The organism is Acinetobacter sp. GW821-FHT09D10 (genome assembly GCF_059416285.1).
The window spans coordinates 16,572-63,246 of the sequence record NZ_JBWKOW010000011.1; the positions used below are offsets into that span (position 1 = coordinate 16,572).

The 46,675-nt window shown below is 36.5% G+C and carries 51 protein-coding genes and 1 pseudogene; 15 read left to right on the forward strand and 37 right to left on the reverse strand.

Going from position 1 to position 46,675, the window contains the following annotated elements; translation table 11 throughout:
* From dnaX to amvA, 4 genes are all read right to left on the reverse strand, one after another.
* Nucleotides 1–1,313: DNA polymerase III subunit gamma/tau (dnaX, locus tag AC07M3_RS17820; RefSeq protein ID WP_494567916.1), on the reverse strand; the 1,313-nt coding region annotated here is incomplete at its 3' end.
* A gap of 122 nt (nucleotides 1,314–1,435) precedes the next feature.
* Nucleotides 1,436–2,071, reverse strand: a complete 636-nt coding sequence (cpaB, locus tag AC07M3_RS17825) for a metalloprotease secretion chaperone CpaB (RefSeq protein ID WP_307009156.1) — start codon at nucleotides 2,069–2,071, stop codon at nucleotides 1,436–1,438.
* 22 nt (nucleotides 2,072–2,093) lie between these two features.
* A complete protein-coding gene (cpaA, locus tag AC07M3_RS17830) occupies nucleotides 2,094–3,875 on the reverse strand; it encodes a metalloendopeptidase CpaA (RefSeq protein WP_494567917.1) in 1,782 nt (593 codons plus the stop codon).
* A gap of 302 nt (nucleotides 3,876–4,177) precedes the next feature.
* Complete coding sequence (amvA, locus tag AC07M3_RS17835; RefSeq protein ID WP_494567918.1) at nucleotides 4,178–5,656, reverse strand: multidrug efflux MFS transporter AmvA; 1,479 nt, start codon at nucleotides 5,654–5,656, stop codon at nucleotides 4,178–4,180.
* A gap of 125 nt (nucleotides 5,657–5,781) precedes the next feature.
* On the opposite strand from amvA, the gene AC07M3_RS17840 reads away from it, so the two are divergent.
* Complete coding sequence (locus AC07M3_RS17840; RefSeq protein WP_307009152.1) at nucleotides 5,782–6,360, forward strand: TetR family transcriptional regulator; 579 nt, start codon at nucleotides 5,782–5,784, stop codon at nucleotides 6,358–6,360.
* 47 nt (nucleotides 6,361–6,407) lie between these two features.
* Here AC07M3_RS17840 and AC07M3_RS17845 read toward each other — a convergent pair whose 3' ends face one another.
* The 3 genes from AC07M3_RS17845 to AC07M3_RS17855 all read right to left on the reverse strand — a co-directional run bounded on the left by AC07M3_RS17845 (nucleotide 6,408) and on the right by AC07M3_RS17855 (nucleotide 10,062).
* Complete coding sequence (locus tag AC07M3_RS17845; RefSeq protein WP_494567919.1) at nucleotides 6,408–7,667, reverse strand: serine hydrolase domain-containing protein; 1,260 nt, start codon at nucleotides 7,665–7,667, stop codon at nucleotides 6,408–6,410.
* Between the two features lie 71 nt (nucleotides 7,668–7,738).
* Nucleotides 7,739–8,593, reverse strand: coding sequence for a MaoC family dehydratase (locus AC07M3_RS17850; protein WP_494567920.1), 855 nt, complete (start codon nucleotides 8,591–8,593; stop codon nucleotides 7,739–7,741).
* A 77-nt stretch (nucleotides 8,594–8,670) separates the two neighbouring features.
* The gene (locus AC07M3_RS17855; RefSeq protein WP_494567921.1) at nucleotides 8,671–10,062 is read right to left on the reverse strand and encodes a 3-oxoacyl-ACP reductase; all 1,392 of its coding nucleotides are present in this window, start codon (nucleotides 10,060–10,062) and stop codon (nucleotides 8,671–8,673) included.
* Nucleotides 10,063–10,297: 235 nt separating this feature from the next.
* Between AC07M3_RS17855 and AC07M3_RS17860 the strand changes: the two genes are divergently transcribed.
* Nucleotides 10,298–11,869, forward strand: coding sequence for an acetyl-CoA C-acetyltransferase (locus AC07M3_RS17860; protein WP_494567922.1), 1,572 nt, complete (start codon nucleotides 10,298–10,300; stop codon nucleotides 11,867–11,869).
* A gap of 67 nt (nucleotides 11,870–11,936) precedes the next feature.
* On the opposite strand, the gene aceI is transcribed toward AC07M3_RS17860, so the two are convergent.
* Nucleotides 11,937–12,371, reverse strand: a complete 435-nt coding sequence (aceI, locus tag AC07M3_RS17865) for a chlorhexidine efflux PACE transporter AceI (RefSeq protein ID WP_005039851.1) — start codon at nucleotides 12,369–12,371, stop codon at nucleotides 11,937–11,939.
* A gap of 89 nt (nucleotides 12,372–12,460) precedes the next feature.
* Here aceI and aceR point away from each other — a divergent pair, with 89 nt between their 5' ends.
* The 3 genes from aceR (at nucleotide 12,461) to leuE (ending at nucleotide 15,198) form a co-directional block, all read left to right on the forward strand.
* Nucleotides 12,461–13,354, forward strand: coding sequence for an HTH-type transcriptional regulator AceR (gene aceR, locus AC07M3_RS17870; RefSeq protein WP_199989757.1), 894 nt, complete (start codon nucleotides 12,461–12,463; stop codon nucleotides 13,352–13,354).
* Between the two features lie 130 nt (nucleotides 13,355–13,484).
* Entirely contained in the window at nucleotides 13,485–14,474 is a 990-nt protein-coding gene (gene tal, locus AC07M3_RS17875) for a transaldolase (protein WP_494567923.1), read from the forward strand.
* 73 nt (nucleotides 14,475–14,547) lie between these two features.
* A complete protein-coding gene (gene leuE, locus AC07M3_RS17880) occupies nucleotides 14,548–15,198 on the forward strand; it encodes a leucine efflux protein LeuE (RefSeq protein ID WP_026056215.1) in 651 nt (216 codons plus the stop codon).
* 50 nt (nucleotides 15,199–15,248) lie between these two features.
* Here the strand turns inward: leuE and AC07M3_RS17885 are convergent, their stop codons facing one another.
* Nucleotides 15,249–15,722, reverse strand: a complete 474-nt coding sequence (locus AC07M3_RS17885) for an Lrp/AsnC family transcriptional regulator (protein WP_017392157.1) — start codon at nucleotides 15,720–15,722, stop codon at nucleotides 15,249–15,251.
* A gap of 186 nt (nucleotides 15,723–15,908) precedes the next feature.
* Here AC07M3_RS17885 and AC07M3_RS17890 point away from each other — a divergent pair, with 186 nt between their 5' ends.
* Nucleotides 15,909–17,084 (forward strand): benzoate/H(+) symporter BenE family transporter, encoded by a 1,176-nt coding sequence (locus AC07M3_RS17890; RefSeq protein ID WP_494567924.1) that lies wholly within the window; start codon nucleotides 15,909–15,911, stop codon nucleotides 17,082–17,084.
* A 58-nt stretch (nucleotides 17,085–17,142) separates the two neighbouring features.
* Here AC07M3_RS17890 and AC07M3_RS17895 read toward each other — a convergent pair whose 3' ends face one another.
* The 3 genes from AC07M3_RS17895 to AC07M3_RS17905 form a co-directional block, all read right to left on the reverse strand.
* The gene (locus tag AC07M3_RS17895; RefSeq protein ID WP_494567925.1) at nucleotides 17,143–17,586 is read right to left on the reverse strand and encodes an RDD family protein; all 444 of its coding nucleotides are present in this window, start codon (nucleotides 17,584–17,586) and stop codon (nucleotides 17,143–17,145) included.
* A 268-nt stretch (nucleotides 17,587–17,854) separates the two neighbouring features.
* Nucleotides 17,855–18,028, reverse strand: coding sequence for a hypothetical protein (locus tag AC07M3_RS17900; RefSeq protein ID WP_494567926.1), 174 nt, complete (start codon nucleotides 18,026–18,028; stop codon nucleotides 17,855–17,857).
* A 175-nt stretch (nucleotides 18,029–18,203) separates the two neighbouring features.
* Nucleotides 18,204–18,431 (reverse strand): hypothetical protein, encoded by a 228-nt coding sequence (locus tag AC07M3_RS17905; RefSeq protein WP_092707156.1) that lies wholly within the window; start codon nucleotides 18,429–18,431, stop codon nucleotides 18,204–18,206.
* A gap of 290 nt (nucleotides 18,432–18,721) precedes the next feature.
* On the opposite strand from AC07M3_RS17905, the gene AC07M3_RS17910 reads away from it, so the two are divergent.
* Together AC07M3_RS17910 and AC07M3_RS17915 are read left to right on the forward strand one after the other, a co-directional pair.
* Complete coding sequence (locus AC07M3_RS17910; RefSeq protein ID WP_004643207.1) at nucleotides 18,722–19,165, forward strand: universal stress protein; 444 nt, start codon at nucleotides 18,722–18,724, stop codon at nucleotides 19,163–19,165.
* A gap of 258 nt (nucleotides 19,166–19,423) precedes the next feature.
* The gene (locus AC07M3_RS17915; protein WP_494567927.1) at nucleotides 19,424–21,010 is read left to right on the forward strand and encodes an ATP-binding cassette domain-containing protein; all 1,587 of its coding nucleotides are present in this window, start codon (nucleotides 19,424–19,426) and stop codon (nucleotides 21,008–21,010) included.
* 59 nt (nucleotides 21,011–21,069) lie between these two features.
* On the opposite strand, the gene AC07M3_RS17920 is transcribed toward AC07M3_RS17915, so the two are convergent.
* Together AC07M3_RS17920 and AC07M3_RS17925 are read right to left on the reverse strand one after the other, a co-directional pair.
* A complete protein-coding gene (locus AC07M3_RS17920) occupies nucleotides 21,070–21,504 on the reverse strand; it encodes a DNA breaking-rejoining protein (RefSeq protein ID WP_494567928.1) in 435 nt (144 codons plus the stop codon).
* A gap of 16 nt (nucleotides 21,505–21,520) precedes the next feature.
* Nucleotides 21,521–21,625: pseudogene (locus AC07M3_RS17925) on the reverse strand (hypothetical protein); the annotation flags it as partial.
* 78 nt (nucleotides 21,626–21,703) lie between these two features.
* Here AC07M3_RS17925 and AC07M3_RS17930 point away from each other — a divergent pair.
* The gene (locus tag AC07M3_RS17930) at nucleotides 21,704–22,210 is read left to right on the forward strand and encodes a GNAT family N-acetyltransferase (protein WP_494567929.1); all 507 of its coding nucleotides are present in this window, start codon (nucleotides 21,704–21,706) and stop codon (nucleotides 22,208–22,210) included.
* 93 nt (nucleotides 22,211–22,303) lie between these two features.
* Here the strand turns inward: AC07M3_RS17930 and AC07M3_RS17935 are convergent, their stop codons facing one another.
* From AC07M3_RS17935 to AC07M3_RS17950, 4 genes are all read right to left on the reverse strand, one after another.
* Nucleotides 22,304–22,666 carry a NirD/YgiW/YdeI family stress tolerance protein gene (locus AC07M3_RS17935; RefSeq protein ID WP_494567930.1) on the reverse strand — a complete coding sequence of 121 codons (363 nt, stop codon included), beginning with the start codon at nucleotides 22,664–22,666 and terminating at the stop codon, nucleotides 22,304–22,306.
* A 247-nt stretch (nucleotides 22,667–22,913) separates the two neighbouring features.
* Entirely contained in the window at nucleotides 22,914–23,201 is a 288-nt protein-coding gene (locus tag AC07M3_RS17940; protein WP_092706911.1) for a hypothetical protein, read from the reverse strand.
* Between the two features lie 273 nt (nucleotides 23,202–23,474).
* Nucleotides 23,475–23,606 (reverse strand): hypothetical protein, encoded by a 132-nt coding sequence (locus AC07M3_RS17945; RefSeq protein WP_004643213.1) that lies wholly within the window; start codon nucleotides 23,604–23,606, stop codon nucleotides 23,475–23,477.
* 151 nt (nucleotides 23,607–23,757) lie between these two features.
* A complete protein-coding gene (locus AC07M3_RS17950) occupies nucleotides 23,758–24,627 on the reverse strand; it encodes a LysR family transcriptional regulator (RefSeq protein WP_133746843.1) in 870 nt (289 codons plus the stop codon).
* A gap of 235 nt (nucleotides 24,628–24,862) precedes the next feature.
* On the opposite strand from AC07M3_RS17950, the gene AC07M3_RS17955 reads away from it, so the two are divergent.
* Nucleotides 24,863–25,717 (forward strand): DMT family transporter, encoded by an 855-nt coding sequence (locus tag AC07M3_RS17955; protein ID WP_494567931.1) that lies wholly within the window; start codon nucleotides 24,863–24,865, stop codon nucleotides 25,715–25,717.
* A 56-nt stretch (nucleotides 25,718–25,773) separates the two neighbouring features.
* Here AC07M3_RS17955 and AC07M3_RS17960 read toward each other — a convergent pair whose 3' ends face one another.
* Together AC07M3_RS17960 and AC07M3_RS17965 are read right to left on the reverse strand one after the other, a co-directional pair.
* A complete protein-coding gene (locus tag AC07M3_RS17960; protein WP_307009119.1) occupies nucleotides 25,774–26,037 on the reverse strand; it encodes a hypothetical protein in 264 nt (87 codons plus the stop codon).
* A 595-nt stretch (nucleotides 26,038–26,632) separates the two neighbouring features.
* The gene (locus AC07M3_RS17965) at nucleotides 26,633–26,947 is read right to left on the reverse strand and encodes a winged helix-turn-helix transcriptional regulator (protein WP_003652340.1); all 315 of its coding nucleotides are present in this window, start codon (nucleotides 26,945–26,947) and stop codon (nucleotides 26,633–26,635) included.
* Between the two features lie 110 nt (nucleotides 26,948–27,057).
* Between AC07M3_RS17965 and AC07M3_RS17970 the strand changes: the two genes are divergently transcribed.
* Nucleotides 27,058–27,474: a carboxymuconolactone decarboxylase family protein gene (locus tag AC07M3_RS17970; protein ID WP_494567947.1), complete on the forward strand. Its 417-nt coding sequence runs from the start codon at nucleotides 27,058–27,060 to the stop codon at nucleotides 27,472–27,474.
* An 88-nt stretch (nucleotides 27,475–27,562) separates the two neighbouring features.
* Here AC07M3_RS17970 and AC07M3_RS17975 read toward each other — a convergent pair whose 3' ends face one another.
* The 6 genes from AC07M3_RS17975 to AC07M3_RS18000 form a co-directional block, all read right to left on the reverse strand.
* The gene (locus AC07M3_RS17975) at nucleotides 27,563–28,138 is read right to left on the reverse strand and encodes a lysozyme (RefSeq protein ID WP_494567932.1); all 576 of its coding nucleotides are present in this window, start codon (nucleotides 28,136–28,138) and stop codon (nucleotides 27,563–27,565) included.
* A gap of 15 nt (nucleotides 28,139–28,153) precedes the next feature.
* Nucleotides 28,154–28,663: a hotdog fold domain-containing protein gene (locus tag AC07M3_RS17980; RefSeq protein WP_494567933.1), complete on the reverse strand. Its 510-nt coding sequence runs from the start codon at nucleotides 28,661–28,663 to the stop codon at nucleotides 28,154–28,156.
* Between the two features lie 186 nt (nucleotides 28,664–28,849).
* On the reverse strand, nucleotides 28,850–29,050 hold the full coding sequence (locus AC07M3_RS17985; protein WP_003652344.1) for a hypothetical protein: 201 nt from the start codon (nucleotides 29,048–29,050) through the stop codon (nucleotides 28,850–28,852).
* Between the two features lie 144 nt (nucleotides 29,051–29,194).
* The gene (locus AC07M3_RS17990; RefSeq protein WP_133746849.1) at nucleotides 29,195–29,464 is read right to left on the reverse strand and encodes a hypothetical protein; all 270 of its coding nucleotides are present in this window, start codon (nucleotides 29,462–29,464) and stop codon (nucleotides 29,195–29,197) included.
* Between the two features lie 296 nt (nucleotides 29,465–29,760).
* Nucleotides 29,761–30,135: a TonB C-terminal domain-containing protein gene (locus AC07M3_RS17995; protein ID WP_494567934.1), complete on the reverse strand. Its 375-nt coding sequence runs from the start codon at nucleotides 30,133–30,135 to the stop codon at nucleotides 29,761–29,763.
* A gap of 150 nt (nucleotides 30,136–30,285) precedes the next feature.
* Nucleotides 30,286–30,510 carry a hypothetical protein gene (locus tag AC07M3_RS18000; RefSeq protein WP_133746851.1) on the reverse strand — a complete coding sequence of 75 codons (225 nt, stop codon included), beginning with the start codon at nucleotides 30,508–30,510 and terminating at the stop codon, nucleotides 30,286–30,288.
* A 309-nt stretch (nucleotides 30,511–30,819) separates the two neighbouring features.
* On the opposite strand from AC07M3_RS18000, the gene AC07M3_RS18005 reads away from it, so the two are divergent.
* On the forward strand, nucleotides 30,820–31,341 hold the full coding sequence (locus tag AC07M3_RS18005; RefSeq protein WP_494567935.1) for a hypothetical protein: 522 nt from the start codon (nucleotides 30,820–30,822) through the stop codon (nucleotides 31,339–31,341).
* A 32-nt stretch (nucleotides 31,342–31,373) separates the two neighbouring features.
* Here the strand turns inward: AC07M3_RS18005 and AC07M3_RS18010 are convergent, their stop codons facing one another.
* Both AC07M3_RS18010 and AC07M3_RS18015 read right to left on the reverse strand, forming a co-directional pair.
* Nucleotides 31,374–31,823, reverse strand: a complete 450-nt coding sequence (locus AC07M3_RS18010; RefSeq protein ID WP_494567936.1) for a carboxymuconolactone decarboxylase family protein — start codon at nucleotides 31,821–31,823, stop codon at nucleotides 31,374–31,376.
* A gap of 23 nt (nucleotides 31,824–31,846) precedes the next feature.
* Nucleotides 31,847–32,263 carry a cupin domain-containing protein gene (locus tag AC07M3_RS18015; RefSeq protein WP_494567937.1) on the reverse strand — a complete coding sequence of 139 codons (417 nt, stop codon included), beginning with the start codon at nucleotides 32,261–32,263 and terminating at the stop codon, nucleotides 31,847–31,849.
* Between the two features lie 98 nt (nucleotides 32,264–32,361).
* On the opposite strand from AC07M3_RS18015, the gene pdxR reads away from it, so the two are divergent.
* Both pdxR and AC07M3_RS18025 read left to right on the forward strand, forming a co-directional pair.
* On the forward strand, nucleotides 32,362–33,777 hold the full coding sequence (gene pdxR, locus AC07M3_RS18020; protein ID WP_494567938.1) for a MocR-like pyridoxine biosynthesis transcription factor PdxR: 1,416 nt from the start codon (nucleotides 32,362–32,364) through the stop codon (nucleotides 33,775–33,777).
* 287 nt (nucleotides 33,778–34,064) lie between these two features.
* Entirely contained in the window at nucleotides 34,065–34,460 is a 396-nt protein-coding gene (locus AC07M3_RS18025; RefSeq protein ID WP_092706885.1) for a Fur family transcriptional regulator, read from the forward strand.
* Between the two features lie 42 nt (nucleotides 34,461–34,502).
* Here the strand turns inward: AC07M3_RS18025 and AC07M3_RS18030 are convergent, their stop codons facing one another.
* Together AC07M3_RS18030 and AC07M3_RS18035 are read right to left on the reverse strand one after the other, a co-directional pair.
* Nucleotides 34,503–35,186 carry a Fe2+-dependent dioxygenase gene (locus AC07M3_RS18030; RefSeq protein WP_092706883.1) on the reverse strand — a complete coding sequence of 228 codons (684 nt, stop codon included), beginning with the start codon at nucleotides 35,184–35,186 and terminating at the stop codon, nucleotides 34,503–34,505.
* 93 nt (nucleotides 35,187–35,279) lie between these two features.
* Entirely contained in the window at nucleotides 35,280–37,514 is a 2,235-nt protein-coding gene (locus tag AC07M3_RS18035; RefSeq protein ID WP_092706881.1) for a TonB-dependent receptor, read from the reverse strand.
* A 498-nt stretch (nucleotides 37,515–38,012) separates the two neighbouring features.
* On the opposite strand from AC07M3_RS18035, the gene AC07M3_RS18040 reads away from it, so the two are divergent.
* A complete protein-coding gene (locus AC07M3_RS18040) occupies nucleotides 38,013–40,202 on the forward strand; it encodes a TonB-dependent receptor family protein (RefSeq protein ID WP_494567939.1) in 2,190 nt (729 codons plus the stop codon).
* Nucleotides 40,203–40,278: 76 nt separating this feature from the next.
* Here AC07M3_RS18040 and AC07M3_RS18045 read toward each other — a convergent pair whose 3' ends face one another.
* From AC07M3_RS18045 to AC07M3_RS18075, 7 genes are all read right to left on the reverse strand, one after another.
* Nucleotides 40,279–40,830: a TetR/AcrR family transcriptional regulator gene (locus AC07M3_RS18045; protein WP_494567940.1), complete on the reverse strand. Its 552-nt coding sequence runs from the start codon at nucleotides 40,828–40,830 to the stop codon at nucleotides 40,279–40,281.
* A 571-nt stretch (nucleotides 40,831–41,401) separates the two neighbouring features.
* Entirely contained in the window at nucleotides 41,402–41,959 is a 558-nt protein-coding gene (locus AC07M3_RS18050) for a chorismate mutase (protein WP_494567941.1), read from the reverse strand.
* A 77-nt stretch (nucleotides 41,960–42,036) separates the two neighbouring features.
* Entirely contained in the window at nucleotides 42,037–42,720 is a 684-nt protein-coding gene (locus AC07M3_RS18055; protein WP_494567942.1) for an SDR family NAD(P)-dependent oxidoreductase, read from the reverse strand.
* Between the two features lie 9 nt (nucleotides 42,721–42,729).
* On the reverse strand, nucleotides 42,730–43,491 hold the full coding sequence (locus AC07M3_RS18060; RefSeq protein ID WP_494567943.1) for an SDR family NAD(P)-dependent oxidoreductase: 762 nt from the start codon (nucleotides 43,489–43,491) through the stop codon (nucleotides 42,730–42,732).
* 7 nt (nucleotides 43,492–43,498) lie between these two features.
* Nucleotides 43,499–44,185 carry a glutathione S-transferase gene (locus tag AC07M3_RS18065; RefSeq protein ID WP_494567944.1) on the reverse strand — a complete coding sequence of 229 codons (687 nt, stop codon included), beginning with the start codon at nucleotides 44,183–44,185 and terminating at the stop codon, nucleotides 43,499–43,501.
* A 231-nt stretch (nucleotides 44,186–44,416) separates the two neighbouring features.
* A complete protein-coding gene (locus AC07M3_RS18070) occupies nucleotides 44,417–45,436 on the reverse strand; it encodes a Csu type fimbrial protein (protein ID WP_494567945.1) in 1,020 nt (339 codons plus the stop codon).
* Nucleotides 45,427–46,675 (reverse strand): fimbria/pilus outer membrane usher protein (locus AC07M3_RS18075; RefSeq protein WP_494567946.1); only part of this gene is annotated, 1,249 nt, incomplete at its 5' end. The genes AC07M3_RS18070 and AC07M3_RS18075, both read right to left, overlap by 10 nt.

Below are 46,675 nucleotides of genomic sequence, written 5' to 3' on the forward strand. Positions count from 1 at the left end.
TGAGGTTCAGGTTCAGGTTCAGGTTCAGGTTCAGGTTCAGGTTCAGGTTCAGGTTCAGGTTCAGGTTCAGGTTCAGGTTCAGGTTCAACCATAGCGGGTTGGCTAATAACTTCAACTGGCTGCACAGCACTTACAGGAGCAATCTCTTGGGCTGTTTGTTGAACTTGGGGATTCAACACAACTTGCTGATTTTGTTGAACAGGCTCTGATACCACAATTTCATTTGGCGCTAAAGGACGGAATGCTAATAAGCGTAAAACGCACATTTCAAAACCTTGTTCTTGTGTCACGGCAAGTTGTAGGTCAGATCGTCCTTTACATGCAATTTGGTAATAAAGCTGTAAATCTTGAGCAGAAATCAGCTTAGACAGTTGCATAATTTTGCGATTGATTTCATCGCTATATTTCAAACTCAAATCAGGCAGATATTGCAAAATTGCCAATTCATGCAATGTCGAAATCAACTGATCAAGTACAAGTGAAACATCGAGCGCTTGATGTCTAAATTGTAATAAAAGCTGACTCACTTTTTCACGTTGGTTCTGATGAATCGCTAAAATCAAATCATAAATAATGGTGCGGTCAATTAGACCGAGCATTTCTTTAACATCTTGATGCTGTACAGCACCCTGACCATAGGCAATTGCCTGATCGGTTAAAGATAACGCATCACGCAATGAACCTTGAGCAGACTCGGCAATTTGCCAAATTGCATCTTGGTCAGAAACAATCTGTTCTTTTTCAAGAATAGTGCCAAGATGCTTTGTAATTTCATCGACAGCTAAAGGGCGCAATGTAAATTGCAAACAACGTGAAATAACCGTAATCGGCAGCTTTTGTGGATCAGTCGTTGCAAAAAGGAACTTAACGTGTTCTGGTGGTTCTTCTAATGTTTTTAATAACGCATTAAAGGAATGCGTAGATAACATATGTACTTCGTCAATCAGGTAAACTTTAAAACGACCTTGCGTTGGCGCATAAGGAACGTTGTCTAAAAGTTCACGCGTATCTTCTACTTTTGTTCTTGAAGCAGCATCAATTTCAATCAAATCAATAAAACGGCCTTCGTTTACCGCTTTACAAGTTGCACAGACTTCACATGGTGTAGAGGTCACACCTGTTTCACAGTTTAAACACTTGGCTAAAATACGTGCAATTGTGGTCTTCCCCACACCACGCGTTCCTGTAAATAAATAAGCATGGTGTAGACGACCGCGTTCCAATGCACTGCTTAATGCACGAGAAACATGGTTTTGCCCCACTAACTCATTGAAATTACGTGGACGGTATTTTCTAGCAAGTACTTGATACATGTATGCTCCTTGTTACAGGCATAAGCATACTTTGTTTTTAAAAGAGAGTGAACGCATAAAGCTCATATCCGTACAGATAAACTGCGAACTATACTCTTTTCTCATCTGAACCATTTATTTGACTAAGGGTGATCATGATGTAACTCGTGATCAGTGAATCCGTCATCCATCGTTTGTACCAGCCCAACCCCATCTTTAATTTCAGCCGAATAATTTCCTTTCTCGGTAAAAATTTGCATGATCGTATAGTGGTCTTTTTGACTTTGAGTAATGGTAAAGAAATTCTGATTTGGATCTCCCTGATCAAATTTCCCTGTCCACCGAACAATATCTTGATCAACAGGTTCAATCTCTACAATTTTTCCTGTGCGGTTAATTCCATATTCCAACATTTGAAACTTAACGGTATCCCCCACTTTTTTGAGTTCAATCACGTTTGGATCATACTTAATGACCATACCTTGTCCATTTTTAATCAGTGGAAAATTAACATTAGAAGGCAACTGATCTTTTTCTATCTCATTAAAAACAATTTGTTGCTTAGATAATCTTTCTTTCTCTGACGGACTCAGATTCATTGTATTTTGACGAGCAAAACCATTCTGACTTTCAACTCGCTTTAAGCTAACTTCACTTTTCAGGCTATCTGCAGATGACGTTAAAGCAGAAGAACTTTGCTGTGAAAATGCGAGCCAGATGAGAACTGCTAGCGCTAAACAAGCGATAGCAGTTCCTATTAACAATTTATTTTTTTTCATTATTTATGGCTAAGAATAGAGATTAGTTATATAGAGAAATTTTCTGTGCATTTAGGTTAATAACACTCACCGCATCAATTTTTCCTTCTTCACCCAAACGGACACCATATTTAGGGTTGTATAAGTATGGGCTAGAGTAAAAATTAATATTATTACCACCCATCGCAGTACTTCCTAAAGGATGGGCAAACCCTGAACCAATATTGGTTGAACCATTATGGTACAGGCCAAGATTATGTCCTACCTCATGACGCATCGCAGCAAAAGAACAACCTGCAATATCATTTGCACCAATCATGTTATATGAAGATGCATTAATCCATGCCCAGCCACAACCGCCATCGCCTGGTTCATTACCTTGATAATAGACACCATCAGCCAATACACGTTTACGCTCATTTTGTACGGTCGTGTCATCTCGACCAGTAGAAATCGCTTCTTTTAAAGTGATAGCAGGGATTTTATAAGTTAAATAGCCCACATCTCTTAAGTAAAAACGTGCATTCGAATTTTCAGCAGTTAAATTTGTTAAATTTACACCTTCAATCATTCTCAATTTTGCAGCGCTCTCTCCTAAAATTGAATTTACTTCTGGACTAGAAACCAACAACATATCAATTGTGTAGCTATCTACTGACCAGCCTTGAGCCGTGTAAATAAAACGGCGATTTTCACCATTTTTAATGGTCGAAGACAAACCATTGGCAGCATTAATATAGGTATCAGCCGATGCATTTGACGCAATAACCACCTTATCCCCGACTTGAGCTTTAACTGGTAGTTGTAAGGTTGGCTGCCAATTTGAGGTAGAAAGTTTTACCTTTAAAGCGGGTTGAGTCATATTCGGTAAAGTCGCAGGGATTGTCGCTGTTGAATCAATCACCTTTGTTGGCGAAGAAATCAGCTGCCAATATCCTTTATCACTGACATACATAAACTCATATTGATCGCCAGTTTTAAGGGTTAAGGTTGCTTGGCTATTAATATTGGTATTATTAATTTTTGCAGACCAAGTCGCCGTCGATTTAATAACAATTCTATCCCGATCACTTGCAGTCGCAGGAAGAGTGAAATTGGATACCCAGTTCCCATCCCCAAATGAAACTTCTGTAAGTGGACTATTTACAACTGCTAAAGATGTTCCAATTTGCTGAACATTTAACTTCTGAGGTTTTATATATTCTGGCACCCATTTTCCTAAAGCCGAATAATATTTAAACCAATATTCAGAGCCATTTTTTAATAAAAAACTGCTTGGAAATAGCAAATTTGCTTTATCTATATTGGAATCGGCACTTGCTGTAGAAACAATTTGTACAGTCGTTCCATCGCGTACATCACTTGGTAATGCAATGGTTTGCGCCCATTTGTCATTTTGAATGAGTACTTTTTGTATGGATGCAGTTGTTAACGGTACAACCTCATAGTTAGTACCATTCGTAGGACTCACTGTCGCCAACTGAGCAATCCATTTATTTTGAGCGGTATTAAAGATGAATTGGTAAACATCCCCGCTATTTATCTTCAACACTTCTAACGGAATATTCGTATTAGAAGTATCTAAATAACTACTATAAGCCGCACTAGAGCGAATTGTAATTTTGTCTAAATTATTAGCACTTGCTGGTAAAGAGAGATTTTTGACCCAATTCCCATTTGCTAAAGAAAATTCTAAATCTGAATAACCAGAGGGAATTGATCCACTATTATTATTCTGATTGGGTGAAAGTACAGTTGCGGCATATACAAGTGAAGATGCAACAATTGCTCCAATAATAAATGATGTTTTTAATTTTAAATTCACAGCAGCCTCTTTTATTTGTTTTTAGATTTTTCGAGTAGCAGATTAACAAACCATTTTTTTATAGTCAATTTTCGATCAATTAATTTTTTATTAAATTTCAATTACATGACCACTGAATCATTTTGAAATAAAAATATGAAACTTATTAAATAATAATTTTTTTATGAGAATTACATAACTAAAAACATTCTGAGATGAAGAAAGCTTTATCAATTTATATGTATTTAAAAATTATATTTATAACAAGAAAAAGAGAGAAATTTTTCTCTCTTTTTCCACTACTGTTAAGCTTGTTTAGATCATTAACTCACTTTCTTTGGAAAACTAAACCAGACAAATACAGTTAAAAGGAAGAAACAAATGGCTGAGATTGTAAGTACCCAACTATGTGCATAGCTAAAAGCTTGCTGAGCAACTGCAATTAATTGTCCTCCCAAAGGACTTTCAATGTTAGATGCTAATTGCATGGTTTCACCAATCGAAATACTTGCTTTTTCAATTAAGTTCGTCGGGAGTTCCTCTGGCAAAATAATTGAGCGACTATAAAACCAAGACAACATTAAACCAAAAATAGCGACACCTAAACCAGCACCCAACTCATAGGCCATACCTTCAATCGCACCTGCTGCACTTGCTTTGTTTGATGGTACAGAAGACATAATCGCAGCTGTTGAAGCCAGTAAGGCAATCTCAATGCTAAAACCTAAAAAGACCATACACGTCCATGCTAAAAAGTGATCGGTCGAAAAGTTAAGCTGGGCAAGTCCCCATAGACTAAAGCCACTTATTAAAATCCCAACAGTAGATACAAGTCTAAGTCCCCATTTATTTAAACAGATTCCTGCTAATGGACCACCTAAACTAATTGCAATCATGAATGGAATAATAAACATGGCTGCCTGTAATGGAGAAAAGCCATGCACAAACTGCAATTCTTGAGACAAGAGTAATTCAAAACCAACCAAAGCAATCATTGAAACGACAGCCATAACAATACTGGTAGAAATGACTGGATGTTTAAACAACTCCAAATCAATCATTGGAGTCGTACTTCTTTTTTGGCTACGAATAAAGTGAATTAAAGAACTTACCCCAATCACAAACATCACGACTGTAAGTACTGAGAAGTTATACATGGCCGATTTGATCGAATAGATCAGACTTAAAATCGCCACAACCAACACTAAAGCTTGGCCTAAATTAATTGGCTGGTCGGTTTTCTCTTCCTGCTTAGGGATGATCATGACAATCATGACCAGAACAACCAAAATAATTGGGATATTGATGAGGAATACTGCTCCCCAATGGAAATGCTCTAGTAAAAAACCGCCAACTAATGGACCAAAAGCGGCACCGCCACCACCGACTGTCGACCAAAGGCCAAGTGCAAAATTCCTTTGCTTTTCTTCGGTAAAAGCATTTCGAATTCCCGATAAAGTTGCAGGAATAAGCATAGCTGCCCCTAGCCCTAAAAGAGCACGGGAAGCAATTAAAGCATAGGCTGTTGGTGAAAAAGCAGCTGCCAGTGAACCGACTCCAAAAATTGCAGTTCCAATAAATAATAATTTTTTAAAGCCAATACGGTCACCGAGTGCACCCATCGGCAAAATCAAACCCGCCATAATCAGTGAATAAATATCAATGATCCATAAAAGCTGATTGGCAGTTAAATTCAATGCTGCACTTAAAGATGGTGTTGCAACATGCATCACTGTTGCATCAATTGTAACCGGCAAATAAATAAGGACGATGATCGTCAGGATTAACCATTTCTTTTGCATAACGCTCTTCGATATCCAAAACTTGGACATGTGTTCAAATCATGGTTATTATATACACAATTGGACACTTGTCCAATTTTAAATTTTAATGTAGTTTGTGTCGAATTCAGTCAGGTGAAATAAACATGGCCTATCTTAATCGTGATCAACGCAGAGAAATGATTCTGCAAGCTGCCATGCAAGTTGCCTTGGCTGAAGGTTTTACAGCCATGACAGTACGTAGAATCGCCACAGAAGCCCAAACCTCGACTGGCCAAGTTCATCATCACTTTTCGTCGGCATCTCATTTAAAAGCTGAAGCTTTTTTAAAGCTTATGGAACAGCTGGATGAAATTGAACAAGCTCTACAAACCACTAGCCAATTTCAAAGGCTCTTTATCTTGTTAGGTGCGGAAAACATAGACAGACTTCAACCCTACTTACGATTATGGAATGAAGCTGAACTCTTGATTGAACAAGATATAGAAATACAAAAAGCTTATAACCTGGCCATGCAAAGTTGGCATCAAACGATTGTTCAAGCGATTGAAAATGGCAAAAAAGACGGTGAGTTTAAAACTCTATCTAACTCAACAGACATTGCTTGGCGTTTGATTGCTTTTGTATGCGGTTTAGAAGGAATTTATAAACTTGGATTACAAGGTTTAGCTGAAGAAGACTTTAAGCGCCATACAGAAGCGATGATTCGCTTAGAGTTGTTATAAGCGTTGAGCTGGCATTTATTAAAATACCAGCTTTAAAGATATTGAGTTTAGAACCAGCCTTTTCGACCTTTTAAAATTTGGTCGGTGCAGCGTAAGGCTTCTTGAGTAAGCCCCCACAAACGATAGTCACCAGTTATTGAACCAATCTGAAAGTTATGAGTATAAGCAAAGCTAAGATCACGTTCAGGTTCACACCATGCACCCGAACCATTGTAGCCAATATGCCCAAAACCATTTTTAGCACGCTTACCCATGGTAATGATACGGTGATAACCTAAACGCCAATTCATTGGAATTGGCATAACACGATCACGTGCATAACTTTGGATGGCGCTCAATTCTTTAAATATTTCTGGACGAATGAGTTGTTGTCCATCCCATTCACCGTGATTTGCCAGCATCGCATAAATTTTGGCAAGGCTACTCGCAGTAAATGTTCCGTTTGCTGCCGGAATGACCGCTTGCAGCCCTTCATCACTAAAGAAACTAAAATGCTTCATTCCTTTTGGAATCATAGCATCCTGAAAATCTTGTGGGTCTTGTCCAGTCCACGTAATCATTTTTTCAGAGATTGAACTTTTGCGGGGCTGAGGCTTTTTAGGTTTTTCAACTTGAGTAGATGCTGGTTTTTCTGGCTTTGGTTGAATAATTAGTCGTGCTACACGATCTAACTCACTTGCAGGCGTTCCAAAATAAGCACCATCTAACTGCAACGGTTCAACAAGATATTTTTGCATGAGCTGATGTAAAGATTGACCAGTTGCTTTTTCAAGCACGCCGCCCACAAGCCAACCAAATGTTAAAGCTTGATAAGCATTACCCTCTCCAGCAACGAATCTTGGCTTAGTCGCCGCAACCACATCTAACATGTGTGACCAGTCGAGCATTTCTCTCGCACTTTCGATGGTATTTCGAATATCAAACATGCCGCTTTGATGGCTCAGCATATGACGCAATGTCATTTGCTCTTTACCATTTTGAGCAAACTCAGGCCAATAAGTCGAAATCGGTTTGTCGTATTCTAAAAAACCCTCACTTACTAAAATGTGAGCTAAAGTCGCAAGTATACCTTTACCTGTAGAGTAGCAAACTGCCAAGGTATCTGGTTGCCAAGCTTCAGTTTGTGATTTTAGACCGGTGTAGATATCGACAACTTTCTGACCTCTAAAATAAACCGCTAATGCAGCTCCACCTTGTCCCGTTCTGGCATCTTGAAGGCGGCTAAACTGGTGAGCTAAATCAATAAAACGTTCATCTAAAATACCGTGATAGTTTTGGGTATCGGCCAGTAAAATCTCTTTAATCACATGAAGTTCCTTGCATTTTTTGTTATTTTGCTCAAAAGCAGCCCAAACACCTGTTCAGGCTGCTGATATTTTTATAATGCTTTTACAGTTCCTGCAACATGTGGTTTTTGTGATTTCGTATTACGAATCAAGAAATCAGTCTTTTTGTCTGCATTGGCAGTTAAAAACTCAACTTTTGAAGGTAAGAACATTGGCAGCTTAAACCACACATCTGCTTCATAGGCATTTGGTAATTCAAGGTTCGCTAGTGCTTTAGCTTTGCTCCACATGCCATGTGCAATTGCTTGCTTAAAGCCAAATGCTTTCGCAGTAAGGGCATGGATGTGAATTAAGTTGAAATCGCCTGACACTTTCGCATAACGGCGGCCTGTGTTTTCTAAAATATCCCACTGGGCCTTTGGCACATAAGCTGGTACTTGTTCTTCTTTGGCTTTTTCGCTGACTCTTTTCTCGACTTTTTGACGAGATAAATAAGTCGTTAAGCCTTCCATAACTACTTCGTTGCCAACTTTTGCCGTGGTAATAAAGTCAAACTGAACACCTTTATCATGCGGTTTTAATTCCCCAAACTTACATGACAGAGTGAGTTTTTCAGTTACACCAATCGGTCTGGTTTGTTTAATCTGGTTACGAATATGGACTAAACCTAAAATCGGAAATGGAAAAGCTTCTGCCGTCATCATGTGCATTTGCAAACTTTGCGACAACACAGCCAAATAAATCGCAGGTACAAAGCCATTATTTTTAAAGCCGCATACTTCGTTATAAGCTTTGAGATGACTTTGATCAATCTCAAGACTATCAACCACATATTCAACTTGCGGCAAGATTTTTGGCCCTTTAGCCTTTTTAAAGATTAAACCTTGCACAACTTTTGGATAAGCCAATGCCGCTTTTGGTAGCTGGCTAAAATGACGAGTATTCATACCTAACCTTTTATAATTTATAGATTCTTGAATAAAAAAGGGATGCCCAAGCACCCCTTATCTTTAGCTCAGAGTGCTTAAGCGCCTAACAAGCTTTGGCCACACACACGTACCACGTTGCCATTTACACCTGTAGAAGCAGTTGATGCAAACCATGCAATCGTTTCTGCTACATCAACAGGTAAACCGCCTTGTTGCATTGAGTTCATACGGCGACCAGCTTCACGAATTGCAAATGGAATCGCAGCAGTCATTTGTGTCTCAATAAAACCAGGTGCTACTGCATTAATGGTAATACCATTTTTTAGAATAGGTGCAGTAAATTTAACTAAACCAATCACACCTGCTTTAGATGCAGCATAGTTCGTTTGACCAAGGTTACCTGCAATACCACTAATTGATGATACGCAAACAATACGGCCATTTGCATTTAGACCATCGTTTTCTAACAAGTAGTCATTTACACGTTCAGCAGCAGACAAGTTAATGTTAATCACTAAATCCCAAAGCTCAGGCTTCATGTTTGCCAAAGTCTTGTCACGAGTAATACCCGCGTTATGAACGATAATATCTAAACCGCCTTGCTTTGCCGCAGCAGCTTTAATTTTTTCACCTGCATCAGCAGCTGTAATATCAATTGCCAATGTAGAACCGCCAATGTCCGCAGCTACACGGTCAAGGTCAGCTTGCTGCTGAGGTACATCTAGACAAATGACATGAGCGCCATCACGCGCCAATACATGTGCAATTGCCTCACCAATACCACGGCTTGCACCTGTTACTAACGCAGTTTTACCAGCAAGCGGTTTTGCCCAATCAACATCAACGACATCTGCTTTAGAAATACGAACAACTTGACCAGATACATAAGCTGAACGCGGAGAAAGCAAGAAGCGTAAAGTTGATTCAAGGTTTGCAGCAGCACCTTCATCTACATAGACAACTTGTGCAGTAATACCCTTTTTAAATTCTTTACCTACAGATTTGATAAAACCTTCAAGAGCGCGCTGAGCAATCGCCTGTTTTACAGTTTTTGCAGTTTCAGGTGTTGTACCAATCACAATAACTCGACCAGAAGTCGCAACTTGACGTGCAATCGGGTTAAAGAATTTATAAAGCTCATTTAACTGTTCTGAGTTTTGGATACCAGAAGCATCAAATACTACTGCTTTGAATTTTGATTCTTTGTCGCCTGCATTGAATGGGCGTAAATTTAAACCAACTTTTGCAGCGTCTTGTTGTAATGCAACATTATTGCCTACATAACTATCTGCATGAATATTGCTAAGTACTTGTGCAATAGCACCAGACAATACACTTGACGGCGCCGCGCCAACCAATACTGCACCATTCACTACTGGCTGAGCACTTTCAAAACGCTCTAATGCAACTGGTGATGGTAAACCCAGATTTTTAACAACGAATTTACCAATAGGAGATTGTGTAAATGCTTGGTATTGATCAGTCATGATTATTATCTCTCAAAGAAATGAATTTTCTACGACAGGCTTCATTATGTTATGAGATGGACAGAAACAATATGAAATCAGTCGTTCATTAGAGTTACTCCAAATCATACTTGAGTTCATCTTTGGATGTCTTGACCTGAATGCTATCTACAATGTCATTCTAGTCAATACAGGTCTATTTGAATTGTGTTAATGTAGCTTATAAGAATATCGTTAATATGCTTGGAAAAGCCTTATGAGCAAGACAACTCAAGAAAATCCAGCAGTCGAGAATTCTGCTCAGGAAAAAGTGTCAAATACATCAAAGCCGGCTTCTAACACGGCTAAGCGTAACAGCACAACTCCTAAAGCAGCAACTAATACTCCAAAAACGACACGTACTCGTTCAACGACTGCATCTGCACGAAGCCCTCGTAATAAGAGCGCTGCTTCTGCACCCCCATCTACATCTTCTAATAATGTAGCTGCAGCACCAAAAGCAACAAAAACCAAAACTTCTGTTCAACAGGATAAAACCATGAGCCAAAATACTGTTCGCCGCGTTGCAATTATTGGTGGCAACCGCATTCCATTTGCACGTTCAAATACTGCTTATTTTAAAGCATCGAATTCTGACATGCTGACAGCAGCATTGAATGGTTTGGTTGAGCGCTTTAACTTACAAGGTAAGCGTATTGGTGAAGTCGTTGCTGGTGCTGTTTTAAAACACAGCCGTGACTTTAATATGACTCGTGAAGTTGTATTGAGCACTGATCTTGCTCCTGAAACTCCTGCTTACGACATTCAAATTGCTTGTGGTACAGGTTTACAAGCTGCTTTTGTTGTTGCTAACAAAATTGCGCTTGGTCAAATTGATGTCGGTATTGCAGGCGGTGTAGACACCACTTCTGATGCCCCAATCGCTGTTGGTGATGGCTTACGTAAAGTTTTACTTGAGCTCAATGTTGCTAAAACAGGTAAAGACCGTCTTAAAGCATTAACAAAAATTGATTTTAAAAAGCTTCTTGATGCGCCAAGCAATGGTGAACCACGTACTGGCCTTTCAATGGGTGAGCACCAAGCAATTACTGCATTAGAATGGGGTATTACTCGCGAAGCTCAAGACGAACTCGCTGCAAGCAGCCATCAAAAACTTGCTGCTGCTTATGAGCGCGGTTTCTTTGATGACTTGATCACTCCATTCTTAGGTCTTAACCGTGACAATAACCTACGTGCAGACAGCACAGTTGAAAAACTTGCTAAATTAAAGCCTGTTTTCGGTAAAGGCGAAACTGCAACAATGACAGCGGGTAACTCAACTCCATTGACTGATGGTGCATCTGTTGTATTACTTGCTTCTGAAGAATGGGCAAAAGAAAACGGTCATGAAGTTTTAGCTTACCTTTCTTTCTCAGAAACCGCTGCTGTTGACTTCATTGGTAAAAATGGTCCTAAAGAAGGCTTATTGATGGCTCCTGCTTATGCAGTACCTCGTATGCTTAAGCGTGCAAACCTTAAACTTCAAGATTTTGATTTCTACGAAATCCATGAAGCATTTGCATCTCAAGTATTGTCTACCCTTAAAGCATGGGAAGACGAAAAATTCTGTAAAGAACGTCTTGGCTTAGATGCACCTTTAGGTTCAATTGACCGCTCTAAACTTAACGTAAATGGTTCATCTTTAGGTGCAGGCCATCCATTTGCTGCAACTGGTGGTCGTATCTTGGCAACTGCTGCTAAATTGATTAATCAAAAAGGTTCAGGCCGCGCATTAATCTCTATCTGTACTGCTGGCGGTGAAGGTGTAGTTGCAATTGTAGAGAAATAATTTCTACATCTAACTACAAAAAATAAGCACCCATTTGGGTGCTTATTTCATTTTAGGATTTATAAATTTAGTGCAGTGAGGCAGCTTTTGCTTCAGGGAAAAACTTATCTTCGATATGGTCATAACACCATTGGAAAATGAAGGTATAGACCAAAATACATAAGGTTAAACCAATATCTAAAATAAGCGCATCAATGACACTCATCTGTAGCATATAAGCAATCATTGGCACTGTTGCAATAAGCAAACCGCCTTCAAAACCAACCGCATGTAAAATCCGTACAGGGATTGTTCTTTCCCAATTATATTTATGCTCTACTTTTTCAAAGTAGTGATTAAAAATCATATTCCAGAAAACTGAAACCACTGCCATAAACACACCGAGTGTTCCGGTTACGTCCATAGGCATATCAAAAATAAAACTTAATGCAATCGCAATGATGACCAATAAAATTCCTTCATAACTGATTGCATGAATGAGCCTTCTCTTGGAAATCAACATTTTTAAATACTCAATAATACTTGGATAATGTGCATTTTATTTTTATAATATTGATTAATCCAATCAGGTTCTTTCAGTTTTTTTGACAGATGAATATTAATCAAGAACAATTACTCATGTTTCAGGCCGTTATAGAAACTGGATCCTTTTCAGCAGCAGCACGTAAACTTGGAAAAGTTCCTTCGGCTGTAAGCATGTCTATTGCCAACTTAGAAATTGATTTGGACTTAACCTTATTTGATCGTAAAGGTCGTGAGCCTGTCCCTACTGACGAAGCACGGGTCTTATATGAAAAGACTTCTCAGCTTTTGATTGAGATGAATCAATGGAAACAACATGCACATGCATTAAGCACAGGGTTAGAAGCTAACTTAACCATTGTGATTGTGTCTGAACTCTTACATACCAACTGGACCGACTATATTTGCCTGCTAGAGAGTCGTTTCCCTGACCTGCAAATTAATATTGTTTCTGCACCCCAAGAAGATGCCTTACAAATGTTGTTAGATGGGTCTGCCCAACTTGCACTTATGTTTGAACGTGAGCATCTAGATAACAGAGAACAATTCGTAGAGCTCAAACGTGAGGCTTTAATTCCCGTTATTTCAAAAGATCATCCACTTGCAAGCCAAAATCAAGTTTCTTATGAGCAAATTCTCACTACACGACAAATTGTAGTGGCAAGTCGAGATGAAACATTAAAACCTGAATTGTTGTTTTCAAAACATTACTGGCGTACAGATAACCACCACTCTGCTTGCTTAATGATTTTACGTGATCTGGGCTGGGGTGTTCTTCCTCAAGAAATGTTTAAAGAAAACCCTGAACTAAAAAACAAGCTTAAAATACTGAATTTATTAGATTTCACTCCAAGATTTGAATATTACGTAGATTTGGTATGGAGTCGTGAAAGTGAGCTTGGTGCCGCTGCCAGATTTCTTATTGAACATATCCGTAAGCAACGAACGCAACAGGTCCCTTAAAATTATTTCAATTTAGATGCAGAATCTAAACGTTTTTCTTTGAAATATAACAATTGATATATCGACAGTATGAATAGACTTTGTGCTATAAAGAAAATATAAGATTTATTACTGAAGATGTTGAATATCAATGACTCATACAGCACTTGACCAATTAAAAACACTAACGACCGTTGTTGCCGACAGTAGCGACCTTGATGCAATTCGTAAATTTCGTCCATTAGACGCGACGACTAATCCTTCATTGATTACGGCAGCAGCAGAACAACCAGAAAGTAAAGAACTCATTGAAGATGCTTATTATCAAGCCAAAGAAGAAGGCTATAGCAACGATGAATTAATCGAAAGAACCATTGATATTTTAACCGTAAAATTTGGTGTAGAAATTTTAAAACTGATTGAAGGTCGGGTTTCGACTGAAGTTGATGCTGCCCTTTCATATAACACCGAAGCGACCATTCAAAAAGCGCATGAATTATGTGAACTTTACAAAGGTTACGGCATTGATCAGTCACGTATTCTTATTAAAATTGCGTCGACTTGGGAAGGTATTCAAGCTGCAAAAGTACTCGAAGCTGAAGGGATTGCTTGTAACCTCACTCTGCTTTTCGGATTACATCAAGCTCAAGCATGCGCAGATGCAAAAGTAACTTTAATTTCACCATTTGTAGGCCGTATCTTGGACTGGTACAAAAAAGCTGAAGGTGTAGATTCTTACCCAATCGAAAAAGACCCAGGTGTCGTTTCAGTTAAAAAAATCTATACCTATTACAAACAGCAAAATATCCCGACTCAAGTAATGGGTGCGAGCTTCCGTAGTATCGATCAGGTTCTTGGACTTGCTGGCTGTGATTTACTAACGATCTCTCCGGGCTTACTTACCCAGCTTGAGCAAGATACACGTACAGTTGATGCAGCTCTTGATGCAACTAAATCAAAACAAGCAGATGCTATTGTTAGACCCGCTCAAAATGAACAAAGTTTTAAAGATGAACTTAATCATGACTTAATGGCATTCCAACTTTTACAAGGTGGTGTTGATGGCTTTATTAAAGCTCGTGACCAATTAAGTTTTTTATTACGTCAATCTTTTGGAATTGATGCAGAAATTAAACCTTAAAAAACTGCACTTTTCATACAAAATCACCGATTTTTGTTATCATGGCAAAAATCGGTTTTTTATTGGGTTTCTCGTGTTCGGCATAACAGATTTAACAACATATATTATTGGTACATTCCTAATTGTGTTATTGCCGGGGCCCAATTCTCTCTATGTGATGTCAATTGCTTCACGTTATGGCATTAAAACTGGATATATGGGTGCATTAGGTATTTTTACCGGTGATCTCATTTTAATGCTTTGTACCGTATTAGGTGCAGCCTCTTTATTAAAAGCATTCCCATGGGTATTTGTTACTCTTAAATTAACAGGTGCACTTTATCTATCTTATCTAGGCTTTAAGCTCTTACAAGGTAGTATTCAACGCTGGAAACAACGTAATCAACCAAAACCTGAAATGGCTGATTTACCAGCTTTAGATAAAATTCATCCTTATAAAACAGCATTAAGTATTAGTTTACTCAACCCGAAAGCGATTTTATTTTTCTTATCTTTCTTTGTTCAATTTGTTGAACCTGATTATGCCTACCCAGCACTAAGCTTTTTAATTTTAGCGATTATTTTACAGGTGATTAGCTTTAGTTATTTAACTGCATTAATCTTCTCTGGAATTAAACTTTCAGCATTTTTTAAACAGAACCATAAAATTGCAGCAAGTAGTATTTTTTTAGTAGGGATTTTATTTTTCGGATTCGGTTTAAAACTGGCAACCTCAACAATCTAATCATCTTTATCCTAGTTTTTGCATTTGTGAAGTTAAAACATAATGAACTGCTAAAATGCCAGCATGCCATCTGTTTTAACTTCATTGAGCACAAAAAATGTTCTGACTTGTCTTACTCCCGGTAAAGCAATAATTTTTTCACTATGAAATCGGTTAAAAGCAGCTAAATCTTTAACACGAATTTTTAGAAAATAATCGACTTCTCCAGCAACCAGATAGCATTCTAGAACATTCTCCAAATCACCTGCCGCCTGTTCAAATGCCTGAAAGCTATCAGGCGTTGAACGGTCCAAAACTACACCGACTAGCACCACCGTATCACGCTGCACCATACTCGGATTGATCCGAGCACGCACATCTAGAATTGCCCCAATTCTAAAAAGACGCTGTGTATGATTCCAACAAGATGAAGTACTTATACCTACCAGTTTAGCCAGTTCAGCATTACTTAAGCGCCCATTTTCTTGTAATGCACGCATAATTTTCAATTCAAGTGGTGACAAATTTTCAGCTTGTTCATCCATAAAACAATATCCCAAATTTAGTATTATTTACGAAAGGAATAATAGCATTATTCAATATTTTGAAAATATTATTTCTATTTTAAGTAAAAAATAGAAAGCACCTTCTTAAAAAAAATTGTTAGATTTACCTAGCTGAAAGCAAAGACAGAAACATATTAATTTTTCAGGGATTTAGAACATTTAGCTATGCAAAAGATTCTTCAAGATTTTTCAATTCCAGCCGTATTTGCTGGCTTTATTACCTTTTTAATAGGTATTAGTGTTTCAGCCATTTTAGTGATTCAGGCGGCTCAAGCTTTAGGTGCTTCATCCGCGCAAATCACCTCATGGTTTTGGGCTTTAGGCTTAGGTATTGGTTTATCTGGATTCATACTTTCTTGGAAATTTAAATATCCTGTAGCGACAGCATGGTCAACCGCTGGCCTCGCTTTAATTATGGCAACCGGCAGTGGCTATAGCTTAAATGAAGCCATTGGTGCTTTTTTAGTTGGGGGTTTACTGACTGCTATTTTAGGCTTTTCAGGTATATTTCAAAAAGCACTTTCATATATTCCTCAAAGCTTAACCAGTGCCATGCTTGCAGGTGTTTTACTCAAATTTGGTATTTCCCTGTTCGCCAGTTTGCAAAATGATTGGGAATTCGTTTTATCTTTACTCGCCATTTATATAATTACAAAAAGATTATGGCCGCGTTATAGCATTGTATTCACAGCACTTGCAGGTATTGCCCTGTGCCCTGTCTTTTTAGAATTTCATATGCCTACACTTCAGTGGTCTTTGGCTAAACCTGTTTGGATTAGTCCTGAATTTACCTGGTCAGCACTTTTGGGCTTAGCTCTGCCACTTTTTGTGATTAGCATGGCTTCGCAATATTTACCCGGAATTGCCATGATCAAAAGTTATGGCTATAAACCGCATGTTAATCAACTGATTGGCTGGACGGGTTTAACCCAAGTTGTGCTTGCACCTTTTGGTTGTTATAGCGTCAATATTGCTGCGATTAGTGCGGCTGTAAGCTTAGACGATCAAGTCCACCCTGACCCAAGTAAACGATATATTGCAGGCATGAGCTGTGGTTTTTTCTATGTATTAATGGGCTTGTTTGCCGCAACATTGACAAGTTTGTTAATGTCTTTTCCACATATCTTTATTGTAGCTTTAGCTGGCATTGCATTATTTGGTACGATCAGCCACAACATTGCAATCGCATTTGCTCAGGTTGAAGATCGTGAAGCGGCATTATTTACCTTTTTATGTAGTGCTTCGGGCATTCAATTTTTCGGTATTGGATCAGCCTTTTGGGGACTTATTGTAGGTGTTGTTGTATATTTTATTTTAAAACTTAAAGTTAAAAAAAGTTAATAAAAAAGCGTTCATAGTCCCTATTATCAATACTATGAACGCTTTTCTATTTTATTTTTTATAGTTCTCGCACTACAACTGACTTCGCCATTTTGTCATGCCAGCCTTGTTTTTTAGCATCAAATGCAACCCAAAAAAGACCAATACCAAAGACTAAAATTGATGGAATATAGCCAATATATCGAATAATACTCTGCATGACTGTTAGCTTATTGCCTGTTTTTTCATCTAAAACTTTTAATCGCATCAATCGTTTCCCTGGTGTACCTGCAAAATACAGCCAACATAAAACTGAATACAATAAAGGAAATGCATAGTTCACGATTAAATCGAACCAATAATTTTGTGGTTTCGTACTTAAGCCCGTGGCAAAGACTAAATCATAATCCCCCTGATAAAAAATCCATGCCGCAGGAATAATTGCCAAAAAAAGAATAAGAGTATCAATAATCATTGCACCAAATCTTAACCAGAACCCTGCATACTCATACTTATAAGTCATGCTCACCTCGCTTTGTTATTGTTTAATCGATACAAACGCTTTTACAATTTTACTTTTATCCTAAATGAAACTTTTTTATTTTTAAATACTTAAATAAATTTAAAATTTTCCGCTTTTATATTTTATTGTAATAATTTTGATCAAAAAATATTTTTAGTTGAATATAAATTAATATGTGCAATATTTAATCTTTTTAGAACTGACATATGTTATGTCAGTTATAGTCAAATAATTTATAAGCAATTTAGATTACAAACATATATTATATTTATCTCCAAAATAAAATATCTAATTTAAATTCTTTTTTTAATAACCATGCTGCAAATAGTAGAGCTAATCCAATAACAATTAAAAAAACACTTAAACTGACTAATCCATAAATGATGGCAACAGTGCCTAATATAGCTAAAAAATAAAATATAATTACACTGATTGTTGGCATTTCAATTTATTCCACTACTTAAAATAAAAGCAATTTATTCTATCGAGTTTATAAACGATTGCTGTTTTCAAATGTTGGTTACACTATTAATTTGTTTCATCATACAATAATCATGTTATTAAACTTATTTAGTGTTATTTTACTTTAATAAGCAGTGATGTATTTCACATAAATTTTATTTGATTTCAAAGTAATGCTTTTCAGTCACAAGTTTAATTTTTAAATTTTTATATAACCGCTCTTTTGAATCTTCGAGCGACGGAACAACTTTCTCGGCAAATTTATCTTCAGTCATGAGTCTGGCATACGTTTTATAACCAACGACTAATTTTTCGGGTTCTTTACCTGTTTGACGAAACTCTTCAATGAGTTTATTGATTTTCTTTGCTGTTAAATCAGCCATCTTCATCACTCTCCCCTTAGTTTACTATTTTGTTATACGTTTTCTATATGACAGAAATATGAACAGTAATTTTTTGTAATTTTCATGTAAATATTATCAATTATTCAGCAATAGCTCTTAAACTCCATCACAATCAATATAAGAATAAACATAAGCAAATGATTTAAAATAATTTTATTTAATTTCCCTTTCCTTTAGTCGAATAGATGTTTACCGAGAATGAAATATGTTAATCTTTAATTAATAAATGCTTCATACATATAACAACTGTAAATAAGAGGAATAACATTATGAATTACCAACATATTATTGTACCTGTCGATGGTTCTGAAATTTCTTTAGCAGCAGCAAGACAAGCAGCTCATATTGCAAAGGCATTTGGGAGTAAATTGACCGCTATTAGCTTAGTTGCGGTAGATCCTTTTAGCGGCGTAGATTTTTATTACATCTCACCTGTTGTAAAAGATTATTTTGTTGAAGCGCGTGCCAATGCAGAAAAAACTCTCGCAAAAGTAAAAGCTTTATGCGCCGAAGAAGGTATTGATGCCGAAACTCAAATTATCCAAGGTGAAATTTCTTCAGATGGTATCTTAAAAGCTGTAGAAGGCTTAGGTTCCGATTTGATTGTAATTGGTTCTCATGGTCGCAAAGGCTTCCAAAAACTTATTTTGGGTAGTTTTGCTCAAGATGTTTTAAACAGTACCAAAATTCAGGTATTGGTTGTAAAAGAATAAACTTTTTTAGATGCAAAAAACCCAATCCAATGATTGGGTTTTTTAATAAAATAGATTGTATAAATTTTACACTAATCAAAAACCCAGATAGAATGGTTTCTTATTCTTTCAATTTCGTGAGTCACGCCAATGAAGTAAGTCTTTTTTCTCATCATTTTTTCTTTTTTTGATGTGCAAAATAGACTATTTTTGTGATTTAACGTCTCTGCTTAAAACTGCTTTTTCCTATTTTGTACATCCTGTATTTATGAGGTTTTTATGACTCAGCAGGCATGTGTAATATCACAGCTGACTTTAGAGTTTCCATCTAAAGTCATGTTTAAACAACTAAATTTTAGCCTTGAATCGAATCAGGTGTCTGCCTTAATTGGCCGTAATGGTCAAGGTAAATCTTTGCTTATGCAAATGTTAAATCAGACGCTTAAAGCAGATTCAATTCTTACATCTGGACAAATATCTTGGCATGTAAAACATGCTTATTTACCTCAACTACATCGGTTAACGGGACTGACCATAGCTGAAGCATTAGATATCTTAGACATTTATCAAGCTTTTAAAAGAGTTGAGCAAGGCGATGCCAACTTCGATGATTATGATTTGTTAGAAGGTAAATGGGACCTCCCCACCTTATGGAATAATTTATTGGAGTCTGCGGGTTTACCAACAGATTTAGACTTTCCAGTTAAAAACTTAAGTGAAGGCCAAAAAACAAAATTGGCTTTAAGCTGTTTATTTTTAAAATCAGATCATTACTTACTTCTTGATGAACCTAGCAATCATTTAGATCAAGACTCTAGAAAATGGTTAATTGACCACTTAAGAAAACACCCAGCAGGCGCTTTAATTATTAGCCATGACCGGACTTTGTTGAATGAAGTAGACCATATTTATCATTTAAATGAACATGGTCTACATCACACAACTGGAAACTATGAGAAATTTGATGAGCAATATCAAACTCATGTTGCAGCTTTAGAGCAATCTGTTCAACAAAACCAACGCGACGTTAAACACATGAAGCAAAAGCAACATGATGTATTAATGAAAGCTCAAAAACGTGAACGTGCTGGCAATAAATTACGTGAATCAAATTCTCAAGCCAAAATTCTGCTCGATTTTAAAAAGGAACAAGCGGGCCAAAGTATTGCGGCTATACAGTCTCAACACCAACGACAAATTTCAAATAGTCAAAATGATTTAAAAGACAAAAAACTGCGTCTTGAAACCGTCAAGCCACAACAGTTTGTCTTCCCCACTTTTCATAAAAAATCTGGAGAAATTCTTCGAATTAAAAAACTCAAACTGAAATATGGAACTCAACAACCCATAGATTTAGCTGTACAAGCAGCCCAAAAAATTCACATAACAGGTCAAAATGGTATTGGAAAGTCAACGCTGCTTAAAGCAATCAATGCACAGAAGAATCAGCCCTGTGACAGCATTCAATTATTTGTAGAGTGTTTTTATCTAGATCAAAACTTTAGCTTTTTATGTGATGACATGACTGTTACTGAGAACCTAACTCACATGAATAGCGACGTTTCAGAATTGGAATGGAGAAATTTATTAGGCCAACTTCGAATTCGCGGTGATAAAGGTATCCAACTATTATCTCAGCTAAGTGGTGGTGAAAAACTCAAAGTAGCTTTATTAGCGCTTAGCCAGATAGAACCTACACCTGAACTCCTGTTATTAGATGAACCCGAAAATCATTTAGATATTGAATCTAGAGAATTATTAGCTAGTGCTATTCAGAGCTATAAAGGTGCTGTATTACTAGTTTCACATGATCAAATGTTTGTTGAAAGTTGTAGCATTTACGAGTCATTTTCTTTAACCGAATAGTGACTATCTCTATCATTTTTCAAATTTACTAGCTCTCATGTGAAAGCTAGTAAATTTTATCAAATATTATTTTTTACTTTATTTAATAATTCGACATCGAGATTATATTTCACAGTTTTATGTTTACGAGCACTATTACGCATTTGATAAACTTGAATAATATAATCGCCATCAACTGGCAAAGCGAGCTCTCCTTTCGATCCTACAGTTGAGCCAATTAATAATGCATTATCTTTACCTGGTTTTTTCCCCGGTGCAAAAATATTGACATAGGCTAAATTACCAAGACTATTAACATTATATTTTAATACTTGTCCATTTTTTGCAGAGATTCTATATCTTACATCATCATAGCCCTGAAATTTTCCAGTTAATGTGGTACTCGTTGAACCTTGTAAAAAATTAACTTTTTGCTCAACATTTTTAGCTAAAACAGAGAATGATGTAGTTGAAATCAGTGTAGATAATAATAAAGTTTTAATGATTTTTTTCAATTTCCGCTCCTCAAAATTATTTATAAATTATTATATTAAAATAATTTTTATAAAATTTTACTTTATGTATGATTTTGATGAGTAATAGTTGTCTTTTATAATTAGTAACAAATAAGGTATCTTAAAAAACCTAGATTACTGTTTTACTTATCTAAAAAGTTAAATCGTATAGCAAATCAATAAATCTGGAAAAATTTTAATGAATATTACGATTCGTGATGAACGAAATGAGGATGTTGAAGCAATAGAAAAACTAACGAAAGCAGCTTTTCAAAATGCTGAGCACACCAGTCATACAGAACATTTTATTGTTAATAGCTTAAGAAAGCATGGACAACTTACCATCTCTTTAGTCGCGATTGAAGATAGCTCTGTTATAGGACATGTGGCTATTTCACCAGTTCAAATAAGTTCAAGGGATATAGGTTGGTATGGTTTAGGGCCTATCTCCGTTCATCCAAATAAACAGGGGCTTGGTATTGGCTCGCTTCTGATGAATGAATCACTAGAAAAATTAAAAAAGTTAGGTGCAAAAGGATGTGTTTTACTGGGTGATCCCAACTATTACAGCAGATTTGGTTTTAAAACCTATCCCAAGTTAATTTTGCCTGATGTACCAAGTGAGTATTTTCAGGCCTTAAGCTTCTCAGGCAATATTCCTAAAGGATATGTAAGCTATCATGAAGCATTTAATGCAACCCAATAATAAAAATTATCGTCGTTAAAAAGAGAACTCCTCTGGAAATAGGAGTTCTTTTTTTTGTTTGCTTTGAGCAATATTTATATAAATGATCTGGTTTTATTTAACACGCTCAATCTTAAAAACCTCAATATCAGTTGGCTTAACTCTATGAGTGTCCACCTCTCCTACAACACGGACTTTATCTCCAGCTTTTAGTTGTAAAGGCTTCCACAAATCATCATCTACATCAATTACAATTGAACCTGTAGCATCTTTAAACTCAAAATGATCACCAGCAATATGCTTTACGATCGTACCCGTTAAAGTTACTCCAGATTCATCAGCCAAGGTTTTTGCTTTAGACACCGTGACTATATTTTTTGTCGCTTCTTTTAATAAGGCAGCATCTGGTTTAGCCAATACCGCATTACTACCCAATAAAGCCAACCCAGTGAATGTTGCTAAGAATATTTTTTTCATTACGATGACCTACTTTTAATGTTCTTAGTTATATAAACAAATTCTTTTAAAGTTATAGATTTAGCTTTCGTGGTTTTTTGTATCTTATTAGAGTCTTTGTTTAATGAGGATGGATAAAAACAACAAATCGTTTCTTTAAGTTTTTTCTTCCAACAACCATTTTGAGCCTTTAGTTGTGTCGTTAATTTACTTAAGAAAACGCTTTCCTTAAGTAAATTAAACTCAGCATTAAAATATCACTTAATTGTTAAGCAACAAGTTGTCCTAAATTCGATAAAATATTTATGGCTTCCGTTTCATCCTCTGTTTGCCCAACAATCATTCGGTCATATGAAATTCCACCAATCTCAATATAAATTTTCGGATTTGGAAGTTGAGGGATATAAACTTTTAGTGGTTGATAAAGAGCTAGAAGATAACCAAATGAATCATAAGGATAATGATCATTTTTTAATGTCTTCTTTATCACCATGTAAGTGTTCAAGATATCTAGAATAAAACCATATTCATTTTCAGAATGAAATTTAGCGTCCATACCCACCTCCTTGATTAATTAATATTTTTATAATCAAATTTAAAGGTTAAATTTCTGATCTGATGGCATTTGAACCAATTTACTTTAAATATAGAGTTATATTTAAAATGATTGGTGTTGGATTTAAATATATTTAAAACCTAGCATATTAGTCAACATATTTTGAACAGCACCATTAAAAATAAATATTTTGAGTTACAAATCACACTTTAGAGTGAAAATAAAAAGATATAAAAAAGCCCATCTTACGACGGGCCTAAGCATTCATCTAGATTATGAATCTTTGTCCATTGAATGAGGGGTTGTCGTTTTATCTTGCTGTTTTGTATCGTTTTCACCTTGGCAAGCGCTCACACTTAAAGAAATAATCGCAGCTAAACCTAAGGTAGCCATAATTTTTGTCATACTTCACCTCATGAATTGTTCAGATAGTGATTAATAAATACTTTTTATTCGTTTTACGATCAGCATACGTTTCTAGGCTTTTTTGTAGATTTCGCGCAAAAATGTAAAGCTCTTTGGTTTGACATTTAAATATCAATTTAAGATTTGGCCATTAAACGTTAACTGAGTGTCTGAGCGTTTTAATGAGTAATTCATATAAGTGATCTACAGCCTTCGACTCTAACGATGACCTACTCCGATAAACCGCAGCCTCCATAGGCTCTAAAGGTCCGAGGCCATGATCTGCACCTAATATGGTTAAATGCTCAGGTGCACTACACTGCGTAAACACGGCGATTGCTAAACCACTTTCAACTGCTGCAATTTGACCAGCTAAACTTGAACTGTTGTAGACCACTCGATAACGGCGCCCTTGTAATGCTAAAGAATGAATAGCACTCTTTTTGGCTTGGCTCGTACTTTCATAAACTGCAATGGGGAGTGGATCTTCTCGCCAAAGTTCAAACTGTGGAGACCCTACCCATACCATTGGTTCATGAAATAAAAGTGTTCCTTGACGAGCGTTATCTCTCGAAATTAATGCTAAGTCTATATCACCACTTTCTACCCGCGGAATTAAAGAGGTAGATTGTTCACAGATCAATTCGATTTCAACACCTCCATAACGTGGTGCAAAACGCTTAAGTACGGGCGTTAAATATTTAGCAGCATAATCGTCTGGTACTCCAAGGCGTATACGGCCCTTCAATTCATCCCCATGAAATGCCATTTGTGCTTCTGCATGTAAATCGAGAATACGGCGCGCATAACCTAAAAGTAGTTGTCCTTGAGAAGTTAACTCAATTTGTCGGTGCGTTCGTATTAAAAGTTGGCAATTTAGAGCTTCTTCTAATTTTTTCAATTGCATGCTAACAGCAGATTGCGAACGATAAAGCTCAGGCGCTGCATTTGACAATGAGCCTGTATCTACTACTGTGACAAAACACTTCAGCCAATCAATCTGTAGGTTCTTTAAATTCATTACGATTTATCTATTCGATTTTCAAATAGTATATAAAAGAATTATGCGCTTTTCTTTACCTATTCTCTCTTCCATACTGAAATCATAATAAGTTCAAAGCGATTTATTTGTCCTATTCACAATTTTAACCAAGATCAGTACATGATTAGTGACTGAACAACACATTAATAACTGCATTTACTAACAATTTTATCACTTCGTATTTCTTAGGTATTACACACTAGGAGGAGGTTTTATGCGCCTAAATAAACAGATGCTTGCATCACAAAGTGCAACATCCGCTTTTGTTTTACTCTGGGGTAGTGCCGCAATTTTTACTCGATGGGGGTTAGATAATGCCTCGCCCATAGCATTATTAATTCTGCGTTTTTCTACTGCTTTGATTGTTCTGTTCGTACTTGCTCTATTTAGAAAAAGACTTTTACCCAAACATGGAACTCGAAAACAAGTTCTGCTTACTGGGTTGCTTATTATTGCAGGTTATTCAATTTGCTATTTTAAAGCGATGGCCCATGGCGTCACTCCTGGCTTAATGGCAACAATTATGGGAATACAGCCCATACTCACGCTTTGCCTTATGGAAAAGAATTGGCAAAAAGAAAGACTGTTAGGATTATGCATCTCTTTAGCAGGGCTCATACTTTTAGTCTGGAAAAGCCTGACAATGTCTTTTATTGCTCCAATTGGTGTGCTGTTTGCCTTGGCTGCCCTCATCTGTATAACTTTTGGGGCCATAATGCAAAAGAACATTCAACAAGCCCCGACAGATGTCTTACCTCTACAATATGTAATCAGTCTTATCGTCTGCTTGTTTATAGTTCCCTTTGAACATTTTGAAATCACGTGGAATTCACAACTGATTATTTCAGTCTTATTTCTCGGAATTTTAATTTCTGTAGTTGCTCAGCTTTTACTTTACCGACTTCTAAGTCAGGGCAGTATTGTAAATGTGACAAGCCTGTTCTATCTGGTCCCTATCGTGACTGCACTTTTAGATTTTCTAATTTTAAAAAATAAGTTACCACTAGCAGGTTTAATTGGGATGATTGCAATTTTGCTAGGCTTAATGCTCGTATTTAAAAAGAAATAATTCTTAAAAATTTTAGGATAGAACCCTCAATCGAGGGTTTATTTTTAAGTAAAAACTTAGCCCAATTTTTTCCAATCAGTTCCAATTTGAGCTAAAGCGGGTAATTCATCACTATTAAAAACATTAAAATTTTGGTCAATCGCAAATCGATAGATAGGTATCGAATCAGCTTCAGTTTTCTTAAAGAATCTGAAGTTTTCAGTAAGATGATAATTACCAGCTTCTGTAGATTTTATTGCTGTTCCTGACGGTATATGAATATAACTTTCGCACTCCACTTCAACGTTATTTCCGGCAAGATCTTGATATGAAAATTTCATGTTTCAATCCTTTTTAAATTTTTATGATTGAGAAAAACTTAACACGCTATTTGATGAGATGATGGAAACTTTTTTCAACTAATTGTTTAACTGTGTATATTTGGTTAAAACTAGAATATTTTTTAAAGATAAAAAAGCTAATCAAATATTAAGCACCTTTCAAACACTTTAGTTAAGTCTATTGAAAGACTATATGAGTAATTAAGATGTTTTAAATAACTGTCATAAGTTTTCTTCTTTCTTGCTTCAATTTCAGATATACTGCACTTAGTATGAGATGAGCCTTATATAGTTCATTGCTAGATCAATGAACGACTAAGCCCTTCGCTTTCGAGCAAGGGCTTTTTTAACGCCTATAATTTGAGAAAATTATGCCTATATGAACTGTTCGGTCGGCCATTGGTTTGCCTTTATAGTGCAGGTCTGTTAGATTGGTCTTGTTCATCAACTCCTATTGTTGATGAATACTGAAGCCTGATTCGTAGCATCAGGCTTTTTTACACCTAAAATTTGTATAAATGATCCGGTCAAAATGATGACATACGATCTCGACGTGACCGGAAACAAAGTAAATAAAACTATAAAATAAACCGCACTATCTTACTTTTAGCCAAGAGCCAACTTCTTTTAGCATCTCAACTAAACCATTTAATTTCTTACCATCTTCCGTTAATGAGTACTCAACTTTAACAGGAACTTCCGCAAAAACTTCTCTGTTAATAAAACCTTCTTCTTCAAGAAAACGTAACTCTAAAGTTAACATTCTTTGAGAAATATTAGGTATTGCCCGTCTTAGCTCATTAAAACGCATAGGTCTTTCGATGAGAAATGAAATAATTAACATTCTCCAACGACCACCTAATACTGTCATTGCCTCTTCTACAGAACAGCCAGAAATATTATCTTTCATTGTGTAATTAGGTATAAAAAATATACCTATATAACAAAATAGTGCCTAATTTACAATCTATACCTAGTGATGAATAATAGTTTTTTATCACGAAAAAACTGGTCTATATGATGGAATATAAAGAAGTTGCTAAAAAAACGATTAATCATTTGTACTCAGCACATGCATCTATACGAACCTCAGGCATTGATCCTCAAATAGTTGCTTTAGTTGAGTTGTATGTGTCACAAATCAACGGTTGTGCTTACTGCTGCGCTTTTCATGCTCAAGAATTAAGAGATATGGGAATGAGCCAAGCAGTCATTGATAAAATTCCGGGCTACAAACATTCGAATGTCTTTTCAAAGAAGCAACTTCTTGCTCTTGAACTTGCAGAGGCAGTCACTTTTTTATCTGAAAAAATTGAAACTGTAAAAGCTCATTTAGCCGAGTATTTTAATGAACGAGAGATTGTAGAGTTGACCACCAGCATTTCACTCATGGGAGCATTAAACAGGCTCAGAATCACCTTAGGGGATAAGAGTTAATCAATCCAATTTCTATATGAAAAAGCCCTGATCATTCGAGGCTTTTTCATGATTTTTTCTGACAAAACTTAATAAAGAATTGAGACAACTACTTTGATGATAAAAATAACTTCTTTTCGATTGCCCTACGATTAACCAGCCCCTGCAAACGCTTACCGCCTGCATTTACCCATACATCAAACTGGTTTGCTGCTTCTTTGTAATCACCTGAATTTAACTTTTTGAGTAAGGTCGAATGTTTAAAGGCACCTACGCCAATGTTATACGTTAGAGAGACTAGTGCATCGAATTGATTCTGTTTTAGAGGAACAGTTACAGAACTACTCACTGCACGCTCAAATATCTTTAAATCATGCTGCATATAAGTTTTAGCTTGTTCAAGAGAGCATCGGTCTCCTTCACTTACACGCTTACCATTAGGATATCGCGTCGTGCCATATCCAATAGTCCATACGCCAGTACCATCATCATAAGCACTGAGCTTTAACCCTTCAAAATTACAGATTTGGTTTACACCTTCCACACTAAGAGACATCTCATCAACAGCAACACCTATCAATTCATCGCCATGATCAGTTGCCGTAGCAATGAGGTGATCCGCTGTTGCATCTTGCTGAGGCTTGGCAGTAAAAATTTTGCGGAGATAATCCAATATTTTTTGCATTTAATGCCCTGTTATTTACTTTTTCTCTGTAACCCAAAGCGTAATATATCCTTGAACTACAGGCTGCCCATCCGCTCTATAAGCATTAACTTTTATTTGCATATCTCCCACCTTCCATTCCTCATCAATTGTTGCCACTAACTTAATATCAGAATCTGCCTTAGCGACATAATTTACGCTCATGCCTTTAGGAAGCCATCTTAAATGTTGAGGCACAGATGCTTCAGCTAACACTCCCATGACAAATTCCAGCCCATTACATATCGCAATCACGTGTACCGTCCCGATATGATTTTCGATTGATTTATTTTTTTTGATCGAGGCTTCACACACGTCTACATCTAATTTTTGAATAATTGGATTTACAGTCTGAAAATAAGGAGCGACTCGACTAACAATTTTTGATAATAGCGTTAATCCGCCTGGTACGATTTTCAGAGTCCTAAATGCGAGCAAAACATCATTGACAGGTGGAACAGCTTTATTTTTGATTTTGTTGGTAAATGTAGAAATATAATTACTCATAGTTTTACTTCAATTCGATAATAAATCATTCAATAAATATATATGTACACATCTCTACACTCATTGCTTAGTTCTCATTTTTTTGAGTCATTAATGATAATAATTGAATAACCTCTGACGTATCGTACTGTTCAGATAAAAAAGTCAAACCTATTAAAAATGCCCAATATGGAATTGGGCTTTGAGTTATTGTTCGATTTCGATGGGATCCCCATCTTCAGGGCGAATGTGTCGCTCACCATCATCTGCGGGATCTACACTTGAGCCATCTTTTGTAATGCTGTTATATAACTCATCCTCTTTTTTATCATCGATAAATTCTTCATCGGCAAAATCGAGAGGTTCTTCATCATCGTCAAAATTTAAGGGTTTTTCTTCATCTATCATGAGATTCATCCTTTACTTAACTTGTGTCACTCCATGCTTAAATAATTAACGGATACATTCAACCCCAAACAATCATCATTTGTGTAACTGACACTTTAAGATACATTTATCCCCGCTAAAAAGCGGTCAATGAACTCTTATGAATTAGCTTTTATTATTTTCAAGATGGTTCAAAATACTACTAATTTTTAAAAGCAAGTAGCCGAACAGTAGTCCATTAAATATAATGAAGAGACCTACTGTAATCATTTCTTTAGACCAGATTTGAATAATATCTAGATTATCATTTCTTGTTTCAACTTGCCCATATGACAAAATAAAGGCCAGTCCTGCCACAATTCCAAATAAAATTACGCTCCACGCTACAACTGAAGTTGCCTTACTTTCTTTCAGAGATTTCTTTGCTTCACTCATACTTCGTCTTTAACATATTTATGGATTCACATATTTTTTATAATAATTTAATACCCTTTTAAAGTTTTGTTTATGTTATGTTTTGATAGCAATGTAACTAATGTTTATATTTTGTTTGCTAATAAATAAAATGTCTTATTTGTTATCTAGAATCAGAATGAAATATTTATTTTTTATTTTAAAGAAAATCTTTATAGCAATTAAACTAACTATTTTCGGTATTTCATGAAACTAGAGAGCAAATTTATATACCTTAACAATTTTAAATTCGCCCCTAATAATTAAGAAGAACTCATTTATTTCGCCTGAAATTTCATATTGAATCTTCTTGCTTGTTTTCTTACTTCTGGATTGGAAGGCAAAGCAAATGGACTTGCACGCCAGATCGCTTTTTCAATACTTGTTTTAAATTTTTGTTCTTCTTTATCTAAAAAGATGATTTGCTCAATTTCCCCACTATCACTTAAAAATACTTTAACACTTGCACTCATCCCTGTAGAAGAATTTGGAACTTCCCATAATTTATAAATTTTCTTTTGATATTGTTTTTTATATTTATCAGCCTCAGAAGTGATTTTATTATCAGTCACTTGAACAGGAGTGGCTTGTTTATGAGCAGTAGTACACCCAACTAATAAAAATAAAGAAGCAATAATAGTGAAGTTTTTCATTTTAAATACCTTTTTTCAATAACTAAAATTTAACAGTTTAAAATTTAAAAAACCACCCGAAGGTAATATTAATCATTAATTATTCCTCATCAACAAAGGTGGTAAGCCACGCTTATTCCACCTTTGTTTAAATTAATACTTTATTTTTCTTTAAAAAGGGACTTCGTAACGAAAATTCATATTTGAATTCTCAGGCATATTATAGATATCTTGATCTGTAAAAATTCCGTGTTCAGGTGTTTTAAAACTATTAAAGGCTTTATTTTCTGGAACAATTGGAGATTTATTTAAGTAATTTTCTTGAGAATTATATGTAGATGAAGCACAGCCAATCAGCCCAAAACCCAATAAAGATATAACTAAAAACGTCTTCATAAATTTCGCCCACTGTTATAAAAACCACACAATTTAACAAATTGAATCGCCCTTGTCACACCTACACTATTTAGTTAAGCTTAATAATAAATTTAAAAGAAGTATTTTAAAAAATTAGAATCTGTTACGGAATAAATATTAAAATTAGATAATGGACAAACACCCTAAAATTAAAAATTTTAGATCTTATATTATATAAAGTTTTTTGCGGAGCTCTCAATAGAACTTCGCGCAAATCTGTCCATTCAACTTGTTGTTGACCAGATGATCAAATACCCTAAAAATTTAACCTTTAAAAACTAAACTTTAATGTTACAATACAGTGATTTACTCAATTTCAATTGGACTTCAAAAGAAATGAATAGATTGTTATTAACTTTTTTATTTTTAAATATTAGTCTTTTTTCTTCCTCTGCATTTTCTGAAACAAACACATTTCAAATGAAACAAGAATATAGCTACCCTAACTTTAATAAGCATAAAAGCATGCTTGAAGTGAACGCGAGTTCTCAAGAACATAAATTTAATGGGCAACCAAAAGACTTTTCGAATTCTGCCGTTCATGATCAAAATGTAGATTTTTTTGAAATTGCAAAACAATATCAAGAAAAAGAAACTAAGCCATCCTACTCTACTCATGAAACAGTCAATATGAGTGATCATGAACGTAGTCTTTACTACATCAGAAATCATGATAATGTGAATATTCAAAGGGAAATTCATGGTCAGCAGTTTAAAGCGCTAAAACAACAGCGAGATAAAGGCGTGATTTCGAATGATGTATATAAAGAAAAGGTCTACAAAATCTTAAGCCAACCTTCTTTTAAATAAGTTAGAAGCCCTCACTTGAGGGCTTTTGAATATTACTTAGCAGCTTGTGGCGTATTTCTAAAACTAATTGCCATACGGTTATATGCGTTCATCAGGCTAATAGCTATCGTCAAATCAACCAGTTCTTTTTCATCAAATACAGAATGAGCAAGTTGGTAAACATCATCAGGTACTCCTGTAGTAGAGACTTTGGTTACTGACTCAGCCCAAGCTAAAGCTGCTCGCTCCCGTTCATCAAATAGATGACCACCTTCTTGCCAAGCCTGAACTAAAGCTAGTTTCTCGATGGCAACACCTTTCTTGATTAAATCTCTCGTATGCATGTCCAAACAATATGCGCAATTATTAATTTGCGATATACGTAGATAAACCAATTCTACTAACTCTGTTGATAAACCGCTTTGCACTACATAGCTATAGACACCACCTAGAGCTTTAACGCCTGCTGGAGCGACCTGATTATAATCAATACGTTGGACCATAATAAACACCTATTTACTTTCAATTATTTTACTGGGGTAACTAATTCTTTATCATCAGTATCTACAACAAATACTGCCAATAGCTTTGCTGGTTTGGTCTTACTCACATTGCGACTAATAGAATGAACTGCTCCTGGCTCTTCAAACCAGCTTTGACCTGCCTGATAAATTTTTGACTTCTCATTATTCACTTTAGACTCAATACTTCCCTCAACTACATAGGCATATATAAAAGATGATTTCGCATGGGTATGAGGAATAGAAGCATCACCAGGTGGATAATCGACTTCTAAAGCAATAAGCGACTTACCCGGTATATTCGGAATTATGTGTTCAAAATTAGGTTTAACTTTTTCCACTGGCTCATGTGCCATAGAGGGTGCAATACATGCAAGCATTAAACCTAAGCCTAAAAAGAATCTTTTTTTGATCATTTCCATTCAAATTAAACCTACATAAAGATAGGGAGTTGTTTTTATTTTATAGATCCGTAGTATAAATTCATGAACCAAAAATGCATTAAAAGGCTGTACCACGAATGTACCAGCAGCTCAAAATTAATTTAGATCGCAAACTAAAAACACCATTAGCAGAACAAATACGCCTTGGAATTGAACAAGCCATTATTTCTGGAACGCTACAACTCGGTGATCGTTTACCCTCATGGATCGATTTAGCCAGTCAACTCGGTGTTTCTAGAGGTACTGTAAAAGTTGCATATGAAAGGCTTGCCGATGGCCAATTTATCATTGCATCTAGATCACAAGGAACACGTGTTGCCTACCAAGCAATTAAGCCGCCCTCTACTCAAGATGACTATAAAAATAGTTCGTTTACACAAATGTATTTAGATATGACATCTATACATGGCATTTTCCAATTAGGCGTTCCCTCAAAAGAAATATTTCCTGCAAAGTTATTTTCAAAAATCAGATCAAGATCTGTGCGTAATGAGTCAAGTGGGTGGCCAAGCTATCCTGACGCTCGGGGGGAATATGGTCTTCGCCGAGAAATTGCTGCTTATTTAGCTCTATCAAGGGGCATTCAATGTACTCCTGACCAAGTATTTATCACTTCAGGTTTCTCTGGTGGGCTGGGCCTTACGTTGCATGTTTTAGGATTAGGTGGAAAAAAGGCATGGGTTGAAAATCCCGGTTTCCCTTTCTCTAAACATGCGCTTGAAGTTGGAAGACTGGAAATATGTCCAATTCCCGTCGATAAAGATGGGATAGATGTAGAGTTCGCAATGAAAAATGTACCGGATGCCTCCCTTGCATTAGTCACACCGGGACAGCAAGCACCTTTAGGAATGTCCCTTTCTTTGACCAGACGATTAAAGTTACTTGATTGGGCTAACCAGAACAGAAGCTGGATTATTGAAGATGATTATTTAGGAGAATTACAATTAGATGGCCGAGCAGCACCCGCCTTATTTTCATTAGATACTGCGGGAAGAGTTATTCACTTAGGAAGCTTTAGTAAAACAATTAGTCCCAAATTACGGATTGGATTTGCAGTTGTACCTTTTCACATGATTAATCACTTTGCAGAAACGACAGCTACTTTAGTACCCGCTCCATCTCCATCTTTACAACTTTCAATTCAAGAGTTTATGCATGAAGGTCATTTTTTAAGACATTTAAGACGAACAAAAAGAACTTATAGTGCTCAGCGTGATGAATTAATTAAGTGTTTAAAACGATTTAATCTGCAAACCTATACTGCTGGCTTATCCGTACTCATTAATTTACCGCCCTCTTTATCTGATCAAAAAATTGTGAATGAAGCATTAGCTTTCAATCTGGCTCCCTCTCCATTATCACTTTGGTACCAAGACCCTAAAAATGCTGTTTCAGGTTTAATGTTAGGTGTTGCAACCTCACCCTTATCAAAAGTAAATCAGTCATGTGAACAGTTAGTAGAGATCATCGAGCAAAATAAAGTTCAGTCATAAAAAACTTTAAAGTTTAGTTGCACAGTCAATATGGCTTTTACACTACTTTTTATTCGTATTAATTAGTACTTTAATGTTATGCATCTCATAGTTCTATTTGGAAAAATTGGCTTCTAACTTTTACTATTTGAATTAAGCATTTTTACTTTTTATCATAATACTTTTTATACCAAATGGTTTACAATTAAGACTAACATCATTGGTTTTAAAATAGATTTTTTTACTTACTACTAAAAAATCCTTAGTAATCAATTTAAATATAAATAAGCCATTAGCAGAGGAACTAAATGGATTATCACCAAGAGTTAATTGAAAATGGTTTATCGGCTACGCCTTCGCGAATTGCTATTTTCCGTTTTTTACACGAGAACGATAAGGGAATAACCGCAGAAGAAATATATCTGTTATCCCAAAAGAAAAACCTAAAAATTAGTCTAGCCACTACCTATCGTACTTTAGCGGAACTTGAACATAGAAAATTAATTAAAAGAGTTGTTTTGGGTAAAAGTAATAGAGGAATTTATAGACCAGCCTCTAATAAAATTAGTTTAAATCTTATTAATACTCAAACTGGCAAATCTCATCCTTTCGAATATGATGAAAAAGTAGAAGAACTATTAGAATGTTTATTGAAAAAAATTGATGAAAAAGCATTAAATATTGAAGTAAATGTCTATAAGTAGCGTATTAAATAATTTACGCTACTTCATTACTTTTCTTGTTATTTAAACCTCAGCCCACTTACGAATTAAGTTGTGATAAGTATTTGTTAAGTTCAAGACTTCTTTGTGATCATCACCCAGTTGCATACGTAAGTTTTGAATAGTTTGATCTAGGTTAAATAACATATGTCGCTCTGCATCATCACGAATCATGCTCTGTACCCAGAAAAAAGATGCTATACGACAGCCTGAAGTAATAGCTGTCACTTCATGTAGACTGGTAGATGGATACAAAATCATATCACCAGCAGGCAATTTAATTTCGTGATATCCATACGTATCTTCAACTACCAGTTCCCCTCCCTCATACTCTTCTGGTTCACTTAAAAAAACTGTACAAGACAAGTCTGTTCTTAAACGCTGATTACTACCACGTATGAGCCGTATTGAATTATCTACATGAAAACCAAAAGATTCATGATTTTCATAACGATTAAATAAAGGCGGTATAATATTTAGTGGAATTGCAGCAGATAGGAATAATGGATGTTTTCCTAAAGCATCAAGGATGATATTACTCAGTTGATGGGTTAAAGGATGATCTTCAGGCAATTGTTGATTATGTTTTACTGTAGCTGAAAGTGTACCAGCAGTGACTTTTCCATTAACCCATTCTACTTTGGCCATTTCTTGACGGAAAAACTGGACTTGTTCTTTACTAAGTACATTAGGAATATGGTGAATCACGGCGATACCTTTAAAATAGCTTTAATTAATAAAATAGCCTCAAATTGAGGCTATTTTAGATTACTTCTTTAGACTAATAAATTTTTAAACTTATTAGTATTTGAAGTTAACGGATAATACTGCACTACGTCCTTCTGCTTCAGTTGCATAGTGTGAAGCATACGCTTTAGTAAAGTAACGCTTATCAGAAAGGTTATTTAAGTTAAGTTGCAAGTTAACATTCTTGTTAACGTCATAACGAGCCATCGCGTCATATCGAACATACGATGGAACCCATTTTGTATTAGCTGCATCACCATATACTTTGTCAGCATAGAAAGCGCCAGCACCCACAGTAACTTGTGGCAATACTTTATATGTAGTCCATAAAGTTGCTGAGTTTTTAGGTACGTTTGGAAGTTGCTTGCCTTTAGCTGCATTTTCAGGAGTACATACACCAGCACGACTACAACTTGGCCCTGGATCAGTATTTTCACTATCTAAGTAGGTGTAACCTGCGCTCATAGCCCATTTATCAGTGATATTACCATTTGCTGAAAGTTCAATACCATCAACTTTACTATCACCACCATTCGTATAAGTACTTGAGTCTACTTGAATACGTGTATTTTGTTTCTCTGTACGGAAAATGGCAGCAGTCAAATTAAGTTTTTCGTTTAAGACATTCCACTTTGTACCAAGTTCAATGGTTTGGCTTTCTTCTGGCTTAAGGTCCATATAAGCTTGACCAATTGACTCAGAACCATCACCACTGTCTACACCTACAGGGTTTGCAGATGTTGCGTAACTCGCATAGATACTGCCGTTTTCGGTAGGCTTAAAGGTGATGCCAGCATTGTAAGTAACAAAATCTTTATTACTTTCAATTTTTGCTCCAGTCGCATTTGTTACTTGCTCTGTATCAAACTTATCCCAACGAACGCCTAGATCCAATAACCATTGAGGATTAAATTCAATGTTATCTAATAGATAAACCCCAGTAGTCTTAGTGGTAGTTGTAGTTGTTGCTTTATTCGCAATACGGTCCCCTAACCACACATCTTTAGAATTAGGGTTTGTTAATGAAGTACACCAAGCATCGTTTATAGCACAATCACTATTGAAACCACCTGTTGTAGAACCCGCATAACCTGGGTATGTAGTTGAATAACTACCTTTATCTGACTCTTGATCGCTGTATTCTGCGCCAACATTGAAACTATGCTTGATAGCTCCAGTATTAAACTTACCTCTTAAAGATAACTGATCGGTAAAAATATCAGTGTCTGTAATTCGAGAGTTAATACGACGCCAAACTTTGCCGTTTGCTACATTACCTTTTGAATCATCTGGTTGAGTCCAAAGATAATCATTTTTTGATTTACTGTAGAGTAAAGTGTTACTAAGCGTAAGATTTTCATTTAAATCATGTTCTACTTTAAAAGTACCAATATGATTTTCTTGTTTTTGGAAATCACGACCTTTTAAGCCATAGTAAATACCTTGTTTAACATCAACAGGTTTACCAACAGTAGCCTTCTTAGTCGTATCGTAATTATATGGAACACCTGAATCCGGAGTGTCATCAGATCTTAAGTAGTAATAACTTAAAGTTGCGCGTGTTGGCGTATCTAATCCAAATGTAATGCTAGGCGCGATACCTACACGCTTGTATTCAGCACCATCACTTTGACCAGCTTTTTCATTTTTGTGCCCCATTAGGACAACGCGAGCAGCCGTACCATTACCAAAGTCTTTATTACCATCTAAGGTAATACGTTGGTAGTTATCGGTACCAGCTTGAACAGAACCTTCTAAAGAGTCACCTTTTTTAGCCACTTTAGAAATCATGTTGATGCTACCACCAACAGAACCTGCCCCGCCCATAGAAGAAGCAGAACCTTTAGTCACTTCAACTTGCTCAATAGCAAACATTTCACGGTTTTGTGATGATGAGTTACGAATACCATCAACGTACATTGAACTTTCTGAGTTGTAACCACGAATAAATGGTCGATCTCCATTCGGGTTACCGCCTTCACCTGCACCTAAGGTAATGCCTGGTACAGTACGAAGTGCATCACTCAATGTATTTACTTTCGTATCTTCAATAAGTTGTTTTGAAATTACTGAAACTGATTTTGGAGTATTTAACAGAGGTGCTACGAATTTAGAATTAGCCGATTTATCAACTTTAAGGCTCTGTACAACTTCTGCATCTGCTTGAACATGAATTAATGGAAGTGGTACTGAATTTTCCTGAGCAGCCATTGCTGTTGTAGCTACAATTGATAATGAAGAGGCTATTGCTGATTTAGCAATCTTCTTGCGAGACTTAATAAATTCCATATGTATTTTGTGTGTTCATGTAAATATTAGCGCGAATAATAATGATTATTGATTAATAAAACAATAATTTAATATAAAAATCCTATAACAAATGTTCAATAAAAATTAATAATTCTTTGATTTTCATTAAAAATATTTATTAAATTATTTTCCTTTTCACACAAATAGCTTTAAAAGTCAATTTATTACCGATTTATCTATATCAAGATGGCAACAACATACTTGTGAGCATCCTAATACTTTTATACTTCTAGTGTCTTTAAACAGAAGTTGTACATTGCTCTACATAAGAAAACTGCATTCTATTAACATCCATTGTCTAGCTAAAACTTTATTGTTTATACCTAAATGATAGCCAGCAATTTAAAATTGCTATCAATTCTAATTTTTTAGAAATTGTTTAAAATTCTAAGAAAAAAAATATAAACCCCTTTATAAAATTTTGTTACTTTTCGCTATAATGATTATAATTATCGTTTAGGATTTCGATAGATAAACATGGAACGCTCATCTGCTCTTTCACTCCCAAATTTTAAGTTCAAAGTTTCTACTCTTAGCTATGCGATCGGACTTGCTTGTACTTATCTAGCAATTCCAGCACATGCTGAAGATACAACTACTAGCGCATTACCAACCATCACTATTAAGGCGCAAGGTAACTGGTTAGAAGAGGCAAATGCCGAAACTGTTCACAAACATGCTGGTGCTCGAACTATTGTTGACCGCAAACGTTTAGATGAAACCGCTGCAACTTCAATCCGCGAAGCATTAAAACAAATTCCTGGGGTTCAAGCTCAAGATAGTAGCGGAACAGGCGGTAGTGATGTTTCACTCAATATTGGTGTCCGTGGTTTAGCATCCCGCCTATCGCCTCGTTCAACAGTTTTATTAGATGGTGTTCCACTTTCATTTGCTCCTTATGGACAGCCACAATTATCTTTAGCTCCCGTTTCAATAGGTAATATTGAATCGGTTGACGTAGTCCGTGGTGCGGGGTCAGTTCGTTTTGGGCCTCAAAACGTAGGCGGAATTATTAACTTTGCGACCCGATCAATTCCACAAGATTTTAGTGGAACTGTTAGCTTAACTTCAGAATATGCATCTAGTACTGACCAAGTAAAACTCAGTCCAAATTTATTTGTTGGAGGAACTTTAGATAATGGATTAGGCCTTGCCCTCTTATATTCAGGGACTAAAGGAAATGGGTATCGAGAAGCAAACAATAAGATTGATATCGATGATGTAATGTTAAAGTCTGCTTATCAATTTAATGATAAAGATTCAGTTGCTTTAAATCTGCATCATTATGAAGGTCGAGGCGAAATGCCAGAGGGTTTAACTCAGGCCCAATATGCAGAAAATCCGTATCAATCTTCTGGTGAAAAAAACTATTTTGCAGGTCGACGTACTGATGTCTCTTTACGTTATAACCATAAAGATGAAAAAAATAACTTCGAAGTTCTGACTTACTACATTGACTCTTTCCGCACAAGTAATCTTGAGACCGTGTTAGCTAATGGTCAAAAGCGCCTCGACTCTGCTCCACGCGACTACAAGGTCTATGCAATTGAACCGCGTTACTCTCGTATTTATCAGCTAGGTAATACTCAAAATGAAGTAACAGTAGGCTATCGCTACTTAAAAGAAGAAAGTTCTGAGTTTGCTGGACGTACTGCATCTTATGCAGCAGATTCATCAGCCCCAGATTTTGCTCCACGTAGTAGCAGCGAAGGTGGCACCAAAGCGCATGCGGTATATATCGACAACCGTATGGAACTGGGCCGTTGGACGATTACACCAGGTGTTCGTTTCGAATCAATTGAAACCCATAATAACTTCACAGGTTATAACAAAGGACAACCTAATACTGTTTATCCAAAAATTGATTCAGACGAATTTTTGCCAAGTTTATCTGTGATGTACTCGGCAAATGAAAATTGGAATATATTTGCAAACGCTGGTGTATCTTTTGGTCCACAACAGTACAGCCAATTGGCTCGACTTGAAGGAACAACCGCAACAGCTACAACCGAAGGTTTACATCCTGAAAAATCGAATAACTATGAAATCGGAACCAAATATCTAGGTAATGGTTTAAATGCCGAATTTACTGTGTTCTATCTAGACTTTGATAAAGAGCTTTCATTAGTACGCGATGCTGGTAATAACGGGATCTGGACAGACTTAGGGGCAACCAGCCATAAAGGTATCGAAACGGGTATTAGCTATGATTTCGGTCAATTAACAGACGCATTAGAAGGCTTAAAAGTATATGGCAACTATACTTTCACCAAAGCAGTAGCTGAAGCTGGTCAGTTTAAAGATAAAGACCTACCATTTTACTCGCGTCATGTCGGTAATGTTGGGTTAGGTTATACCATGGATAAATGGTCTTTAAATGCTGATATGTTTGCACAGTCTAAGCAGCATTCACCAGATCTTCCAGATAGTAATGTCTATCAAACAGAAGAAACTGCTGACGGTAAATACGGAGATATTCCGGGTTATACCACTTTTGCACTCCGTACCTCTTATGACTTAAGTTCACAAGTTAAAGGTTTAAAAATCGCTGGCGGAATCAAAAACGTCTTTGATAAGCAATATTTTACTCGCTCAACAGACTCTACTGGCGGCAAGTATGTAGGACTGCCACGTACTTTCTATCTACAAACCTCTTTTGACTTTTAAAGCTCAATTAAATTGAACAAAAAGCCCTCTTCGGAGGGCTTTTCTTTAAACATTAAACGCTAAAATATTAATCAAATTAAACGAGCATCGACATAAAATATTCTAACAACTTATCTCTTTCATCGATCTTATTTGCACTTAAAAGCTGAACCATTGCTCCATCAATCACAAATAAAAACATGTAAGCATCTTCAACTGTGGCTGTAACTTTTACGGTTAAAAGCAGCTTATAAATTTCTTGAACAAACCAATTTCGGTAGTCAATAACGAGTTTATAGGCCGCTGGATAAAGCTTTTCAATTTCAAAAATTGCTTTAAATGGCAACCGATAAAAGCCGTTTAAGTTTGCATGTAAAAAGTAGATTTTCTTTAACTTATCAAAAACCATAAGTTCTTGGTACGAATGAATAATAGAAAACACCTCATGTTTTAATGCGTCTTTTTGAAAAGTCAGAGACATCTCAACCAGTTTTTCTTTAGAGTGAAAGTAATTATAAAAGGTGGCTTTTGGAATTTTGGCTTCACTAATAATTCGGTCGATACCAATGTAAAACCCATGTTGATTAAATAAATCTTTTGCCGCGTGGAGCACTTGTAGTGCTCTAAATGAAGCTTCTAAATTTGGCATAGATATACCGTTTAAAATAATTTTTTGTTGTATATAAAAGAGATAGAAATGCCCTCACTCTTAAAATGAGCGCTAAAAACAGGCATGTGAAAACGACACAAAAGTGGTGTGTTCGCCTATCTCAGGTTTTATTGTTGCTATGATTTTTTAGTCTTAATGATCTAAAGGTGTAGAAAACCTATAGTCGATTAAACCGTTTTAAAAACTGTTTAAATGGTATGAATAGAGAGACTTTGGCAAAGGCCAATAAAGAAGAAATAGTACGCATGAGCGAACTCCTTTGGGTAATAAAGAAGCTTCACCACATTACTGTCAAATAATGGTGGCGAAACGAGAGAGGGTTGACAGACTGATACCCAAAAGATCAGCACACCCGAGGGTGTCCCCCTCCCGTTCCGCCGCAGAGGGGGCACGCAGGGATGCCCACAAAAAAGAAAGACTTTTTCGTGTGCTTTGGGTATACAGCCTGTCAAAGCCGACTGGCAATGTGGCCAGCAGGCAAAGCATAATCGGAGCGGTTTTGGGTGTCAATGTGATATTGACTAGAAAACAGTTAAATAATTATTGTTTTTCATTCTCTTAACTTAATTTTATTTAGTGTCATACATAAAGCTTTTTTATCGGCTTCTTTAATTTGAGGGTGTTGAACAGACCACATGTAGCCACAGCTATGAGGTGCTTTGTTATTATTTTTCTTGAGTTCATAGGCAATATTTTTTAGAAGCTCTGTGTTTAGCGTACTAATTTTTAAACGTACTTCTGCTAAATCTTGGGGCTTCCAATTGGTTTCCGGACTCGATAACCAGTCTGCTCGATAGCGGTACTGAATTGCCTTAGCAACATTCATTTGAGTCACAATAAATGGCTTCATTGTTTCGCTATTTAAACCAAAAGATTCAGCTTCGGAAACAGATTGATCTAGCACTTTCTTTTCTTGAGTTAAATCTTCAATCGGCAAATGCTGTTCTGCTTTATAACCCGCTACATCCTTCATATAAGATAAGCGCTCGTTAATTAAACGGGCAGTCTGATCATATTGATATGCTTGTGCTAATGAAGAAAAGCCCATGAAAACTGCCAACGTACAAACCGCTTTAACAGCTTGCTGAACACGCATAATTTTTGCCATATAATACCTATCGAAATTATTGTTTTGTCATCATTCCAGATCAGTACTGTATTTTAACAACATGCGAAAGTAAAACTTTAAGATAGACTAAGTTCTTGGCTCCATGCTGAATCAGGTTGTTGATAGATGTGTTGGCACGCTTGCTTAACAGATGAAATAAAGTGCTGGTTTTGTCCATCCCATTTTTCAACCATGCAATAGGTGATATGAATACCTTTAGGTTGAAACTCTCTTGCCAATGACTGCGCTAAAGCACGAATGCCCGCGAACATGCTTTGGCTTAATACATCATAATGAGTCGAGTTGCTAAATGGCGCTCCAAGAAAAATAACTGTGCCCCGCTGTTGCTTTAGCATGGGCTTAATCACAGCTTGCGCTACACTCACAGCACTTAAACCTGTGGTCTGCCAACGGTGTTCAATCTCTTCTAAAGATAAAGCCTCAATATTTGGCGAAGATGAAAAGTTCGGATGAAACACACATAGCTCAATTTTGTGGCCGTGATGAGAAATATAACGCACTAAGCCTTTTAAATGATCTGCATTCACCAAGTTCAAATGGAGTGCTGTCACACCATCATTTATAGAATGGACTTGCATATTCTGTGCAGCTGAATCATGCACAACTTGATAAAGGTGTAATGGAAATTGTGCGTTTTTATCTAGAATTACAAAGTCACGCTCAATCAGGTGTAAATCATGACCAGCAACGACAACACAACCCTGCTTTTTTTGAAATCTTAGAAATATTTTTTTTAGCATTTTAGTCTCTCAAAATTTTTCTTGATAAGGGCGTAAATCCAACTCATGTGTCCAAAGCTCAGGCATTTGTTGGTAAAGCATCCAATAGTTCTCCGCAATTGCATCAATATTGAGTCCACCCGTTCCACGCGTAAGACGGGCTAAACGCCCTAGGCCAAATAATGCTTTATTCACTCTATCGCCATCGACCATTCCATCAATAATCACATGAGCAATATGTATGCCTTGTGATTTATAGATTTGAGCTAGATTTAGTGCATAAGCTCGCAAGGCAGATTTACCCATCGTAAAAGCTGCAAAAAAAGGTTTCCCGCGCAAAGAAGCACTCGCCCCAGTAAAAATAAGCGTACCGTGGTTTTGATCTTTAAAGATTTTTAGACAGCTTTGAGAAACTAAATACGCCGATAAAAAAGTGGATTGCCACATTTGAGTAAAAAACGACAGCGGGCTGCGTAAAAAAATTGAGGGAATATTTCCCCCCACATTATGAATGACTGCGGTAATGCGCTCATTTTGACTGGTGATTGTGTCAAACAAGGCCTGTACTTGCTTTACATCTTCTGCATCCAGACGAAATGCAACAGCGTCGCCACCTTTCGAATGGATTGCAGCAGCCATTGCTTCAATTTTCTGAAAAGTACGCCCAGCGACATAAACTTTTAAGCCTTCTTTTGCAAAACGATGGCACACAGCTGCACCAATGCCCTGCGATGCTCCAACGCCAATAACAACTACACAATCTAATCTTTTATCTGGTGTTGCTAATGTCATGGTCGTTTCACCCTGTTTGTTTTTTATACCATAAAGCAATAAACGGACGATCCAAAATTTCTTTACTAAATTTTTTGCTTGTGCGTATCACTTCACCGAGTTGAGCCACAACAGCAATATCTGCAATTGTCTGTGAGTCTCCAACTAACCATTCACTTTGTGATAAAACTTGTTCGATACGGTCGAGATGCCTTCTGAACTCTTCTTCAACATGTTCAGCTTTCATTCGGCCAAGGCCCTGAAAGAAAAGCTGTGTTTTCAATTCGGCTAAAATAAAACCTTTTACCATTGGTTTTTCATAAGCTGGGCGGCCAACGCTGCTAATGCGAATTGCTTCTTTTAGAGCTTCTGGGTCATTTACCCGTAAATAGACTTCATAAAAATATAGAGACTCGTCTGCCCAGTCTTCCCACAACTCTGCAAGTGCTTTTTGATTTGGATCGTCAGGATAAAGCCGAGGCGTATGTGGATAATTTTCATCCAGATAACGGGCAATTCGAGTACTATCTTGAATTCGCTGACCATTATGGTCAATTACGGGCACCTTGCCCACTTTACTGAGCAAAGGAACTTTAGCCCCTAAAATGCCGTCATAGTTAACTGTTTCAAATGGAATTCCTTTAAATTTCAAAATTCTTGAAACTTTCTGACAAAATGGGGAAATTTCCCATTGATGCAAAATAATATTCGACATTGATTTACCTTTATTTTAATTGCCTGCTTTGCTTACTAGTTCTTTTTTAGAACTAATCAATAAATATACAGAATGTATTTTTAAGTCAAACCATTTTTAATGACGATCAAGTTTCAAAAAACTAAAATCATTTGATTTATATCGTTTTATGCTCAGCCATTTTTAATGAATATAATTGAAATTACGCGGAACCATTCCACTAAAATAGAACCGCGTGTAGGCTCGAAAAAATTAATAAGTCACTGTAACAACAATGCTATCAGAATAAGTGCCTGGTCTACTTGCGATGGAAGTACCTTGCGGAATTTTTCCATAGACTGGCGTAGTTTGAGCGCTACCTGTTCCTGTTCCAGACACTCCACCTGCTCCCCCAATATTAGTCACGCCTCCTGTAGCATCCCAAACCGTACTATAGTTGGAGTCTTTATATAACTGGTAGGGAATAAATTCATTATTGCTATTAATCATACGTCTAAATCCACCCGCTATACGGTTGTTTCCATCTCCTAAATAAATGCTATATGGCGTTCCATAATTACAAGTCGAATTTACAGCTCCTTGTGCTGTGTAATCACGCTTGGTCAGACTAATATCATTTATATTGCCGAAATCTACAGTTGAGGTTGAGTTTAATTGGCACATACTTGGTACCACAAAGTTTGCTGTTAGCAGTGTATCGCCTGAATCCCAACCGCCAATTAAATCACCACATGACAAACCCAAAAGATCCATATCCCAATACAACCGAACCGAAGCCGTATATGTTCCTTTAGGATAGGCAATGAGTGACCCCGTTCGAGCTGGTACTTTCACATTTACTGAGTAACTCACAATATTATTTGATGCGATTGTTGCTACTGGTCCATACCACACATTGGAGGTTTGATTCGTGGTAGAAGACCCAGCTCCACCTACAGTTGCTGTGACAGTATATGGTAAAGTCACACTATTATTCGCAGTGGTTGCTCCCGTAAATACGGTTTTCATACACATAAAATTAGAAATCTGGGGAAGCCCTAAATTCGTGCAAGTAATTGTGCCTGAAAGGTTTACAGTTGCATCACTATTAATATTTGCTGCCGTGTAGGTAAAAGTACTATTAGTAGTTCCGCTTACTGTACAAGCAGCATGTGCTGGACTAAAAAAAGCATAAACGAGATAAAATAAGCAAATGCCTATAAAGTATTTTAAAGACAATGAAAATTTCTTATAGCTCTCTATTTGAGCCTTATTCATAATATTTAATGACATATATAAGGTCCCAATTTCTTAGTTAAGTACTGATTACTGTTATATGTGAAGTCAACTTGGCATGAGCCATGATCCAGAAGATCGACTTCAAGTTTGTTTTGCTTTAATAGGTTTGGAATAAATACTTCACCATCGTAGCCAACTACACCATCTTGTTGCCCATTAATTCGAACCGTATAACCCGGTAATAATGCTGAGTTGTTCGAATCAACAAGTTTCACTAACCCTGAAATGACCTGATGAGCGCCAAAATCAATAAGACCACCTTGGCGATAACCTACAACTGTTTTTTGATCTGTAGATTTAACGCTCCAATTTAAAGGCAGATACGACGGATCTAAATAAATATGATTCTCTTTATATGGCATTAGACTAGGAATCAGAAATCTTCCAGAATTATCGGTTACGCCTAAATTTACCCCGCCATTTATAATTTGACTTTGTGGTCCTGCATTGGTCACGACAGCGTAGCCGTCTCCAATTTCATTGGCCGCAAAAATCCGTCCTGCTGCCGCAACCAACGATCCTGTCGCTGAAACTGCAATCTGATCGTTATCTCCAATTCGGTTATATCGACCTGTCAGGTAGGCTGCCCGAGCACGGTAAGAGGCATAGACCGATGCATTGTTTTGATTGGCATCCTGATCGCGCTCAACATAGCCGCCCCATCCAAATGAGCCGATTTGGGGTTCTGATAAGCCAAATATTTCTTGACGGTAACTCAACCTGCCGCTATCACTAGATACACTCGTAATCGCATTAACTCGGGTAGACGGTGTATAACGCAGTGCAAAGTAAATGCCATAGTCTTTGTGATTTTCATAATCTTTATACGCTGAGCTATAAAATCCCCAGTTCTTGTTCAGGCTTCCGCTTAAATTGGCAGACACTAACTTATAAGAATTGTCGCTAAATTTGATCTGGTTATAACCCAGATAAGCGCTATATCCTTCGTAAAAGTTATAGCTCATCCCCGCCCTAAAAATCTCATCTGCCAGCGCACTGTAGCTCAGATAGTTTTTGGGTTCAGCATCGCTCTGGTTATCTTTTAAGTATCGAATTTGAGACACGCGGGCAAGGTCAAAGTAGTTATCAAATACTTTGCGGTAATTGGTATTAAAAGAAATATTCTTGCTGATACGCCCTTCTAAACCAACCAAGGCAGAATAACCGTTTTCATCTTTATACTGGCTCGCTGCAATGTCGGCATTAATTACCCCAAAACCAAACAGGTTCTTG

Bases quoted from the DNA above. Each gene is read 5' to 3' on its own strand.
- cpaB (WP_307009156.1), bottom strand. From the start codon at position 2,071: ATGAAAAAAAATAAATTGTTAATAGGAACTGCTATCGCTTGTTTAGCG.
- amvA (WP_494567918.1), bottom strand. From the start codon at position 5,656: ATGCAAAAGAAATGGTTAATCCTGACGATCATCGTCCTTATTTATTTG.
- AC07M3_RS17840 (WP_307009152.1), top strand. From the start codon at position 5,782: ATGGCCTATCTTAATCGTGATCAACGCAGAGAAATGATTCTGCAAGCT.
- AC07M3_RS17850 (WP_494567920.1), bottom strand. From the start codon at position 8,593: ATGAATACTCGTCATTTTAGCCAGCTACCAAAAGCGGCATTGGCTTAT.
- AC07M3_RS17855 (WP_494567921.1), bottom strand. From the start codon at position 10,062: ATGACTGATCAATACCAAGCATTTACACAATCTCCTATTGGTAAATTC.
- AC07M3_RS17860 (WP_494567922.1), top strand. From the start codon at position 10,298: ATGAGCAAGACAACTCAAGAAAATCCAGCAGTCGAGAATTCTGCTCAG.
- aceI (WP_005039851.1), bottom strand. From the start codon at position 12,371: ATGTTGATTTCCAAGAGAAGGCTCATTCATGCAATCAGTTATGAAGGA.
- aceR (WP_199989757.1), top strand. From the start codon at position 12,461: ATGAATATTAATCAAGAACAATTACTCATGTTTCAGGCCGTTATAGAA.
- tal (WP_494567923.1), top strand. From the start codon at position 13,485: ATGACTCATACAGCACTTGACCAATTAAAAACACTAACGACCGTTGTT.
- AC07M3_RS17885 (WP_017392157.1), bottom strand. From the start codon at position 15,722: ATGGATGAACAAGCTGAAAATTTGTCACCACTTGAATTGAAAATTATG.
- AC07M3_RS17890 (WP_494567924.1), top strand. From the start codon at position 15,909: ATGCAAAAGATTCTTCAAGATTTTTCAATTCCAGCCGTATTTGCTGGC.
- AC07M3_RS17895 (WP_494567925.1), bottom strand. From the start codon at position 17,586: ATGACTTATAAGTATGAGTATGCAGGGTTCTGGTTAAGATTTGGTGCA.
- AC07M3_RS17900 (WP_494567926.1), bottom strand. From the start codon at position 18,028: ATGCCAACAATCAGTGTAATTATATTTTATTTTTTAGCTATATTAGGC.
- AC07M3_RS17905 (WP_092707156.1), bottom strand. From the start codon at position 18,431: ATGGCTGATTTAACAGCAAAGAAAATCAATAAACTCATTGAAGAGTTT.
- AC07M3_RS17910 (WP_004643207.1), top strand. From the start codon at position 18,722: ATGAATTACCAACATATTATTGTACCTGTCGATGGTTCTGAAATTTCT.
- AC07M3_RS17915 (WP_494567927.1), top strand. From the start codon at position 19,424: ATGACTCAGCAGGCATGTGTAATATCACAGCTGACTTTAGAGTTTCCA.
- AC07M3_RS17930 (WP_494567929.1), top strand. From the start codon at position 21,704: ATGAATATTACGATTCGTGATGAACGAAATGAGGATGTTGAAGCAATA.
- AC07M3_RS17935 (WP_494567930.1), bottom strand. From the start codon at position 22,666: ATGAAAAAAATATTCTTAGCAACATTCACTGGGTTGGCTTTATTGGGT.
- AC07M3_RS17940 (WP_092706911.1), bottom strand. From the start codon at position 23,201: ATGGACGCTAAATTTCATTCTGAAAATGAATATGGTTTTATTCTAGAT.
- AC07M3_RS17945 (WP_004643213.1), bottom strand. From the start codon at position 23,606: ATGACAAAAATTATGGCTACCTTAGGTTTAGCTGCGATTATTTCTTTA.
- AC07M3_RS17950 (WP_133746843.1), bottom strand. From the start codon at position 24,627: ATGAATTTAAAGAACCTACAGATTGATTGGCTGAAGTGTTTTGTCACA.
- AC07M3_RS17955 (WP_494567931.1), top strand. From the start codon at position 24,863: ATGCGCCTAAATAAACAGATGCTTGCATCACAAAGTGCAACATCCGCT.
- AC07M3_RS17960 (WP_307009119.1), bottom strand. From the start codon at position 26,037: ATGAAATTTTCATATCAAGATCTTGCCGGAAATAACGTTGAAGTGGAG.
- AC07M3_RS17965 (WP_003652340.1), bottom strand. From the start codon at position 26,947: ATGAAAGATAATATTTCTGGCTGTTCTGTAGAAGAGGCAATGACAGTA.
- AC07M3_RS17970 (WP_494567947.1), top strand. From the start codon at position 27,058: ATGGAATATAAAGAAGTTGCTAAAAAAACGATTAATCATTTGTACTCA.
- AC07M3_RS17975 (WP_494567932.1), bottom strand. From the start codon at position 28,138: ATGCAAAAAATATTGGATTATCTCCGCAAAATTTTTACTGCCAAGCCT.
- AC07M3_RS17980 (WP_494567933.1), bottom strand. From the start codon at position 28,663: ATGAGTAATTATATTTCTACATTTACCAACAAAATCAAAAATAAAGCT.
- AC07M3_RS17985 (WP_003652344.1), bottom strand. From the start codon at position 29,050: ATGATAGATGAAGAAAAACCCTTAAATTTTGACGATGATGAAGAACCT.
- AC07M3_RS17990 (WP_133746849.1), bottom strand. From the start codon at position 29,464: ATGAGTGAAGCAAAGAAATCTCTGAAAGAAAGTAAGGCAACTTCAGTT.
- AC07M3_RS17995 (WP_494567934.1), bottom strand. From the start codon at position 30,135: ATGAAAAACTTCACTATTATTGCTTCTTTATTTTTATTAGTTGGGTGT.
- AC07M3_RS18000 (WP_133746851.1), bottom strand. From the start codon at position 30,510: ATGAAGACGTTTTTAGTTATATCTTTATTGGGTTTTGGGCTGATTGGC.
- AC07M3_RS18005 (WP_494567935.1), top strand. From the start codon at position 30,820: ATGTTACAATACAGTGATTTACTCAATTTCAATTGGACTTCAAAAGAA.
- AC07M3_RS18010 (WP_494567936.1), bottom strand. From the start codon at position 31,823: ATGGTCCAACGTATTGATTATAATCAGGTCGCTCCAGCAGGCGTTAAA.
- AC07M3_RS18015 (WP_494567937.1), bottom strand. From the start codon at position 32,263: ATGGAAATGATCAAAAAAAGATTCTTTTTAGGCTTAGGTTTAATGCTT.
- pdxR (WP_494567938.1), top strand. From the start codon at position 32,362: ATGTACCAGCAGCTCAAAATTAATTTAGATCGCAAACTAAAAACACCA.
- AC07M3_RS18025 (WP_092706885.1), top strand. From the start codon at position 34,065: ATGGATTATCACCAAGAGTTAATTGAAAATGGTTTATCGGCTACGCCT.
- AC07M3_RS18035 (WP_092706881.1), bottom strand. From the start codon at position 37,514: ATGGAATTTATTAAGTCTCGCAAGAAGATTGCTAAATCAGCAATAGCC.
- AC07M3_RS18040 (WP_494567939.1), top strand. From the start codon at position 38,013: ATGGAACGCTCATCTGCTCTTTCACTCCCAAATTTTAAGTTCAAAGTT.
- AC07M3_RS18045 (WP_494567940.1), bottom strand. From the start codon at position 40,830: ATGCCAAATTTAGAAGCTTCATTTAGAGCACTACAAGTGCTCCACGCG.
- AC07M3_RS18050 (WP_494567941.1), bottom strand. From the start codon at position 41,959: ATGGCAAAAATTATGCGTGTTCAGCAAGCTGTTAAAGCGGTTTGTACG.
- AC07M3_RS18055 (WP_494567942.1), bottom strand. From the start codon at position 42,720: ATGCTAAAAAAAATATTTCTAAGATTTCAAAAAAAGCAGGGTTGTGTT.
- AC07M3_RS18060 (WP_494567943.1), bottom strand. From the start codon at position 43,491: ATGACATTAGCAACACCAGATAAAAGATTAGATTGTGTAGTTGTTATT.
- AC07M3_RS18065 (WP_494567944.1), bottom strand. From the start codon at position 44,185: ATGTCGAATATTATTTTGCATCAATGGGAAATTTCCCCATTTTGTCAG.
- AC07M3_RS18070 (WP_494567945.1), bottom strand. From the start codon at position 45,436: ATGTCATTAAATATTATGAATAAGGCTCAAATAGAGAGCTATAAGAAA.